The following is a 55,889-nucleotide window of genomic DNA, read 5'->3' on the forward strand; positions in this document are numbered from 1 at the left end:
TTCCTGGCCATGGCCTCGGTGGCCGGTGGTATGGACATCGAGGAGGTCGCGGCGACCACGCCGGAGAAGCTGGCGAAGGTCCCGGTCGACGCCAATGACGGGGTGAGCGAGGAGAAGGCGCGGGAGATCGTCGCGGCGGCGAAGTTCCCGGCCGAGGTCGCCGACCAGGTCGCCGATGTGCTGGTCACTCTCTGGAAGACCTTCGTCGCGGAGGACGCGCTGCTGGTCGAGGTGAACCCGCTGGCCAAGGTCGCCTCCGGCCAGGTGCTCGCGCTGGACGGCAAGGTGTCCCTGGACGCCAACGCCGAGTTCCGCCAGCCCGACCACGCGGCTCTGGAGGACAAGGCCTCCGCCAATCCGCTGGAGGCCGCGGCCAAGGCGAAGAACCTCAACTACGTCAAGCTCGACGGCGATGTCGGCATCATCGGCAACGGTGCCGGGCTGGTCATGTCCACTCTGGATGTCGTCGCCTACGCCGGTGAGAAGCATGGCGGGGTCAAGCCCGCCAACTTCCTGGACATCGGTGGTGGCGCCTCCGCCCAGGTGATGGCCGACGGCCTGGAGATCATCCTCGGTGACCCGGACGTCAAGTCCGTCTTCGTGAACGTCTTCGGTGGCATCACCGCGTGCGACGAGGTCGCCAACGGCATCGTGCAGGCACTGGAGTTGCTGAAGAACAAGGGCGAGGACGTCACCAAGCCGCTGGTGGTCCGCCTCGACGGCAACAACGCGGAGCTGGGTCGCAAGATCCTCTCGGACGCCAACCACCCGCTGGTCCAGCGCGTGGACACCATGGACGGCGCGGCCGACAAGGCCGCCGAGCTCGCGGCCGCGAAGTAAGGAAGAGGGACAAGAAAGCCATGGCTATCTTCCTCAACAAGGACAGCAAGGTCATCGTCCAGGGCATGACCGGTGCCACCGGCATGAAGCACACCAAGCTCATGCTCGCCGACGGCACCAACATCGTCGGCGGTGTCAACCCGCGCAAGGCCGGCACCTCCGTCGACATCAACGGCAACGACATCCCCGTCTTCGGCACCGTCGCCGAGGCCATGGAGAAGACCGGCGCCGATGTGTCCGTCCTCTTCGTGCCGCCGGCCCACGCCAAGGCCGCCGTGGTCGAGGCCATCGACGCCGAGATCCCCCTCGCCGTCGTCATCACCGAGGGCATCGCCGTCCACGACTCCGCCGCGTTCTACGCCTACGCGCAGTCCAAGGGCGGCAAGACCCGCATCGTCGGCCCCAACTGCCCCGGCCTCATCACCCCGGGCCAGTCCAACGCCGGCATCATCCCGGGCGACATCACCAAGCCGGGCCGTATCGGCCTGGTCTCCAAGTCCGGCACGCTGACGTACCAGTTGATGTACGAGCTGCGTGACATCGGCTTCTCCTCGGCCGTCGGCATCGGCGGTGACCCGGTCATCGGCACCACCCACATCGACGCGCTGGCCGCCTTCGAGGCCGACCCGGACACCGACCTGATCGTGATGATCGGCGAGATCGGCGGCGACGCCGAGGAGCGCGCCGCCGACTTCATCAAGGCCAACGTCACCAAGCCGGTCGTCGGTTACGTGGCCGGTTTCACCGCGCCCGAGGGCAAGACCATGGGCCACGCCGGCGCCATCGTCTCCGGCTCCTCCGGCACCGCCGCCGCCAAGAAGGAGGCCCTGGAGGCCGCGGGCGTCAAGGTCGGCAAGACTCCGACCGAGACCGCCGAGCTGGCGCGCGAGCTGCTCTCCTGACGCGCCGGGCACCCGGGCACACGGCGGGCCCGCACCCCTCGGGGTGCGGGCCCGCCGCCGTGTCCGCGGCCGCCCCGCTCAGCGGGACTGCGGATGCACCCGGTACGGGCCGTGGCCCGGGGCGCGGAGCAGCCTGTCCTGCAACGGGGAGCGGGCCGGCGGGCCCGCCGGGGGAGCGGCCAGCGGCCCCGCGCCCGCCCCGGTGTCGGACAGCGGCACCGGCACCCCGCGGGCCAGCGGCGGCTCGTAGTGGGTCGGCGCCGTCTCCAGAGTGACGGCGGTGGCGCCGACGATCAGCACGGTGAGCGCGATGGCCGCGGCGGTGATGTGCCGGCTGCGACGCTCACCGCCACCGCGTACCACCGCCACCCGCGGTGGCAGGATGCCCTCCCGGCCCGCCAACTGCTCCAGGGCGCGGTGCAGTTGCCCGGGGTCGCAGAGGTCGGGCAACCGGTCGGCCACCGCCTGCCGGGCCAGATCGAGACGGGCGGCCGCCGCCCGGGTGGAGGCCTCCGTCTCCGCCGCGACCTCCGGCAGCCCCAGCCGCATCCCGTCGTGCAGCAGCAGGGTGCGGCGGCGCGGCGGGGGCAGCGCCAGCAGGGCGCCGAGCAGCGGGCCGTCCTCGGCGGCGGTCGGCGCCTCCCGCCGCCGGTGCGCCGGATTCAGCCGCCGCCACGGGGAGAGCGCGTACTCGTGCGCCGCCGCCCGCACCCAGCCCGCCGGATCCCCGTCCGCCGCCACCCGCGGCCACTGCTGCCAGGCCAGTTGGAAGGCCCGCTCCACCGCCTCCCGTGCCAGCGCCCGCCGCCCCGTGAGCAGAAAGGTCTGCCGGACGAGGAAGGGGGCGCTGTGGGTGTAGAGCGCGTCGAAGGCCTCCGCGGGGGTCGGCCGGGGGGCCGCTTCGGCGCTGCCGCTGTCCGTCATCTGCCGCCCTCCGCGTCCGCCGTGGTGCGGTGCGCGTCCGCCGCGGTGGCGTCTGTCGAACGCCACCCGGGTCGCCCTTCGAAAAAACACATAAGCGCATCTTCTGTGACACGTGCAGCAATGGTCTGTTACGCCGCGAATGTGCGTGTCGTTGGCAGCATGGCGGGCGTGAAACCGACGCCCGCCCACAGCACCACCCCGCTGCCGCCGCTGCTCGCCCGGCTCTCCCGGCCCCGGGAACGCCGCCGCTCCTTCGCCGACTGCCTGCTCGCGGGCGCCCTCGCCGCCGCACTCGGCCTCGGTGTACTCGGCGTCCTCGTCCTGCTGTTGTGGATCAGCTCCCCCTACCCGGACAGCGGGCCCGGCGGCGCCCTCCACCTCATCGCCTCCCTCTGGCTGCTCGCCCACGGAGCCGGACTCGTCCGCGGCGACACCCTCACCGGCGGCACCGCCCCCCTCGGCCTCACCCCGCTGCTGCTGCTCGCACTGCCCGCCTGGCTGGTGCACCGCGCCGCCCGTGACGCCGCCCGCGACGACACCCCCGCAGAACCGGACCCCGCCGACCCCGCCGCCCCCCTCGGCCGCACCGCCGCACCCGCCCGTACCGCCTGGGGCGGCGTCGTCCTCGGCTATCTGCTGACCGGGGCCGCCGTCACCGCCTACGCGGAAGGCGGCTGGCTGCGGCCCTCCTGGCCGTCGACCGCCTTCGCACCACCACTGCTGGCGGCCTGCGCGGCGGCCCTCGGCGTATGGACCGCGGCCGGCCACCCCTGGCCCCCCGCACACCCCGCAGTCCCCGCCGCCGTACTGCGCCACGCCGGCGCCGCCCGTGCCGCCGTACGTGCCGTGCCGGTGCTGCTCGCCGGTGGGGCGCTGCTCGCGGTGGCCAGCCTGGTGCGGCACCGGGGCGCGGCCGGTGGCGATCTGCTGCATCTCACAGGGGGCTGGTCGGGACGGCTCGCGGTCCTGCTGCTCTGCCTGGCGCTGCTGCCCAACGCGGCCGTCTGGGGCGCCGGTTACGCACTCGGGCCCGGCTTCCTGCTCGGTGCCGGGCATCCGGTGGGGCCGCTCGGCACGGACCAGGTGCCGCTGCTGCCCCGCTTCCCGCTGCTGGCCGCACTACCGGGCGAGGGCTCAGGCACACCGCTGACCTGGGCGGTGGCCGCGGTCCCGGTGGTGGCGGCGGTGGTCCTCGCCCATGGCCTGATCCACTCCGCACGCAGTCCCGAGGAGGCGGGCGGGGACTCCGAACGCGGCCCGGGCGCCTGGCAGTTGACGAGGGCGCTGCGGGAACTGCCGGTCGCGGCGCTGCTGGTCGGCCTGGCCGTCGCCGGGCTCGCGGCGCTCTCCGGCGGACCGCTCGGCGGGCACCGGCTGGCCGCCTTCGGCCCGCAGTGGTGGGCGGCGGGCGCCGCGGCCGCGGCCTGGACGGCGGCCATCGGCGCACCCTGCCTCGTCCTCGCCTGGGCCTGGAGCCGCCGTACCGCCTGGTGGCGCGCACTCCGCGGCACCGGCGAAGAGTCCAAGGGTGTGCCGGAGCAGCAGGGCAGCCCCGGCCGGTCCCGGTCCTGGCGGGCCTGGCTGGGATTCGCCGTACCGGGCACGGACCAGGCCCCGGCCGCCCGCACCCCGGCCCCCAGCCCCACCACCCCCGGCGAAGCCGCACCCTATGACCTGTCCACCGGCGGCTACGGCACGGACTCCGGCACCTACGAGGACGGCGAGGAGTACGGGGTGCTGCCCGCGGAGGGAGTGGCGCCGCCCGCCGAACGCTGAGGCGGGGCGGGCGTCACCTCTGCTCGGAGAGGAGGGGGCGGAGGTTCTTCGGGAGGAGGTCCTCGCAGGAGTGCTTGGCGGTGGTGGTGAGGGAGTCGCTGACGCAGGTGTAGTAGTCCCGGTAGATGACCTGGGCGGCGAAGCCGGCGGCCACGATGGACAGCGCGAGGGCCGCTGTGACCAGGCCGCTGATCGCGGCGGTGGCCTGCGGCCGGGCGCCGCCGCCCGGACCGGCCGGGGCCGGCCCCTGCGGACGCGCCGGCTCCGGCCGCCGCGCGGCGCTCACCGCCCTGTCCGCCCCGCCGCCCTCGGGGCCGGTACCGGATTCGGGGCGGGGGGCGCCGTGCAGGGAGCTGATGCCCCAGTACAGGGCCAGGGCGCCGAGGAGCAGGGCGGGGTAGCGCCAGCCGAAGAGGGCGAAGAAGAACGCCCACATGCCGCCGAGCAGGGCGTACCGGGCGCGCCGCTGGGCCGGGTCGGTCGGGTCCCAGCGCATACCGCCCTGGGGGCTCTGCGGTCCTTCCGGGCCAGACTGCTGGCGGCCGGGGCGGTCACCGAAGCCGCCGCCCGGGGTGCCGCCGGGCTGCCGGTCGCTCCACTGACCCCAGGGCGAGCCGCCCTGCCCGCCGTCCTGCTCGGGGCGGCGCGGCTGCCAGGGCCGGTCCGGGGTGCCCTCCGGCGGCGCCGCGAACGGGTTGTCGTCCTGGGCGCCGGAGGAGTCGCCCGCGTGGTCGGAGCCGTTGCCCTTGCCGTCGCTGTCGCCACTGCCGTCGTCGTCGGGGCCGCTGTCGGAGCCTGAGCCGTCGCTGTGCGGTGGGGCGGAGCGGTGCTCGCGCAGCAGGGCGCCGCCGGCGAGTGGTGCCGGACCGCCGCCGGGCAGCGGTGCACCGCCCGATAGCGACGCACCACTGGGCAGCGGAAGGAGGCGGTGGCTTCGGTCCGGCATCAGGTGTGCGTCTTCCCCTCGGAGAACTGCTGGCGGAAACTGCTGGCGCTGACGTCGACATCACATGAGCGACGCCCCACGAGTGACATGAGCGACAGCGCTTGAGCGATCCCCGGATCGCTCCGGTCACGTCGACCGTTGAACGACCGGTGGACCGGGCGCGTTCCCGCCGGTCCTCCCCAGACGCTACCTGCCGGCCACGCCCCCGTCCCGTGGGGGCCGCCCCGGCTGCCCGGTATCGTTGCCGATGGTCGGCCGCTTCGTAGGGTTCCCCGTATCCAGGGGCGCGAAGCCTTCGTACGACCGCACAAGACGCTCCTGCGAGAAAGGGCCCCGCTGTGGCCGCCAAGCGCCTCGTCGTGCTGGTCTCCGGATCAGGTACGAACCTCCAGGCTCTGCTCGACGCCATCGAGGCGGAGGGACCGGACACCTACGGGGCGCGGGTCGTCGCCGTGGGCGCCGACCGGGACGGGATCGCCGGGCTCGACCGGGCCCGGGCGGCCGGTCTGCCCACCTTCGTCTGCCGGGTCCCGGACCACGCGGACCGGGCCGGGTGGGACGCGGCGCTCACTGAGGCGACCGCCGAGTACCGGCCGGACCTGGTGGTGTCGGCCGGTTTCATGAAGATCGTGGGCAAGGCGTTCCTGGCCCGCTTCGGCGGGCGGATCGTCAACACCCACCCCGCCCTGCTGCCCAGCTTCCCCGGCGCCCACGGCGTGCGGGACGCCCTCGCCTACGGTGCGAAGGTCACCGGCTGCACCGTCCACTTCGTCGACGACGGCGTCGACACCGGCCCGATCATCGCGCAGCGCGCGGTGGAGGTCGTGGAGGAGGACACCCGCGAGGGCGCGGCAGCTCTGCATGAGCGCATCAAGGACGTCGAGCGACGGCTGCTCGTCGAGGTCGTGGGACGCCTGGCCCGCGACGGTTACCGCATTGAGGGACGAAAGGTACTGATCCCGTGACAGCCGAACCCACCAACGCAACGCTGCCCATCCGCCGGGCCCTCGTCAGCGTCTACGACAAGACCGGCCTGGAGGACCTGGCCCGCGGGCTGCACGCGGCGGGGGTGGAGCTGGTGTCCACCGGGTCCACCGCCGAGCGGATCGCCGGCGCCGGTGTCCCGGTCACCAGGGTGGAGGAGCTGACCGGCTTCCCCGAGTGCCTCGACGGCCGGGTCAAGACGCTCCACCCGCGGGTGCACGCCGGCATCCTCGCCGATCTGCGGCTGCCGGACCACCGCCGGCAACTCGACGAACTCGACGTGCGGCCCTTCGAGTTGGTGATCGTCAACCTCTACCCGTTCCGGGAGACCGTGGCCTCCGGCGCCACCCCCGACGAGTGTGTGGAGCAGATCGACATCGGCGGCCCGTCCATGGTGCGCGCCGCCGCCAAGAACCACCCCTCGGTCGCCGTGGTCACCAGCCCCGACCGGTACGGGGACGTGCTTGCCGCGGTCCGCGCCGGCGGCTTCGACCTCCCGGCCCGCAAGCGGCTCGCCGCGGAGGCCTTCCAGCACACCGCGGCCTACGACGTGGCCGTCGCCTCCTGGTTCGCCGGGGACTATGCCGCGGCGGACGACAGCGGCCACCCCGACTTCCTCGGCGCCGTCTACTCCCGTAAGAACGTGCTGCGTTACGGGGAGAACCCGCACCAGGGCGCCGCGCTCTACGTCACCGGCGAGGGCGGGCTCGCCGAGGCGGAGCAACTGCACGGCAAGGAGATGTCCTACAACAACTACACGGACACCGACGCCGCCCGCCGCGCCGCCTACGACCACGACGAGCCCTGTGTGGCGATCATCAAGCACGCCAACCCCTGCGGTATCGCGGTCGGTTCGGATGTGGCGGAGGCCCACCGCAAGGCGCACGCCTGCGACCCGGTCTCCGCGTACGGCGGGGTGATCGCCGTGAATCGGCCGGTGTCCAGGGAGTTGGCCGAGCAGGTCGCGGAGATCTTCACCGAGGTCATCGTGGCCCCCGGCTACGAGGAAGGGGCGCTGGAGGCGCTCGCCAGGAAGAAGAACATCCGGGTGCTGCGCGCCCCCGAGGCCCCGGCCGCCCCGGTCGAGTTCCGCCAGATCGACGGCGGCGCGCTGCTCCAGGCCACCGACCGCTTGCAGGCCGGCGGCGACGACCCCGCCACCTGGACACTGGCCGCCGGGCAGGCCCTGGAGCCCGCGGAACTGGCCGAGTTGGCGTTCGCGTGGCGGGCCTGCCGGGCGGTGAAGTCCAACGCGATCCTGCTCGCCCGGGACGGTGCCTCGGTCGGCGTCGGCATGGGCCAGGTCAACCGGGTCGACTCGTGCCGCCTCGCGGTGGAGCGGGCCGGGGAGGAGCGGGCGCGCGGCTCCTACGCGGCCTCCGACGCGTTCTTCCCGTTCCCTGACGGGCCGGAGATCCTGATCGCGGCCGGGGTGAAGGCCATCGTCCAGCCCGGTGGCTCCATCCGCGACGAGCAGGCCGTGGCCGCCGCGGAGAAGGCGGGCGTGACGATGTACTTCACCGGGACCCGCCACTTCTTCCACTGACACCGGGCGCCCGGCACACCGGCCGGGCGTCCCGTACGGCGAAGGGCCGTGCTCCGCGGGTGCGGGGCACGGCCCTTCGGCGTCCCGGGGGAGCCCCGGGGCGGTGCGGCGTGGTCAGTTCTGGATGACCATGGTGCCGGCGGCCTTGTCGTGCCAGCCCTGCTGACGCCCCGACTTGTCCCAGAACGGCGAGAGGTAGACCAGGAGTTGGCCGATGCCGCAGGCGAGGGAGCCGACCATGGGGATGATCCAGCGGACGAACGCCTTGCCCACACCGGGCTTCTGGCCGGTCTCGACGTCGACGACGCGGATGCCGACGGCCAGCTTGCCGAGGGTGCCGCCGACGAGGGCGGTCATCAGCCACTCGTAGAGCAGGCCCACCACGGCGAGGATGCCGATCACCGCGCCGAAGGAGGCGGCGACGCTGCTGCCCGCGTCGTTGACACAGGACGAGTAGTCGGCGGCGCCGGAGTCGCATTTGCTCGCCGAGGAGGCGGCGCCGGCGACGCCGATGGCGACCAGGATCCCGTAGATGACGCTGAAGGCCACACCGTCGATGAGGCGGGCGCCGAGGCGGCGGCCCATGGAGGCCACCCGCGGCATCCCGCCGGGGAATCCGCCCTGGTAGCCCGGCTGCTGCGGGTAGCCGTAGCCGCCCTGCGGCGGGACACCCCCTTGCTGCGGGTAGCCGTAACCGGGCTGCTGGCCCTGCTGCGGGTAGCCGTAGCCGGGCTGGCCCTGATTGGGGTCCGGCTGGCCGTAGGGATTCGGGGAGCCGTAACTCATGGCGGATTCCTCCGTTGACAACTGCGGGGACGACGCGGATCGCGCGGAGGAAAGGCGCGATTCGAGCGGTTCTGCCCCCCAACACTGCCCGCGGACTGCGGCCCACATCGTCGTGCGTGGCGTCTGGATTTGTCCAGTCAAGGCCGTCAGGTGTTGTGCAAGTGCAATGTGTGCGGCGCCGGGTGCCCGGCGGTGGATCAGGCCGGCCGTGACCGCCCGCCGCGGGTTCCGGTCTCTCCACCCGGACCGGATTGGATCCGGTGCCCCGGCATCCGGGAAGATGGGGGTATGACCGCCCAGATTCTCGATGGCAAGGCCACCGCAGCCGCGATCAAGTCCGAACTGGCCGCCCGGGTGGCGGTGCTGAAGGAGCGGGGCGTCACGCCCGGCCTCGGCACCCTCCTCGTCGGCGAGGACCCCGGCAGCCAGAAGTACGTCGCCGGAAAGCACCGGGACTGCGCCCAGGTCGGGATCGCCTCCATCCAGCGCGAACTGCCCGCCTCCGCCACCCAGGAGGAGATCGAGGCGGTCGTACGCGAGCTGAACGCCGACCCGGCCTGCACCGGCTACATCGTGCAACTGCCGCTGCCCGAGGGCATCGACGAGAACCGCGTCCTGGAGCTGATGGACCCGGCGAAGGACGCCGACGGCCTGCACCCCACCAACCTCGGCCGCCTGGTGCTGAACGAGCCCGCCCCGCTGCCCTGCACCCCGTACGGCATCGTGCGGCTGCTGCGGGAGCACGGGGTGGAGATCGGCGGGGCGGAGGTGGTGGTCGTCGGGCGCGGCGTCACCATCGGGCGCCCGATGCCGCTGCTGCTGACCCGCCGCTCCGAGAACGCCACCGTCACCCAGTGCCACACCGGCACCCGCGACCTCGCCGCCCATCTGCGGCGTGCCGACATCGTGGTGGCCGCGGCGGGGGTGCCGCACCTGGTCAAGCCGGAGGATGTGAAGCCGGGCGCGGCCGTGCTGGACGTCGGTGTCTCCCGCGACGAGCACGGGAAGATCGTCGGCGATGTGCACCCCGGGGTGGCCGAGGTGGCGGGCTGGCTCTCGCCCAACCCGGGCGGCGTCGGCCCCATGACCCGCGCCCAGTTGCTGGTGAACGTGGTGGAGGCCGCGGAGCGCGACGCGCGGTCCGGCCGGTGAGCGCCGCGGTGACCAAGGACGGCGGGCGACCCGGGGAGCAGGGCGCGGCGGGCGGGCGGACCCGGCGTTTCCCCCGTCTCACCCGGGACACGGCACGGCCCGAGGGCGGCGGCCGGGCCGCCTCGGGGGACGCTCCGGCGCCGGCCCGCCAGTGGCCGGTGCTGACCGTCGTCGGGGTGACCGGCCTCGGCTTGCTGCTGACCGCGCTGGACGCGTTCCGGGTGGGCACCCTGCTGATCGGGGTGGCGCTGCTCACGGGGGCGGTGCTGCGGTGGACGCTGCCCTCGGTCGGGATGCTCGCGGTGCGCTCCCGCTTCACCGACATGCTGACCTACGGGGTGCTGGGCCTGGCCATCGTGCTGCTGGCGCTGATGGCGCAGCCGCATCCGTGGCTGGAGATCCCGTTCCTGGGGGACATGCTCCACTTCACCGTCAGCGGCGGAGACCCGGCCACCGGTTGAGCCGGGTGCGCCGGGTGTGCCCAACGGCCCCTGTTCTCAAGGGAGTTGGGCGGCGCCCATCCTCTCCCCCGAGTCAGGACGGGCGCCGCACCAACAGAGTCATGGACCTACCGAAGAGGATCAAGACATGTCCGGCGTCCGTGGCACGGAAGTGACCGTTCCATTACGGTGTGCCCGGCTCGTGACGAGGCCCTGACGAGGCAGGTTCGGCGCTCAACCGCCGGGCAGGCGGGCCTTCGTGGAAACCGTGAGAAGAGTGCAGGATTGCTCGCGCCCGACGGGGGCAACTGCATGGCATCCCCCCACGGGAGGCGCACCCCCGCGGCGGCCGCACGGTCTTCCCCCACGGACCGTACGGCCGCCGGCCGCCACCGCTGCGTACGGGCGGCCCCAACCCCCTTGCGGGCGGCCGGGGATGACCCGAAGGCACGTTCTGTGGGACGGGCCACACCACACTTCGCACCCCGGTCCGGCGGGGCGCGATAGCCTGACCGCCGGATCTCTCTTGACGCCGAGAGATCGATCACCCGCAGTACTGATCGATCATCGGGTGCCACCAGGGGTCCCGCATCCGGGCAGGGACGCCCACCGCCAGCAGTCATACGGAGAACGCCATGACCCGCACTCCCGTGAACGTCACCGTCACCGGCGCGGCCGGCCAGATCGGTTACGCCCTTCTCTTCCGCATCGCCTCCGGCCAGTTGCTCGGCGCGGACGTTCCGGTGAGGCTCCGGCTCCTGGAGATCACCCCGGCGCTCAAGGCCGCCGAGGGCACCGCCATGGAACTGGACGACTGCGCCTTCCCGCTGCTCCAGGGCATCGACATCACCGACGACCCGAACACCGCCTTCGACGGCACCAACATCGGCCTGCTCGTCGGCGCCCGCCCCCGCACCAAGGGCATGGAGCGCGGTGACCTGCTGGAGGCCAACGGCGGCATCTTCAAGCCGCAGGGCAAGGCCATCAACGACCACGCAGCGGACGACGTCAAGGTCCTGGTGGTGGGCAACCCGGCCAACACCAACGCCCTGATCGCCCAGGCCGCCGCCCCGGACGTACCGGCGGAGCGCTTCACCGCGATGACCCGCCTCGACCACAACCGCGCGCTGACCCAGCTCGCCAAGAAGACCGGCTCCACCGTGGCCGACATCAAGCGCCTCACCATCTGGGGCAACCACTCCGCCACCCAGTACCCGGACATCTTCCACGCCACCGTCGCCGGCAAGAACGCGGCCGAGGTGGTCGACGACGAGAAGTGGCTGGCGGAGGACTTCATCCCGACCGTGGCCAAGCGCGGTGCCGCGATCATCGAGGCCCGCGGCGCCTCCTCCGCGGCCTCCGCCGCCAACGCCGCCATCGACCATGTGCACACCTGGGTCAACGGCACCGCCGAGGGCGACTGGACCTCCATGGGCATCCCCTCGGACGGCTCCTACGGTGTGCCCGAGGGCATCATCTCGTCCTTCCCGGTCACCACTGAGAACGGCGGCTACCGGATCGTCCAGGGCCTGGAGCTCAACGAGTTCTCCCGTACCCGGATCGACGCCTCGGTCCAGGAGCTGACCGAGGAGCGCGAGGCGGTCCAGGGCCTCGGCCTCATCTGAGCCACCCCCGCCCGCCCGGGGCGGCACACAGGAGGGGCACCGCACACCCGCGGTGCCCCTCTTTGCGTTTCCGGTGTCACACGCGGTGGACGCGGTTCTCCAGGACGGCGACATCGACGCTGCTGGAGGTCGGCGGCGGCTGGGCGTGCACCGGCCGCTGGTACTCGGTGAGGCGGACCCGGACGTCGGCGCCGGGGCCGCGCTGGGTGAGCTGCACCGGGTAGGGGCGGCCGCGGGTGGCGACATAGAGGGTGTTGGCGGTGCCCTTCTGCTCGCGGACCAGGGGGAGTGCCTCGACGCCCCCGACCTGGGTGGGGCGGCCCTTGTACGCCGGGGGGCCGCCGTTCCGGCCGCCGGCGCCGTCGGTGAGCTGGTGGCGGAAGCCGTCCAGGTCGCAGGCGCCGGCCAGCGGGGAGAGCAGGCTGTCGCGGGTGGTGCCGTGCACATAGCGGCCGTGCACCTTGCGGGCCATGGCGTCGCCCCGGTCCTGGAGCTGGCCCCGCCAGAAGGCGCGGTCCGGCTTCATCCAGATCTCGTCGCCGCGCTTGACCATGGTGACGCTGCCGCCGCCCCCCAGGGTGAGGCTGCCCCGGCAGTCCCCGCGGGTGTCGAGACGCAGATCCATGGCGGTGAGCTGGTTTCCCGCGGAGCCCGCCTCGCCGCGGTCGTCGAGGCGCAGCCGCAGCGAGTCCGCGCCGAGCAGCGCCGAGCGTGCCTTGGCGGCGACCTTGCCCGGGTCGAGGCGCTCGACGCCGTTGGGTTTTCCGCCGTCCCCGTCCTCGGCGGCGGCCCCCGGCGCCAGCGGCCCGGCGGGGGCCAGCAGGGCGGCGGTGCAGCCGGCCGCCGCGAACCACCGGCGCCCTCGGCGGCGCCCGCCCGGCGCGGCCGGTGCCGGGGTGCCTTCCGGGGAGTGGGTGAGCGGTCGGCCCTGGCGGGTTCCCGGTGGACGACGGGGCATGGCGTCACCTCCAACGGCAAATCACCCAACAGAGTACGTATCGCCCCTGGATGTCGCATGTGGAGTGGTGTACGGCACCTTCGGGACGGGTTCGGCATGGTTCCGCCCGACCCGGGCAAGTGGTCCCGATCGCCGGGACGCCCGGCCGGCAGCACAGCGCGAGGAAAGGCGTACGGTACGTGTCCGCAGCAGAGACCATCCATGTGGGCGGGGAGTGGCGCCCGGCCGTCTCCGGGAGCACCCGCGAGATCATCGACCCCGCGGATGGCAAGCCGTTCGCGGTGGCCGCCGAGGGGGACCGGCGGGACGCGGACGCCGCGGTGGAAGCCGCCCGCGCCGCCTTCGACCACGGCCCCTGGCGCCACACCCCGGCCGCCGACCGGGCCGCCCTGCTGCGCCGCACCGCCGACCTCCTGATACGCGACCGGCAGCGACTCGGCCTGCTGGAGAGCCGCGACACCGGAACGACCACCGAGGAGGGCCGGGCCGCCGCCGACCGCGCCGCCGACACCTTCCGCTACTTCGCCGACCTGGTCACCGCCGAGGGCGCAGGCCGGGTCGTGGACGCCGGTACGGCGGATGCGCACAGCGTCGTCGTCCATGAGCCGGTCGGTGTCTGCTCGCTGATCACGCCCGGCAACTCCCCGCTGGGCCAAGCCAGTTGGAAGATCGCGCCGGCGCTCGCCGCGGGCAACACCTTCGTCGTCAAGCCCAGTCGGCTGACGCCGATGACCACCGTCGCCCTGGTCCGGCTGCTCGGTGCGGCCGGGCTGCCCGCCGGGGTCGCCAATATCGTCACCGGACCCGGCCGCACCGTCGGCGCCCGGCTGTCCGAGCATCCCGCCGTCGACCTGGTGTCCTTCACAGGCGGGCCGGCCGGCGGCACCGAGGTCGCCCGGGCCGCGGCCGCCGGTCTGAAAAGGACCGTCCTGGAGCTGGGCGGCAGGAACCCCGACCTGGTCTTCGCGGACGCCTGCGAGACCGACGAGGGCTTCGACACCGCCGTCGACCAGGCCCTCAACGCCGCCTTCCGCCACAGCGGCCAGGCCCGCTCGGCGGGCGCCCGCCTCATCGTCGAGGAGTCGGTACGGGAGCGGTTCGTCACCGAACTCGCCCGCCGCGCCGCCCGGATCCGTATCGGCCGCGGCACCGAACCGGGCGTGGAGTGCGGCCCCCTCGTCTCCGAGCGGCAGCGCGAGCGGACCGAGTCCCTGGTGGCGTCCGCGCTCGCCGAGGGCGCCGCGCTCCGCACCGGCGGCCGCCGCCCCGAGCCCACCGCCCGGCGCCCCGCCACCGGCTACTACTACGAGCCGACGGTGCTGGACCGGTGCCACCGCGACATGCGCGTCGTCCGCGAGGAGCTCCGCGGCCCGGTGCTCACCGTGGAGACCTTCCGCACCGAGGACGAGGCGATCGCCCTCGCCCATGACACCGGGTACGGCCTGGCGGGCTCGGTGTGGACGACGGACGCCGCCCGTGCCCACCGGGTCGCCGCCGCACTGCGCCATGGCACCGTGTGGATCAACGATGTCCACCGCTGGCTGCCGCAGGCCGAGTGGGGCGGCTTCGGCAAGTCCGGCACCGGCCGCGAGCTGGGCCCCGCCGGACTCGCCGCGTACCGCGAGACCAAGCACATCTACCAGAACCTGTCCCCGCGCCCTGTCCGCTGGTTCGCCGGCTAGGGCCGGGTGCCCGGTGGCGTATGCGGCGGGTGCCGTCAGAAGACGTGCTTGAAGGACTGCCAACCGTGCCCGAGCTGCACGCGGTTGCCGAAGCCGCCGCCGCTGTGCGGGTAGTACCAGAGGTCGCCCTTGTCGTCGACGCCCAGCACATCCGCCTTGCCGTCCCCGCTGAAGTCGGAGGCGAAGACCCGCTGGAACGACTGCCAGCCGTGGCCGATCTTCGACGGGCTGCCGAAGCCGCTGCCGACGTGCGGGTAGTACAGCAGGTCACCGGCGCTGTTGACGGCGAGGACATCCGCCTTGCCGTCACCGCTCCAGTCCGCCGCCATCACATGCTTGAACGAGCCCCAGCCCGGACCGAACTTCTTCGGTGTGCCGAAGCCGTTGCCGACGTGCGGGTAGTACATGAGCTCGCCCGCGCTGTTGACGCCGAGGACGTCCGCCTTGCCGTCACCGCTGAAGTCCGCTGCCATGACGTGCTGGAACCCGCCCCAGCCCTGGCCGATCTGCTGGGCCGGCGAGAGCTTGAAACCGTTGTTGGGGTAGTACAGCAGCCGCCCCTTGGCGTCGACGCCCAGTACGTCGGCGGCGCCGTCACCGCTCCAGTCGGCGGCCATCACCTGCTTGAAGTCCTGCCAGCCGTGGCCGAGCTTCCGGGGCGGGGACAGCCGGTAGCCGTTGTTGGGGTAGTACATGAGGTCGCCCGTGCCGGTCACGCCCAGTACGTCGGCGGCGCCGTCACCGCTGAAGTCCGACACCCGCTCGCCGTCGGGGTGCAGGGAGTTGAGGCTGTTGCGGCTCGTCGGCGCGTAACCGGTGGGGTAACTGGTGCCGGTCTCCACGGAGTTGGGGATCTCGCGGCTGAGCTGGCTGCTGCAGTGCACGATGTTCCAGTGGAGGTGCGGGCCGGTCGCGTTGCCGGTGGCCCCGGAGAGGGCGACCCGCTGGCCTCTGGCCACTCTCTGCCCGGCGTTGACGCTGGTCGAGCTGAGGTGGGCGTACTGGCTGCATCTGTTGTCGCCGTGGTTGATCAGCACCATGATGCCGCCGCCGTTGGTCCAGCCCTCGAAGTAGACGGTGCCCGCGGCGGAGGCGACGATCGGGGTGCCGTTGGGCATGGCGAAGTCGACGGCATGGCGGTTGTAGTCGTCGTTGTGCGAGTAGCCGCTGCCAGGGGTCTGCGTGATCGTGTACGCCGACCCGGCCGGGTACGGCAGCATGAAGGGGGCGCCGGCGGCCGCATGAGCGGACCCGAGTGGAACCGTGAGCCCCAGGGATGCGAGGAGCACGGCCCAGACGGTGACAATGCTGCGACGCATACGCGCCTCCTTGTTCGGTTGTCCCGCCGCGCCCGGTTGTCCCGCCGCACAATGTGACGCGCGTAGACGAACGGGACACGGAGAGCGGCAAGTTGGGTTCGCTTGATTGGCGGGGACCATAGCCAGCGCACCCGCGGTTGTCGAGAGCCCCCGGACCCGCGGTGGCCGCCGCCGTACGTAACCGGCTTCACCTGACGCCCCGTCGCCCCCGCCGCTACCCTGTCCCGCGGCCGGAACTCATCGGTGTCGACCGGAAGTTGACGGAAATTCAAGCGACGCGGGCGAGGCCCGCGCCGGGATACGGGGGACAGCGATGGCGGACATACGGCGGCGACTGCGTGCGGGCACGGTACTGCTCGGCGGCGTCGCACTCCTGGCGACCACACTCACCGCCTGCTCGTCGGACCACGACAAACGCTGTGTGGACCGCGGCAGTTACCGCTACGACCGCGGCTACCGCGTCGTCTCCGACAAGGACTGCAACTCCGGTTCCAGGGGCGACTGGTACTACGGCGGCAGCTCCAAGTCCGGCTGGGTGGAAGGCGGTTCCTTCACCAAGCCGCGCTCCGGCACCTCCGCCGGCAACTCCGGCGGCAGCCACCGCAAGCACGGCGGCTACGGCAAGAGCCGCCGCAGCGGTTCACGCCGCTGACGGCCACCGCCCGCAACAGAACGCGACCGCCGCCCCGCCGATTTCCGGCGGGGCGGCGGTCGCGGTATCCGGCAGGTCAGCCCTGGAGCACGGCCCGCAGCCGCTCAAGACCCCAGTCCAGGTCCTCCTTGCTGATCACCAGCGGGGGCGCGATCCGGATGGTGGAGCCATGGGTGTCCTTCACCAGCACACCCTCGGCCATCAGCCGTTCCGAGATCTCCCGCCCGGTGCCCCGCGCCGGATCGATGTCCACCCCGGCCCACAGCCCCCGGCCCCGGACCGCGCGCACCGCACCACCCGGCTCACCCGCCAACACCCCCAGCTCACGGTGCAGATGCTCACCCAGCTCCGCCGCCCGCTCCTGGTACTCCCCGGTCCGCAGCATCCCGATGACCTCCAGGGCCACCGCGCACGCCAGCGGGTTCCCGCCGAAGGTGGAGCCGTGCTCGCCGGGCCGGAACACTCCCAGCACCTCGTCCGAGGACACCACCGCGGACACCGGCACCACCCCGCCGCCCAGCGCCTTGCCCAGCACGTACATGTCGGGCACCACGCCTTCGTGCTCGCAGGCGAAGGTGCGCCCGGTGCGGCCGAGCCCGGACTGGATCTCATCGGCGATGAAGAGGACGTTCCGCTCCCGGGTCAGCTCCCGCACCCCGGCGAGATAACCCGGCGGCGGCACCAGCACCCCCGCCTCACCCTGGATCGGCTCCAGCAGCACCGCCACCGTGTCCTCGCCGTCCTTGTCCAAGGCCGCCCGCATCGCCTCCAGGTCCCCGTACGGCACGATCTCGAAGCCCGGGGTGTACGGGCCGAAGTCGGCGCGGGCCTCCGGATCGGTGGAGAAGCTGACGATGGTGGTGGTGCGGCCGTGGAAGTTGTCCGCGGCGACCACGATCTTCGCCCGGCCGTCCGGCACGCCCTTCACCCGGTAACCCCACTTGCGGGCCGTCTTGACCGCCGTCTCCACGGCCTCCGCGCCGGTGTTCATCGGCAGCACCCGCTCCATCCCGCACAACTCGGCGAGCCGGGTGCAGAAGTCGGCGAAGCGGTCGTGGTGGAAGGCACGCGAGGTCAGGGTGACCCGCTCCAACTGGGCCCGCGCGGCGTCCAGCAGCCGGCGGTTGCCATGGCCGAAGTTGAGCGCCGAGTAGCCGGCGAGCATGTCGAGATAGCGGCGGCCCTCGACGTCGGTCATCCACGCGCCTTCGGCGGTGGCGACGACCACGGGCAGCGGATGGTAGTTGTGCGCGCTGTGCTCATCCGCGGTGGCGATGAGGGTCTGCGAACGTGTCACGGGATCTCCGTTCCTGGCGGCACCTGCTGGGGTGGGGCCTACGGCGGTGGTACCGGTGTGGGCCCCTTCCTATCGTCGCTCACCGGGGGGCGGAGGAAACCTTCCGGTGGCCGCGGACTGCCACCGGATCGCCGGCGGGACGGGGCGGGTGTGTTCCTCGTCTCAGCGGGCGCCCCGGGCGGGGTGTCCTGCCCGGTCCGCGGGCCGGGCGGGGGCGGGGCGGCGGGTCCGTGGCGGGGCCGTGGGAGATCCGTTCCCAAGCTGTCGCGGACACCTGAGAGAATGAGGGACATGGCCACCGACCGCTCATCCGTCACCGCCGGCAACACGCAGCCGAGCGGCCCCGCCCGGGGCACCCGTCCCCGTGTGCTCTCCGGTATCCAGCCCACCTCCGGCTCCTTCCACCTGGGCAACTACCTCGGCGCCGTACGCCAGTGGGTGGCTCTCCAGGAGTCGCACGACGCGTTCTACATGGTGGTGGACCAGCACGCGATCACCGTGCCGCAGGACCCGGCGGAGCTGCGGCACAACACCCGCCTGTCGGTGGCACAGCTCCTGGCGGCCGGGCTCGACCCGGAGCGCTGCACCCTCTTCGTGCAGAGCCATGTGCCCGAGCACGTCCAGCTCGGCTGGATCATCACCTGCCTCACCGGCTTCGGCGAGGCGTCCCGGATGACGCAGTTCAAGGACAAGTCGGCCCGGCACGGCAGCGACCGCACCTCGGTCGGCCTCTTCACCTACCCGATGCTGATGGTCGCCGACATCCTGCTCTACCAGGCCGACGAGGTGCCGGTGGGCGAGGACCAGCGCCAGCACCTGGAGCTGACCCGCACCCTCGCCGAGCGCTTCAACACCACCTACGGCGACACCTTCACCGTCCCCGGCGCGTACATCCTCAAGGAGACGGCGAAGATCTACGACCTCCAGGAGCCGTCGGCCAAGATGAGCAAGTCGGCCGCCACCCCCAAGGGCCTGGTCAGCCTGCTCGACGAGCCGAAGGCCACCGCGAAGAAGGTCAGGAGCGCCGTCACCGACACCGACACGGTGATCCGCTTCGACCGCGAGGCCAAGCCCGGCGTGAGCAATCTGCTGAGCATCTACTCCACCCTCACCGGAACCGGTATCGGCGAACTGGAGCAGAAGTACGCCGGCAAGGGCTACGGTGCGCTGAAGACGGACCTCGCCGAGGTCATGGTCGACTTCGTGACACCCTTCCGGGAGCGCACCCAGCAGTATCTGGACGACCCGGAGACGCTGGACTCCATCCTCGCCAAGGGCGCGGAGAAGGCCCGTGCGGTCGCCGCCGAGACCCTCGCCCAGGCCTACGACCGGGTGGGCTTCCTCCCGGCCAAGCACTGACCGCGGCCCCGGCCGCCCTCAACTCACAGCACACTTCAGGCAGTTGCGACAGCAGGACGGGAGGTACGACGTGGGGTCCGTAACGATCGGTGTGTCGATCGCGGTCCCGGAGCCGTACGGCAGCACGCTCCAGGCGCGCCGGGCGGGTTTCGGCGACCAGGCGGCCCACGGCATCCCGACGCACGTCACACTGCTGCCGCCCACCGAGACGGAACGGGCGGCGATCCCCGCCATCGAGGCCCACCTCCAGGGCGTCGCCGACGCGGAGCGGTGCTTCCCGATGCGGCTCGCGGGCACCGGCACCTTCCGCCCGGTGTCCCCGGTGGTCTTCGTCCGGGTCGCCGACGGGGCGGAGGCCTGCACCCGGCTCCAGGCCCAGGTCCGCGACCCGGCCGGCCCCGTCGCCCGCGAGCTGCTCTTCCCGTACCACCCGCATGTCACGGTGGCGCACGGGATCGACGAGGCGGCCATGGACCGGGCCTTCGAGGAGCTGTCGGGCTATGAGGCGGAGTGGCCGTGCACCGGCTTCTCCCTCTACGAGCAGGGCACGGACCTGGTCTGGCGCAAGCTGCGCGACTTCAGCTTCGGCGGCCTGGTGCCACCGCAGCCCGGCGCCTGCACCGCCCGCCTGCCCGCCTGAACGGTTCCGCCGCGGCCGTTCAGACCGGCAGGCGCCGGAAGAGCGGCCGCGGCAGATGGCGCACCGCGGACATCACCAGCCGGAGCCGCCCCGGCACCCACACCGTCTCCGCCCGCCGCCGCAGCCCGCTCTCCACGGCCTGCGCCACCGCCTGCGGAGTGGTCGCCATCGGCGCCTCGGGCAGCCCGGCCGTCATCCGGGACCGTACGAAGCCCGGCCGTACCACCAGGACGTGCACCCCGGTGCCGTGCAGGGCGTCGCCGAGGCCCTGGGCGAAGGCGTCCAGGCCGGCCTTGCTCGATCCGTAGATGAAGTTGGCGCGGCGGGCCCGCTCGCCGGCCACCGAGGAGAGCACCACCAGCGAACCGTGGCCCTGCTGCTGGAGCGCGGCCGCGCAGACCAGGCCGGCGGAGACCGCGCCGGTGTAGTTGGTCTGCGCGACGCGGACCGCGGCGGCCGGGTCGCTCTCGTCGTGCGCCTGGTCGCCGAGGACCCCGAAGGCCAGCAGCACCAGGTCCACATCGCCCTCCGCGAAGACCTTGCCGAGGGCGGCCTCGTGCCCCTCCGGGTCCAGTGCGTCGAAGTCCACGGTGTGCACCTCGGCGCCCAGCGCGCGCAGTTCCCCGGCGGCGGCCTCCAGGCCGGGGGAGGGGCGGCCGGCGAGCCATACGGTGCGGGTGCGGCGGGCGATCAGCCGGCGGGCGGTGGCCACGGCGATCTCGGAGGCGCCGCCGAGCACGAGCAGGGACTGGGGTGCGCCGAAGGCGTCCTTCACAGCGATCACGCTCCTGGTGGTGTGAGGTCTGGGTACGTCAGAGGCCGAGTCGGCGGGAGAGGTCCGAGGTGAAGACGCCGCGCGGGTCCAACTCGGCGCGCAGCTCCCGGAATCGGTCCAGCCGCGGATACATCGCGCCCAGCAGCTCGGGCCGCAGCCGGGCGTCCTTGGCGAGGTAGACCCGGCCGCCGGCCCCGGCCACCTCCTCGTCCAACTCGTCCAGGAAACCGCCGAGTCCGGGCATTCCGGCGGGGATGTCCAGGGCGAGGGTCCAGCCGGGGGAGGGGAACGACAGCCAGCCCGGGTCGGACTCGCCGAAGCGCTTGAGCACCGCGAGGAAGGACGGGCACCGCCGGTCCGAGATCCGCCGCACGATCCGCCTCAGCGCGTCCTGCCGCTCCTGCCCGACGACGAACTGGTACTGCACGAACCCGGCCCGCCCGTACACCCGGTTCCAGTGCGGTACGCCGTCCAGTGGGTGGAAGAAGGCGGTGAGGCGCTGGAGTTGGCCGCGCCTGAGCCGGGGCGCCCGCCGGTACCACAGCTCGTTGAAGAGGCCGACGGAGCCGCGGCCCAGCAGTCCGTCGGGCAACAGCTCGGGGGCGGCGGGGAGTTGGCCGGGGCGGAAGGCGAGGGGGGCGCGGCGGTGGCGGCGGGGCAGCGCGTCCAGGGGGGCGTGGTCGCCGCGGGTGAGGACGGCGCGGCCCAGGGCGGCGCCGCGGGCCAGCAGGTCGATCCAGGCGACGGAGTAGCGGTATCGGTGGTCGGTGGCGGTGAGCCGCGCCATCAAGTCGTCGAGGTCGGTGGCCCGTTCGGTGTCGACCGTCATGAACGAGGTCTGCACGGGCAGCAGCCGCACCACCGCGGTGAGCACCACTCCGGTCAGGCCCATACCGCCCGCGGTGGCGTCGAAGAGCGGGGTGCCGGGCTCCACGGTGCGCACCGTGCCGTCCGCGGTGAGCAGTTCGAAGGACTCGACGTGCCGACAGAAGGAGCCGGAGACATGGTGGTTCTTGCCGTGGATGTCGGCGCCGATGGCCCCGCCGACGGTGACATAGCGGGTGCCGGGGGTGACCGGTACGAACCAGCCGAGCGGCAGCAGCACCTCCATCAGCCGGTGCAGGCTCACCCCGGCGTCGCAGACCACGGTGCCCCCGGCGGCGTCGATGCGGTGGATGCGGTCCAGCCCGGTCATGTCGAGGACGCGGCCCCCGGCGTTCTGCGCGGCGTCCCCGTAGGCGCGGCCCAGGCCCCGGGCGATGCCGCCGCGCTCGCCCGCCGCCGCGCAGGCGCGTACCGCGTCGGCGGCTTCCTGATAGCTGCGGGGGCGGATCAGCCGGGCGGCGGTGGGGGCGGTGCGGCCCCAGCCGGTGACCGCCGCGAAGGGCTCGGGGGAGGGGGCGGTGTCGGCAGACATGACGGTGACCGTATCGCCGGATGTTGCCCCGCTTTGATACGTCTGTTGCTCTCTGGTGGATTACTCACCGGAATGGGTGGATCAACGGAGTGTCGGTCTATCGGATGGACAGCTTGTCCGCCTCGCCGTAGAAGAGTCGGCCCCCGGACCAGGCCCGCCGCGGACCACCGTGCGCGCGGCCGGACGAGGAAGGCGCCGAGCCAAGACCATGCACCAGGAGCGCACCCTGCGGGACCTCGACCACCGGCTGCTGGCCGCCGCACACGCCCACGGAGACCGCCCCCGGATCGCCGCCGCCGCCCGGATCCTCTCCCACAGCGGTGAACACGGCGCCCTCTGGCTCGCCGCCGGACTCACCGGCGCCGCCGCCGACCCGGCCCACCGCACCGCCTGGCTCCGCGGCACCGCCGTCACCGCCGGCGCCCACCTCGCCAGCATGGGCGTCAAACGCCTGGTGCGCCGACCCCGCCCGCACCGGGTGGCGCCCCGCGTCAGCACCGCGGGCCGGCACTCGTTCCCCAGCTCGCACGCCACCTCCGCGGCCGCCGCCGCCGTCGCCTGCGCCGCGCTGCGGCCCCCGGGGCTGTGCGCGGTCCTGCCGCTCGCCGCCGCCATGTGCCTGTCCCGGCTCGTCGTCGGCGTGCACTACCCCTCCGATGTCGCCGCCGGTGTGGCCCTCGGCGCGCTCACCGCGCGGCTCGGCGCCCGCTGGATGACCCGGCTCCCCACCGCGAAAGGCACCGACCGTGGCGCAGTTGCCTGACCGTTCCGTCCCGTTCCCGTCGCGTACCGGAGGCCGTACCGCGCTGCTGGAGCCGCCGGCGCCCGCGGGCACCGGGCCCGGCGGCCCGCGCCGCGGACCGCTCGGGACGGCACTGGGACTGCTGCGCACCGCACGCCCCCGCCAGTGGCCGAAGAACCTCCTGGTGGTCGCCGCGCCGGCCGCCGCGGGACGCCTCTTCTCCGTCCACGCGCTCACCCAACTCGCCCTGGTCTTCGCCCTGTTCACCGCCGCCTCGGCCGCCGTCTACCTGGTCAACGACGCCCGGGACGCCGAGGCCGACCGCGCCCACCCGGTCAAGCGCCGCCGTCCCGTCGCCGCCGGGCAGGTCCCCGTCCCCGCCGCCTACGCCACCGGGCTCGCCCTCGGCCTCGCCGCGCCGCTGGCCGCCGCCCTGCTCTGCGGCCCCGCCACCGTGGCCGTCCTCGCCGGCTACCTCGTGCTCCAGTACGCCTACTGCGTCAGCCTGAAACACGTCCTGGTGGTCGACCTCACCGTCGTCACCACCGGCTTCCTGCTGCGGGCCATGATCGGCGGGCTCGCCCTGGGCATCCCGCTGTCCCGCTGGTTCCTCATCACCACCGGCTTCGGCGCGCTCTTCATGGTCGCCGCCAAGCGGTACTCGGAAGCCGTGCAGATGGCCGGGCGGGCCGGCGCCACCCGCGCCCTGCTCACCGAGTACACCACCGGCTATCTGCGCTTCGTCTGGCAGCTCGCCGCCGGGGTGGCCGTCCTCGGCTACTGCCTGTGGGCCATGGAGAGCGGCGGCACCCCCGCCGGCGGCCTGCTGCCCTGGCGCCAGCTCTCCATGGTCGCCTTCACCCTCGCCGTACTGCGCTACGCCGTCTTCGCCGACCGCGGCACCGCGGGTGAACCGGAGGACGTCGTCCTGCACGACCGGGCGCTCGCCGTCATCGGCCTCCTCTGGCTCGGCCTCTACGGCCTCGCCGTCGCCAATTGGTGAGCCTCCTGAGACACCCCGCCCGCGGCGAACTCCTCGGCTTCGCCCTCGCCGGCGGCTGCGCCTACGCCGCCGACCTCGCCCTCTTCGTGCTGCTGCGCGGCCCCGCCGGACTCGACCCGCTCACCGCCAAGTCCCTCTCGTTCACGGCCGGTTGCGCCATCGCCTACGCCGGCAACTCGCTCGGCACCTACCGCGGTACCGCCGCCCGCGGCCCCGCCCTGCGCCGCTTCACCGTCTTCCTCGCGGTCAACGCGGCCGGCGCCCTCGTGCAGCTCCTGTGCCTGGCCGTCTCGCACTACGGGCTGGGCCTGACCTCGCCGCGGGCCGACACGGTGTCCGGTTCCGGCGTCGGTATGGCGCTCGCCACCGTGCTCCGCTTCTGGGGCACCCGCACCCTGGTCTTCGGCGGCCGTGGCGCCCGCCTCCCGGAATCCGCAGATCACAACTCCGACACTGATTGCCGTCCCGCAGGTGAGTCCGGGCCGGGAGGGGGCAGGCGCAGCTCATGGACTGGCTGAAAAATCTCCCCGTCGCCGGCCCGCTCGTGGAGCGGCTGATGACCACGCATCTCTGGCGGTCATACGAGCGGCTGGAGCGGGTGAAGTGGTCGCGGCTGGCCGCGGCCATGACCTTCATCAGCTTTGTCGCGCTCTTCCCGCTGATCACCGTGGCCGCCGCGGTCGCCGCCGCCACCCTCTCCAGCAGCGGCGAACGCAGGCTGGAGCAGAAGATCTCCGAGCAGGTCCCCGGTATCGCCGAGCAGCTCGACATCCAGGCCCTGGTGCAGAACGCGGGCACCGTCGGCGCCATCGCGGGCGCCGCCCTGCTCTTCACCGGCATCGGCTGGATCGGCTCCATGCGCGAGTGCCTGCGCGTCGTCTGGGAACTCCCCGAGGACCCCGGCAACCCGATCCTGCGCAAGGCCAAGGACGCCGTGGTGCTGCTCGGGCTCGGCGGTGCGGGCCTCGCCTCGGTGGTCGCCTCCGCCCTCGCCTCCAGCGCCGTGGGCTGGGGCGCCGACCTCCTCGGCCTCGACGAACAGGGCTGGGGCCGGGCCGCCCTGCGGGGAGTCGCCTTCGCCGCGGCCGTCCTCGCCGACTTCCTGGTCCTGCTCTACGTCCTCACCCTGCTGCCCCGGGTGGAGCCGAGGCGCCGCCAGTTGATCACCGCGGCCGTCCTCGGCGCCGTTGGCTTCGAACTGCTGAAACTCCTCATCGGCGGCTACATCAAGGGCATCGCCGCCCGCAGCATGTACGGCACCTTCGGGGTGCCGGTCGCCCTGCTGCTGTGGATCAACTTCACCGCCCGGCTGCTACTGTTCTGCGCCGCCTGGACCGCCGTCCCCGGCCGCGACGCCGAGGAACCCGAGCAAGACGGCGAAACCGAACCGGAACCGGACGGGGAACCCGGCCAGGACGCCCCGCCCGGTGGTGCCGGTACGGGCGGGGCGCACCGCTTCAGGCCCGGCGACGGCGCAGCGGCCAGCGGCGGTTGACCAGCCAGGCGCCCGCCGCCAGCACCACCAGCGCCCCGCCGGCGATGCCCAGCGCCACCCCGGCCCCACCGGACCCGTGCCCCGCCTGGACGACCGACTTGCCACCGGCGCCGCTGTCCTTCTTCCCGCCGCCGTCCTTGCCGTCCGTGCCGTCCTGGGGCCCGGAGCCAGGCCCGGCGGCGCCCTTCGGCGGGACCAGGCTGCCGACCGGCTGCGCCTTCCCGGACGCCTTGAAGCCCCAGTCCAGCAGGCGGGCGGCCTCCTGGTAGACGCCGTGGCTCTCCACGGAGTCCGGATGCATCACCGTCACCAGCAGCACCCGCCCATCGCGTTCCGCGACCCCGGTGAAGGTGGCGCCCGCGTTGGTGGTGTTGCCGTTCTTGACCCCGGCGATGCCCTTGTACGGGTCGAGGCCGTAGTCGCCGGTCATCAGCCGGTTGGTGTTCTGGATCTCGAAACTGCCGCGCTGGGTGCCCTTCTTGGTCTTCTTCGTCTCCCCGGGGAACTTCGCCCGCGCCGTGGAGCAGTACTCCCGGAAGTCCTTGTTCTGCAACCCGGACCGCGCGAACAGTGTCAGGTCGTAGGCCGAGGACACCTGGCCCTTCTCGTCGTAGCCGTCGGGGGTGACCACGGTGGTGTCGCGGGCCTGGAGCGCGTCCGCCTTCTGCTGCATGTCCCGCACCGTCTTGGGGACGCCGCCGTTCATCGCGGCCAGGACGTGCACCGCGTCGTTCCCGGACCGGAGGAAGACCCCCAGCCACAGGTCGTGCACGGTGTACGTCTCCTTCTCCTTCACCCCGACCAGGCTGGAGCCGGCGCCCATGCCCGCCAGGTCGGCCGACTCCACCCGGTGCTTCTCGTCCCGGTCGAAGCGGGGCAGCAGGGTGTCGGCGAAGAGCATCTTCAGGGTGGAGGCGGGCGCCAGCTTCCAGTGCGCGTTGTGCGCCGCCAGCACCTGCCCCGACTCGGCGTCCGACACGATCCAGGAGCGCGCCGTGACCTTCTTCGGCAGCACGGGGGCGCCGGCCCCCAGATCGACCTGGGTACCGGGCTGCCCGAGCCGGGCGCCGCCCACCTCCGACATATGGGCGGGCGGCCGAAGCGGGCCGGCGGGCGCACCGTCGGCCGCGGCGGGCCCGGCGGTCGCCAGGGGGAGCAGTACGGAGCCGGAGGCGAGCAGCGCGGCTATCGCCCGGCGATGGCGGGCGAGCGGGGACACAGTGGAGGGAGGCACGGACGGAAAAATACCGGCACTCGCTGTGCGCCCGGACCCCGAGGTGGCCGAATGACCGCGCCCCGGGGCCGCACCCCCCGACCGGGAAGCGCGGCCGGGCCCCCACGATACTGGACCCATGAAGCTCAGCCGCCCCGTGTCCTGGTTCCTGCTCGCCTTCGGGGTGTGGAGTTGGGTCATCTGGATCACTTTCGTGAAAAATCTATGGAAGGACGGCAGCGGGCTCGCCTTCGACGACGCGGGCGATCCCACCGCGTACTTCTGGGTCCACCTGCTGCTCGCCGTCGTCTCGTTTGTCTTGGGGACGGTGGTCGGGGCCATCGGGTTCCGCGGAGTGCGGGCCCTGCGACGAAGCCCGCGGTGACCGGCCCGCCCGGCGCCGACCGCGCACAGGTGACGGGCCGGGCGAAGTCGGGCGGATCGAACTCGGTTGTATCGAGGACGGGTTGAGGGGAGAGGCGGCGGATGGTCGTCGTGGCGGTTGTGGTGGGTCTGGTGGTGCTGGCGGTGTTCGCCGCGCTGCACCGCTATCTGTGGCGGCGGGTGGTGGGCGACACCCTGCGCCCCGGCTCGGCCGCCCGGCGGGCCGGTACCGCCGTCTTCTGGGCGGGGCCGCTGCTGCTGCTCGCCACCCTCGTCGGCGGCCGTACCGGGATGCCGTTCCGGTTGCAGCAGGTACTCGCCTGGCCCGGCTTCCTCTGGCTGGCCTTCGTCCTGTACCTGCTGTTCGCGGTCCTGGTCGGGGAGGCCGTACGGCCGCTGCTGCGGCGGGTGTTGGAGCGGCGGGCAGGGGCGGCGGGTGCCGGGGCCGAGGAGCCTGCGGTGCACGCCGAGTCCGCTGAGTCCGCGGAGGTGGCGGTCGCCGGGGCCGACGGTGCCGAGGTCTCCGAGGGGGCCACCGCCGTCGCCACGCTGGCCGTGCCGGGGGCCGGGGGTCCCTCGCGGCGTCTCTTCGTCTCCCGGATCGTGGGCACCGCGGCCGTGGCCGCCGCCGCTGGGACCGTGGGCGCTGGGGCGTACGGGGTGCTCAACGGGCCCTCGGTGAAGCGGATCACGGTGCCGCTGGCCAAACTGCCGCGGTCCGCGCACGGCTTCCGGATCGCCGTGGTCAGCGACATCCACCTCGGGCCCGCCCTCGGCCGCGGCTTCGCCCGCCGGGTGGTGGACACCGTCAACTCGACCCGGCCCGATCTGATCGCCGTCGTCGGTGACCTGGTGGACGGCGATGTGAAGGACCTGGGCCCGGCCGCCGAGCCCCTCGCCGGACTGGAGGCCCGGCACGGCGCGTACTTCGTCACCGGGAACCACGAGTACTTCTCCGGCGCCGCCCAGTGGGTCCAGAAGGTCCGCGAACTCGGCCTGCACCCGCTGGAGAACGCCCGTACCGAACTCCCCGGCTTCGACCTCGCCGGGGTCAACGACGTGGCGGGCGAGAGCGAGGGCCAGGGCCCCGACTTCGCCCGCGCCCTCGGGGACCGGGACCGCGGCCGCGCCTCCGTCCTCCTCGCCCACCAGCCGGTCGTCATCGACCAGGCCGTCGAGTACGGGGTGGACCTCCAGCTCTCCGGGCACACCCACGGCGGGCAGCTCTGGCCGGGCAACTACCTGGCGGCGCTGGCCAATCCGACGGTGGCCGGTCTGGAGCGGTACGGCGACACCCAGCTCTATGTGACGCGGGGCGCCGGGGCCTGGGGTCCGCCGGTGCGGGTGGGCGCGCCCTCCGACATCACCGTGGTCCAACTGGCCTCCCGCCAGACCTGAACGCCCGCCCCCTCCCGAGGCGCCCGCCTTGCCTCAACTCCCCCTGCCCGCAACCCGGTTGGCGGCTGTCACCGTACCCGTACCTTTTGCCACCAGGTGCGACATAGCTGTGAGCCTGGTCTCACCTGCGGCTTCTTCGTGAAATTCCCCCTTCCTTCCTGCAAAAGGGGTGTGGTTGAGTTTGCGCGTTACCGGGGAGGGGCGCGGATGCGGTCTGTTCGCAAACGGATCATCGTTGTACTGGCGGCACTCGCCGTCGTCGCCGTGGGCGGCTGGCAGTTGCTGCCTTCCGATCACCAGGACGGCCGTGCCATCACCGTCGGCACCACCGACACCATCACCTCGCTCGACCCGGCCGGTGCCTATGACGCCGGTTCCTGGGCGCTGTTCAGCAATGTCTTCCAGTCGCTGCTGACCTTCGAGCCGGACGGGGTGGAGCCGGTGCCGGACGCCGCCCGCCGCTGCGGCTTCCAGGGCAGCGAACTGACCACCTACCGCTGCGAGTTGCGCACCGGGCCGGCCTTCCCGAGCGGCCGGAAGATGACCGCCGCCGATGTGAAGTTCTCCTTCGACCGGCTGCGGGCCATCAACGCCAAGGTGGGCCCGGCGCCCCTCTTCTCCGGCCTGGACCGGGTGGACGCCGACGGCGGCACCGTCACCTTCCACCTCAAGCACCCCGACGCGACCTTCCCGTTCAAGCTGGCCACCGGCGCCGGCTCCATCGTGGACCGCACCATCTACCCGGCCGGCAAGCTCCGCACCGGCCGCACCGTGGACGGCACCGGCGTCTACCGGCTGGACTCCTACCGCCCCGGCACCTCCGCCACCCTCAAGCCGAACAGCGGCTACCGGGGCGCCGCCGAGCGGGCCGGACACGCCGCGGTACTGCGCTACTACGGCGACTCCGCGGCGCTCGACGCGGCCTGGAAGGGCAAGCGGGTCGACGTCGCCACCCGCACCCTCTCGCCCGGACTGCTCGCCGGAGCGGACGCGGCTGACAAGAACGCCCGGGTCACCACCAGCGACAGCGCCGAGACCCGCAATCTCTACCTCAACGTCCGTTCCGGCTCGCCCTTCCACGACCGCCGGGTACGGGAGGCGCTGGCCCGGCTCATCGACCGGGACCGGCTCGGCGGCACCGTCTACCGGGGCACCGTCGAGCCCCTCTACTCGCTGGTGCCGCGCGGCCTCATCGGCCACACCACCGCCTTCTTCGACGCCTACCAGCGGCCCGACCGGAAGAAGGCCGAGGCCCTGCTGCGCGACGCCGGTGTGAAGACCCCGGTCCGCTTCTCCTTCGGCTACGGCAAGGGCGTCGCCCCCCAGGCCGAGGCCACCGAACTGGCCCGCCAGCTCAACGCCTCCGGCCTCTTCCGGATGGAGCCCAAGGGCTACGAGTGGACCGACTTCCAGCACCGGTACGCCGCCGGCAAGCTCGACGCCTACGCGGTGGGCTGGGTCGCCGACTTCCCCGACCCGGACACCTTCACCGACCAACTCGTCGGCAGCGGCGCCGCCATGAAGAACGGCTACAGCAGCCACCAGGTCGACACCCTGATCACCGACACCCAGCGGTACGCCGACCGCAGCCGCATCACCGCCCAACTCCGCACCCTGCAGCGGACGGTGGCCCACGATGTGCCGCTGATCCCGCTCTGGCAGCGCAAGGACTACGTGCTCTCCACCGAGGACGTCACCGGCGGCCAGTACCTCTCGGACGGCACCGGAGTCTTCCGGCTGTGGCGCCTCCACCGCCTCTGACCCGAGCCCGCCCCCGCCCGGTCCGGCCGTGAACTGCCGCCGCCGCAGCGGGAATTGACGAAGGCCCCGCCTCCTTGGCGAATTCCAGGGGGCTTCTGCGTCCCGGGGAGAGGCCCGGGTGATGAAGCCGGGAGCCTGGGACAGGACTCAGGGTCTCACGCCGTGGCGACGCCAAATAGAAAAGGAGCCCCGGCCGTCTCGCGGGGGACGAGAATCGGCCGGGGCTCAGGGACCACCCCCGCAGGTGCTGGACTACGGGGGCGGTGGTTCAGGGGGAGGCTCGGAAAATCAGCACGACCACCAGAGCGCAGCTCCCGATGATCGAGCTAGCGAAGATGGGTCCGGCGTAGCTGGCGAGCCGCTTCACGGGAAGCCGATGATCGAGTTGTGATTGACCTGCGCCAGCTTCGCCTTCAGCAGTTCGGGCTTCTTCGGGGGGCGCAAGCTCTTCATCTCGGCCCACCACTCGCAGCCGCCCCTTGGGGGACGCAACGCGACGCGCGCGCCCATGATGTCCATGACCTCGCCAACCTTGCTGCTGGCTTCGTCGTAGACGAAGGAGTGGACCTCCGGATTCTCGATCACGGCTGTTTCGCTCCCCTGCTGATGACCTCGGCCAACCGGAGCGCGATGTCCGGCCGGATCCGGCCGAGTTCCACCAGTGGCTGGTCGTAGGTGAAGGCGCCGAAATCGACGCCGAGGGAGGGGATGGTGACCGCGGCGCGGTCCAGAGCTCCCCGTAGCTCCTTTACGGCGGCCTCGGAGTCCTCGGCGGTCCAGTGTTCCCCCTGCATCGCAGCCCCTTTCGACGTATGCGACGTCGGCCTGAGTGACCAACTGCCGCTGTAAATAGATCTGTTGACAGAGCGAGTAACTACCTCGTTGCTGTCTGCGAAGTAGGATGCACCCGGAGACGGTTCCATGCAAGTGCACGAGTCGTGAACGTGCATGAAAGTGGCGACAGTGGTGGGCGCCGGTAGAGGGGTGGCAGACTATGGACCTGCACTCGCAACCTGGGAGGTTCTGTTGGCAGGCAGTCCAACCGTGCTGAGGCGGCGGCTTGGCACTGAGCTGCGCAAGATGCGTCAGTCCAATGACATGACTGCTGCTCAGGTGGCCAAGGCGCTGGGGTGGTCCGAGTCGAAGGTCTCCCGGATTGAGAGTGGTAAGTCCCCGCTCTCCGACCAGGACGCTCAACTTCTTCTCGCACGCTACGGAGTTGAGGACCCCCAGGACGTCCGCCAGTTCATTTCGCTGGCCCGCAGGAGCCGCCAAAATGGCTGGTGGCATAGCTACGGAGAGGCGCTTCCGGACTGGCTTAAGCCGTATCTAGGATTCGAGTCGGACGCAGCGTCGATCTGGACCTACCAGACTGAGCTGGTGCCCGGCTTGTTTCAGACTGAGGGCTACGCACGAGCTGTCATCGGGTCGATGAATCCAGAGTTGTCGGCCGACGAAGTGGAAGTCCGTGCAAGTGCACGAGTGCAGCGTCAGGAGATCCTGACCAACGAAGACCCGCCCCGCGTGTGGGCGATCGTCAATGAAGCCGTCATCCGGCGCGTTGTCGGGTCGAATGACGTCATGTCTGAGCAGCTACAGGTCCTTGCCGATGTAGCCGAATCCCTCCCAACGGTCACGGTCCAGGTGCTGCCCTTCGATGCTGGTAGCCATGTGGCTATGGGGTACAGCTTCTCGTACCTGTCCTTCGAAGACGTGCCCGGGTCTATCGCATACTCGGAGGGACCCACCAGCGCTACGTACCTGGACAAAGACTCAGACCTGACTCGTCATGCCGAGATCTTTCAGCGTCTGGTGGCCTCCTCCGAGAGGCCAGAAAAATCAATCGAACTGATCAGAACCGTTGCAGAGGACTACCGCCATGCAGGATAACGACCTGACCTTCTACAAGAGCAGCTACAGCAATGGGGCTGGGGAGTGCATCGAGGTTGCCGCCACCGTGGCCGGTAAGGCATTCCGTGACTCCAAGGACCTCTCCGTCGGCGTGGCCTTCATGTCCTCGGCCGGCTGGCAGGCATTTATCGAGAGCGTCAAGGAAGGCTCCCTCGGCGTCTAGGCGCAGCGCATGGCCCCGCCCCCCTTGCGAAAGGGAGGCGGGGCCTTCGCACGGCCTCGGGGCGGTCGCCCCCGGAGGTCAGAAGCGCCGCGTGATCAGCGCGCGCTTCACCTCCTGGATGGCCTTGGTGACCTGGATACCGCGCGGGCAGGCGTCCGTGCAGTTGAACGTGGTGCGGCAACGCCACACGCCGTCCTTGTCGTTGAGGATCTCCAGCCGCTGCTCACCGGCCTCGTCACGCGAGTCGAAGATGAAGCGGTGCGCGTTGACGATGGCGGCCGGACCGAAGTACTGGCCGTCGTTCCAGAACACCGGGCACGAGGAGGTGCACGCGGCGCACAGGATGCACTTGGTGGTGTCGTCGAAGCGCTCGCGCTCCTCGGCGGTCTGGTGCCGCTCCCGCGTCGGCTCGTTGCCGGTGGTGACGAGGAAGGGCATCACATCGCGGTAGGCCTGGAAGAACGGCTCCATGTCCACCACCAGGTCCTTGAGGACGGCGAGGCCCTTGATGGGCTCGACGGTGATGGGCTTCTCCGGGTTGATGTCCTTCAGCAGCGTCTTGCACGCCAGCCGGTTGCGGCCGTTGATGCGCATCGCGTCGGAGCCGCAGATGCCGTGCGCGCAGGAACGCCGGAAGGTCAGCGTCCCGTCCAGCTCCCACTTGATCTTGTGGAGGGCGTCCAGGACGCGCTCCTTGGGGTCCATCTCCAGCCGGAAGTCCTCCCATACGGCCTCCGCGGAGACCTCCGGGTTGAACCGGCGGACGCGGACGGTGACCGTGATGAGGTGCGAGGACGTGGAGTCGGCCTCCAGCTTGTCCAGGGTCGGGGTAGCCATCAGTACTTACGCTCCATCGGCTGGTAGCGGGTCTGCACGACCGGCTTGTAGTCGAGACGGATGGACTCGGTGCCGTCGTCGCCGACCTCGCGGTACGCCATGGTGTGGCGCATGAAGTTGACGTCGTCGCGGTTGGGGAAGTCCTCGCGGTAGTGGCCGCCGCGGGACTCCTTGCGGGCGAGCGCGGACACCGCCATCACCTCGGCCAGGTCGAGCAGGTTGCCCAGCTCGATGGCCTCCAGCAGGTCGGTGTTGAACCGCCTGCCCTTGTCCTGGACCGAGATGTTCCGGTACCGCTCGCGCAGCTCGCCGATCTTCTCCACGGCCGTCTTGATGGTCTGCTCGGTGCGGAACACCATCACATTGGCGTCCATGCACTCCTGCAGCTCGGTGCGGATCACGGCGACCCGCTCGGTGCCGGTCGAGTCGCGCAGCATCTCGACCCGCTCCTCGACGAACTTCGCCGGGTCCTCGGGCAGTTCGACGAAGTCCGCCTTCTCGGCGTACTCGGCGGCGGCGATACCGGAGCGGCGCCCGAACACGTTGATGTCCAGGAGGGAGTTGGTGCCGAGTCGGTTGGCGCCGTGCACCGACACACAGGCCACCTCGCCGGCCGCGTACAGGCCCGGCACCACGGTGGTGTTGTCGGCGAGGACCTCGCCCTCGACGTTGGTGGGGATGCCGCCCATGGCGTAGTGCGCGGTGGGCTGGATCGGGATCGGGTCGGTGTACGGCTCGATCCCGAGATAGGTCCGCGCGAACTCGGTGATGTCGGGCAGCTTCGCGTCGAGCTGCTCCGGCGGCAGGTGCGTGAGGTCCAGATAGACGTGGTCGCCGTCGGGGCCGCAGCCGCGGCCCTCGCGGATCTCCGTGTAGATGGAGCGGGAGACCACGTCGCGGGAGGCCAGATCCTTCATGACGGGCGCGTACTTCTCCATGAAGCGCTCGCCGTCCTTGTTGCGCAGGATGCCGCCCTCGCCGCGGGCGCCCTCGGTGAGCAGGATGCCCATCCGCCAGATGCCCGTGGGGTGGAACTGGAAGAACTCCATGTCCTCCAGCGGCAGTCCGCGCCGGTAGCAGGCGGCCTGCCCGTCACCGGTGAGGGTGTGCGCGTTGGACGTCACCTTGAAGAACTTGCCGGTGCCGCCGGAGGCGTAGATCACGGCCTTGGCCTGGAAGATGTGGATCTCGCCGGTGGCCAGCTCGTAGGCGACCACCCCGGCGGAGTGCTTCACCCCGTCGACCTCGGTGATCAACTGGTCCAGGACATAGAACTCGTTGAAGAACTCCACGCCCTCCTTGACGCACGCCTGGTACAGCGTCTGGAGGATCATGTGGCCGGTGCGGTCGGCCGCGTAGCAGGAGCGGCGGACCGGGGCCTCGCCGTGGTTGCGGGTGTGCCCGCCGAAGCGGCGCTGGTCGATGGTGCCGTCCGGGGTGCGGTTGAACGGCAGGCCCATCTTCTCCAGGTCGAGGACGGAGTCGATGGCCTCCTTCGCCAGGATCTCGGCGGCGTCCTGGTCGACCAGATAGTCGCCGCCCTTGATGGTGTCGAAGGTGTGCCACTCCCAGTTGTCCTCCTCCACGTTGGCCAGCGCGGCGGCCATACCGCCCTGCGCGGCGCCCGTGTGGGAGCGGGTGGGGTAGAGCTTGGTCAGTACGGCGGTGCGGCTGCGCTTCGTCGCCTCGATGGCGGCGCGCATACCGGCGCCGCCGGCGCCGACGATGACGGTGTCGTACTTGTGGATCTTCATGGATACCTCGGTCCCTCTTATCCCCGGCGTCTAGCGGATGTTCGGGTCGAAGGTGAAGATCACCAGCGTGCCCAGCAGGACGGTGAACACCGTGGCGGTGTAGAGCAGGCCCTTCAGCCACAGGCGCGTGCTCGTGTGCTCCGCGTAGTCGTTGACGACGGTACGCAGGCCGTTGGCGCCGTGCAGCATGGCGAGCCACAGCATGGCCAGGTCCCAGACCTGCCACCAGGGGTTGGCCCAGCGGCCGGCCACGAAGGCGAAGCCGATCTTGGTCACGCCGCCGTCCAGCACCAACTGGATGACGAGGTGGCCGATGACCAGGACGACCAGCACGATGCCGGACAGCCGCATGAACAGCCAGGCGTACAACTCGAAGTTGCCCCGGGTGGTCTTGGGCGTCTTCTCGGTGCGCTTGCGCGGGGGCTCGATGACGGGCGCCGGGTTGTCGGGCCCGTACGACTGGCCTTCGACGGGGCCGATGCCGGAGTTGGCGGAGACTTCAGTGGACATCTGCCTCAGCTCCCGAAGAGTTCGCGGACCACGTGGCCGAGGACCGGGTACAGCGCCCCGAGCATCAGCACGAGCCAGATACCGACCACGGTCCAGAGCATCTGCTTCTGGTAGCGCGCGCCCTGGGACCAGAAGTCGACGGCGATCACACGCAGGCCGTTGAGCGCGTGGAAGAGGACCGCGGCGACGAGGCCGTACTCCAGCAGCCCGACGATCGGCGTCTTGTAGCTGGCCACGACCTTGTCGTAGGCCTCGGGTGAGACACGGACAAGAGCGGTGTCCAGTACGTGTACGAACAGGAAGAAGAAGATGAGGACGCCGGTGACTCGGTGAGCCACCCAGGACCACATTCCTTCCCGGCCGCGGTACAGCGTTCCAGCCGGCACGGAAGAACCCTCCGGGAGCGGGGATTGGGGCCGCGCCGGCTTCTCTGTCGGTCGGGCCCGGCCGGGTACGGTCCACCGGCCCCGGCCATCGTAGCGACGTGTTCTCGCAACGTTGCGCCGGGGGTCCGGTGGTGTGATCAAACAGGCGGTCAAACGGGCACGTACAGGCTATCCGGGCGATCTGAATCCGCCGGTTCGTACCGTTTCGGGGGAAGTGATCCGCCCGGTGGGACGGGCGCGGAGCTGGGCTCGGACAGCAGGCGGCGGAGCCGGCCCAGCGCCACCCGGCGCAGCTCCTCTCCCGCCAGTGCCCGTTCCTTCTCCGCATCGTTGTCCATGCGTGACCGGATCCCGGTCAGTACCTGGTCCAGTGCCTCCCGCGGCGCGTAGTCGTCCAGGCACATCACGAAGGCGTAGCCGAAGGTGCTCTCGTACCGGGCGTGGGCCGCGCTGAGCGCCGTGTGCGCTACGGGCTGACCCGCTCCCGGCGGCAGTGCCAGCGCCTCCCGGCCCAGGGCCTCGGTGAGTTCGGCGGGACTCAGGTCGTAGGCGGCCTCTTCGGCGGCGGCGAGCAGTGCTTCCAGATCCGGGTAGGGCCGGTGGGCGGCGACCCGGCGGGCCCACCGCAGGCTGGCGCAGCAGCCGAGGAGGGTGGCCTGCGCGGTGGAGTCGGCGGCCGCGTTGAACCCGTCGAGCCCCGGCGTGCGCGGGGCGGTGAGGCCCTGGGCCGGTATCGCGGGGCGGGGGCGGTGCGCGGGCAGCGTGACTCCAGGGTGCGGGATCGGTAAGGGGTGGCGGGGAAGCGGATGGGGAAACCGTAGCGAGCCGGGGCGGCCGCTGTCCGACGTCTGCACGAATTTCACCCGTACGGGAGAGTTTCAACCGAGGTGGTGGACGTCAAGCCGTCCTGCTCGTGGCCCCGGTTCGCGGCGTGCGCGCCCGCGGGCTTAGGTTCGCGGCGTCGGCCACCGCCGAAGTCCGACCCCCGCAGGACCCCGACTGGAGGCGCACGTGATGCGAGCAGACGCCACCGCCCGACCGCAGGACGGCCGTGACCCGGGCCGTTCTGCCGGCCGCCCGGCCGGGGCGGGTGAGGGCCGGTGAGGCGCCCCGCGATCGTGGCCTCCGCGGTGGTCGTGGTGGCCGCCGCGGCCGGCATCTCCTACGCGGTCTGGCCCGAGGGGGACGGCGGCGGGGACCGCGCCTCCGACCGGGCCACCGTCTCCTCCCCGCAGGCCTCGCCGTCCCCGACCCGCTCCTATCCGCTGTCGAAGGCGCCCCAGACGATCCCCGCGGTCCGCGAGCACACCGCGGCCCGCGGCCCCGGCTGGAAGCCGGCCGGCGGCCGGGTCGTGGTCTCCGACGGGACGCTCGCCGACGAGGGCAGGCTGCTGGCCGGTGAGCTGAAGCTGACGTACGGCGGGCAGGCCAAGGCCGGTGCCGGGGATGTGGAGTTGGCGCTCGACCCGAAGGTGACGGGCGGCGAGGCGTACTCGATGTCGGTGGCCGGGGGGCAGGTGCGGATCACCGGCAGCACCGGCACCGGTGTCTTCTACGGCACCCGCACCCTCAAGCAGGAGGTGCACGGCGGCGGCACCGCCCCGGAGGGCGTGGTGAACGACCGGCCGGCGAAGCAGCGGCGCGGAATGATGCTGGACATCGCGCGCAAGACGTACAGCGAGAGCTGGATCGAGGACCGCATCCGGGAGCTGGGCGACCTCAAGTTCAACGAGCTGGGGCTGCACTTCTCCGACGACCAGGGCTTCCGTATCGAGTCCAGTTCGCATCCGGAGATCGTCTCCAAGGACCATCTCACCAAGGCGCAGGTGCGGTCGCTGGTGAAGCTGGCGCAGAGCCGGCACATCCAGATCGTGCCGGAGATCGACTCGCCGGGGCACCTCGGAGCGGTCATCGACGCCCACCCCGAACTCCGGTTGCGCAGCACCTCCGGCAGCGTCATCCGCGGCGCCGTGGACATCTCCAAACCGGCCGCCGGCGCCCTCGTCGACGATCTGCTGAAGGAGTACGAGGGACTCTTCCCCGGCACCCAGTGGCATCTGGGCGGCGACGAGTACGCGGCGCTGATGGTGCAGAACCCGGCCGCGTCCTTCCCCCAACTGACCGCGGCGGCCCACCAGAAGTACGGGCCGAACGGCACCATCGAGGATCTGGCGACCGGCTGGCTCAACGACCGGGCCAAGGCCATGGCCCCGTCCAAGCGCTCGCTGCGCGCCTGGAACGACGGCTTCTTCCGCGGCACCTCGGTCAAGGCCGACCCGAAGCTGAACGTGGCGTACTGGACCGGAAAGGAGATCGGGGCGCGGCAGCCCACCGAGTATCTGGCCGAGGGCCGGGACGTGGTCAACTACAACGACGAGTTCATGTACTACGTCCTCGGCCAGCCGCAGACCTTCGTCTACCCCACCGGTGAGCGGATCTACAAGCAGTGGGGCCCGCGGGTGCTGCGCGACACGACGGCGGTGCCGGCCAAGTACGACCGGCAGATCCTCGGCGGGAGCTTCGCGATCTGGGGCGACATCCCGAACGCGCAGACCCAGGCCCAGGTGGCGGCCGGGATCCGGATGCCGCTGCGGGCCACCGTCCAGAAGCTGTGGGACCCGGGGCCACCCGCCCTGACCTGGGCGCAGTTCAGCGCACTGGCGCAGCGCCTGGGGTGAGCGGCCACCCCCTCTCGGCGCACAGAGCCACCGGACAGTGACGTTCCGGTGGCTCTGTGCGCAGGAAGGGACGGGCCGGGGCCGCTCCCGGCGTGGGAGGCAGCCGCGATGAATCTGGTCGAACTGGTCGAGAACGCCGGGCCGTTGGAGCTGGCCGCGAGTGGTCTCGGCTGCCTGGACCGCTGTGCGCCACTGCTCGGCGGCGAGGAGGAACTGCGGCCGCTGTGGACCTCGCTGGCCGAAGGTGGCGCGGACTGGACGGCCCGGCTCGCCGAGGCCCGTACCGCTCTCTTGGCCGCGGTCCCGGCCGAGGCGCCGCAGGCCGCGGTGGACGCCGCCCGGACCATGCTCGCCGGAGCCCCCGCCAGTCTTGAAGGGGCCGCGGGGGACGGGGAGTTGGCCGAGTGGGCCGGCGGGTGCTCGGTCGCCGTGCTGGAGGTGCACCGGGTGCTGGACCGGGTCGGCGGGTCGGGGCCGGTGGCGGAGTGGCGGGCCGGCCGTACCGAGGGGATGCCGATGCTGGCCGCCGCCGAACTCCGCCGCCAGCAGCAGATCCTGCGCCTCCTCGCCGAGCAGGGCACCGCCGGGCTGCGGCCCGCACTGGCGCTCACCGTCGAGGGCCGCCGCGTCCTGCGCGCCGCCCTCTCCCGCCGCGCCCGCACCCGCCCCTGACCCCGGGAATCCTCAACACCCGTACGGCCGGGCCCCGTTGACCCGGGACCCGGCCGTACGCGGTGGGGCTGCGCTCAGGGGGTTAGGGTGGCGCCGAGGTGGGCGCCGGCCGGGGCGCCCAGGGTGCCGCGGCTCATGGTGATCGCGCCCGACACCGAGACCCCGCCGCTGCCGCTGCCGAGATATGCCAGCAGCCCGTTCCCGTCGTCCTCGCCGCCCGCCGCGCGGTACCGGACCTGCGCCGTGCCGTCGAGTCGCTGCTCCGGGTCGGCCCAGGTGACCAGAACCGCGCTGAAGCGGTCGGTGCCGTGCCGGTCCAGGCCCTCGCGGTGCGCGCCCCGGCTCTGGAGCCGCAGACTGTGCACCGCCGCCTCGCGCGCCGCGACCCCGTCGTGCGGCGCGTCCCCGGACGGCCCCGCCATCGCGTAGGTGGCGGCCCCGGCCCCTCCCAGCAGCACCGCGCCGAGCGTGATCCAGGTCCTGCGCCGCAGGCGCAGCGGCCAGTACGCGTGCGACGTCGCGGAACGCGCCCTGCGTGAGTCACGCGGGCTCATGCCCCACCCCTCGCTGTGATCCGCGGAAAGTCCGGCCCCGCCCACGAGCGGTCCGCGACCGGCCGGAATCGGCCAGTCCGTGATGTCCAGCGCGCCCGTCCGACCGGACATCACCCCAGGCACCTGTGACCCGCGTCACGGCGGAAAGAGTTGTACGGCGGCGCCACCTCGTGACCCGACCGCAATCGGGCCCGATGCCTCCGCGCCCGCCCGAGCGGTCAGGCCGTGACGAGATGGACCACGGCCACCACGCCGATCACCACCACCGTGGCCCGCAGCACCGCGGGCGGCAGCCGCCGGCCCACCTTCGCCCCGATCACCCCGCCGACCGTGGAACTCACCGCGAGCACCGCCACCACCGCCCAGTCGACCGGCGCCACCACCGCGTAGATCGCCCCCGCGACCACGTTCACGATGCTGCCCAGCACGTTCTTGAAGGCGTTCAGCCGCTGCAACGGATCCGTCAGCATCAGGCCCATCGCGCCGACCAGCATGATGCCCTGGGCCGCGGTGAAGTAGCCGCCGTAGACGCCGATGAGGAACACCAGCAGATACAGCCCGAACCCGGTCCGGCCGTCGCCCTCCGAGCGGCGCCGCAGCCTGCCCGCGATCAGCGGCTGCACCGCCACCAGCAGCACCGACATCCCCACCAGCGCCGGCACCACCGCCTCGAACGCCCCCGGCGGCAGCAGAAGCAGCAGCGCGCTCCCGCCGATCGCGCCGAGGAACGAGGCCGCCCCGTAGCGCATCAGCCGGTCGCGCTGCCCGGTCAGTTCGCCGCGGTAGCCGTAGGCGCCGGTGATGCTGCCGCCGATCAGCCCGATGGCGTTGGAGGTGGTCGCCGTCACCGGCGGATAGCCCAGTGCCACCAGCACCGGGAACGTGACCAGCGTGCCCGACCCGACCACCGTGTTGATCCCGCCGGCCCACACCCCCGCCAGGGAGATCCACACCAAGTGTTCCGCCGTCATGGTCGACAACCTTCGCCGTCCCCCCTCTCGCGCACAACGCCTACTGGTTGTGCGGCGGGTCACTCAGGGGGAGTGCAGGACTCATCCGCCCTCGTGAGGAAGGGGTGTGACGTTCCATCAAGGTTTGACGCTGAGCGGGGTGTGAGGTGGCGGAAGGGGCGGTGAAGCTGTGTCGGTGGAGTTTCTGGAGCGGGCTCTGCCCGCTTTAGTGAAACTGGGCAGAGCCCGGGACGAGGCGGTCGGCAGCGGGAGAAGGGCCAGAGCCCGCGGCGTATCGCACGGCGCCGCGCTCGTACGGGTACGGGTGCCGGACGCCCAACAGGGCCCGGTCGACTGGCCGTTGATAGAACGCGCCCTGGACACCCCGCTCCCCGGCGACTACGTGGACCTGGTCCACCGCTACCACGGCCTGGTCATAGACGACTGGCTGGGCGTCCGGATGCCCCGCCCCGGCAGCGAGCGGTACTACGTCGAGGGCATCCTCAGTTGCCTGGACGCGCTGGACCGGGCCCGCCGCGACGGCAGAGCGGGCGGCCACATCCCGTATCCGGGGCCGGGCGGGCTGCTGCCGTGGGGCGGTTCGCTGGACGGCGCCACCTTCTACTGGCGGACCTCCCCGGCCGGTCCGGAACGCTGGACCGTAGTGGTGCAGGCGGCGGGCGGCGAGTGGGACGAGGTGCCGCGCAACCTCACCGGCTGCCTCGCCGGACTCGTCCTCGGCGACATCCGCCCGCAGGGCCTGCCGCCCTACTTCCCGGCCCCCGATCCCTCCGTCTCCGTGGACCCGGCCTGGCGCCCGTAGTGCGCCCTCCCGTACAGTTCCGGGCGATTCGGCTGTGACGCTTCCGTGCGATGCGCCGCTGATGACCATGGAAGGCGGCACGGTGTGACCTGTGCCATGACGGCGTGCAGGGGAACGGGGTTGGGCAGCGGAGGCGGGTCCCGGCGCCCGAAGGCGTCCGACGAGGAACTGGGCGCCGCCGTGGCGCGGGCGCAGCAGGGCGACGAGACCGCGTTCGCGGTCGCGTACCGGCTGGTGCAGCCCGCGCTGCTGGGCTATCTGCGCGGCATCGTCGGCGAGGAGGCCGAGGACGTCGCCTCGGACGCCTGGCTGGAAATCGCCCGCGATCTGGGGAGGTTCCGCGGGGACGGCGCCGGATTCCGCGGCTGGACCGCCACCATCGCCCGCCACCGCGCCCTGGACCATCTGCGCCGCCAGAAGGTCAGACCGCGGCCCACCGCCCTGGAGCAGGACCTGCTGGAACTGCCGGGCACCTACAACACCCCCGACCAGGTCTTCGAGGCGCTCTCCACCGAGCAGGCCCTCGCCCTGATCGCCACGCTGCCCGCCGACCAGGCGGAGGCGGTGCTGCTGCGGGTGGTCGTCGGACTCGACGGCCCCGCCGCGGCCCGCGTCCTCGGCAAGCGCCCGGGCGCGGTACGCACCGCGGCGCACCGGGGACTGAAACGGCTCGCGCAGCGGCTGCGGACGCCGGGTGTGACGGATGACGGCTCGGGGACGCTGGGGCAGTGAGATGGACCAGAACTTCTGCGGGGGCCGCCCGGACGGCCCGGACGATGCGTACGGCACGGCCGGCGCGTATGGCGCGCACGGCGGTGACGGTTCCGCGGGCGCGGGTGACACTACGGCCGGTGCTGGGGCGGGTGCCCGGGGTTCGGGCGGTGCCTTCGATCCGGGTGAGGAGCGGGCGGTGGCCGCGTTCCGGGAGGCCCGGGACAGCGGTGCGCACCGCGCACGCCCCCGCCGCCGGGACGACTGGCGGCCCCGCCCCCACCCGCGTCTCCTGCCGCCGCTCTCGGTGAAGGGTGTGGTGGGCGGTGTGCTCGCCGCGGCCACCGCGGGCGGAGTCGCCATGGCCGCCATCGGCGTACCGCCCGCCCTCCACCACGACCGCCCGCACGCCTCCGCCACCCCCAGCCCCACCGGCCGAGCCCCCGGCTCCGCGGAAGCCGACCGCGGCTCCGAGTCCCCCGAGGGCACCCCGTCCGAGGGTGACCGCCACAGTCGTGGGGCCGGCCGCGGCCGCAGTGAGGAGGCCCTGTGCCGGGCCTATCTGCGGGCCGCGGGCAAGGGCACCCCGGGCAAGGGCACCCCGGGCAACGGCCCGCCCTCCGACGCCCCCGGCAAGCGCAAGGGCGCCGACGGCACGGGCGCACAGGGCAAGGGCCTCGGCCACGGCGCCTGGAAGCGGCTGGTCGGCGCGGCCGGCGGCGAGAAGCACGTCGACTCCTACTGCGCCGGCCTCACCGCCACCGGCAACGGCAGGTCGGAAAGCGGCTCCGGGCACGGCCACGACGCCCCCGGCACCCGGGGCCAGGGCGACAACTCCGGAAACGGCAAGCGCGGCGGCAAGTCCGGCGACAACGGCAAGAGCGACGACGGCAACGGCGACGACTCCGACGGCAACGCCGACTCCGGCGGAAACGGCAACGGCAACGCCAACTCCGGTGGCAACGGAAACGCCGAATCCGGCGGCAGCGGGAACGGCAACTCCGGTGGCAACGGAAACGCCGAATCCGGCGGCAGCGGGAACGGCAACGGCAACGCCGAATCCGGCGGGAACGGCGACGGCAACGGCGACTCCGGCGGCAAGTCCGGCGGCGGCAACGGCGGAGCCGGCAACGGCAAGGACGAGGGCGGCAGTTCGGGCGGCAACGGCGGTGGCACGTCCGAGGACACCGGCGGCCAGGGCGACAACTGAACCGCCCCCGCCCCCTCCTTATCGCCGGGCGCGGTGGAGATGCCGGTCGATCCGGGCGAGACGCTCCCGGGCCGAGGGATCGGTGCCGTCCCCCAGGCCGAAGTGCAGCGCGGGACGCCCGGCCGGCCCGAGCGCGACCGGCGCCGTCTCGACCGGTGCCTCCCGTACGTACGCCGCGCCGAGTCCCGCCACCGCCTCGGAACCGAGGGTCAGGGAGACCGGTACCGGCGGCGGCTCGTAGCTGGCCGGGACGGTCAAGTCGGCGCGCGCGCAACGTAGTTCGGCGACCATGGTGGCCAGGTCGCGGCGGACGGCCAGCACCTCGGCCAACTCGGGCAGCGCACCGATCGGAGGGCACTCACCGGCCGCGTAGCCGAGAGACAGCGCGATGTGCTCCTCCACCCCGGCCCGGGTGTGCGCGATACGCACGGTGGCGAGCGCCGGACGGTCGGGAGTGCCGACGGCGACCAGCCAGGTCGGCCGCGACTCCCGCGCCCTGGCCCGCGCCAGCTCCGTCAACTGCCGTGCCGACCAAGGCGAGTTGACCGGCTCCGCAGTACCCCAACCGGCCGGCGGCGCACCGGTCAGCACCCGCCACGCATCGGCCAGAGCCTCCCCCAGGACGAGGTCCCCGGTCGCGGGACGCACGGTGCGCAGCGACACCCGCAACTGCCGCTCCTCCAGGACACCCGCCTCGGGCCGAAAGGCATCAGCGGTCCGCGGCCCACCATCATCGTCATCCAGCACGTGCGCGAACTGCCCATCCCTCCAACGGAGTTCGGCCCCGGTACGCCCGTCGCGGTAACCACACCGCGGATCCGAGACGACCCAGCGGGCAGGCATCTGCCGCAGCACGGTGCTGGTGGGAAGGGTGAGCCGGGTGCCGGGCGGCGTGACCACACACAACTCGCGCCCGCTCTCGCCCACGGTCCGGATCACATCGGTCAACAGGGTCGTGGTGGCGACGACAGGACGATCCTGGACGACGACGGCCGCCCGCTCCGTGACCAGGTCGACCCCCGGATGCCCGGTGCCCTCCTGGCCCTCCCCGTCCGGGACCACCACCACATCGGTGTGCGCGGCCTCACCCGGCCACGTCGTACCCCCCACCAGCACGGCCAGCCGCCCGGCCACAGACCCCGCAAGCCGCAACGCCCCCTCGACCCCCGCAGCCGCCCGCACCTCCGTCCACCACACGGCCCCACCCACCCCAACCCCCAGCAGCCGCCCCACCTCCCCCTCCACCTGCACCAACCGCGGCGCCTCCACCGACACCACCACCCGCCCCCCATCCGCACAGAGCTCCACCACACCCCCACCCCCCACCCCCCGAACCCGAACCTCACTCCCACCCGCATAAAACGCCGCCAACAACTCCTCCGTGCCCGGCATACGAGGCGTGAGCGCTATTACGTCGTGGGTCATGGGGGTGGATGCTTTCTGTTGTGCGGGGGGCTTCGGGACGCGTCAGATTCTGTACGTGAGGTCGGGGCCTCGTCCGTCGATTACGTCCGGTGTTGCGACTCCGTATCCGTTGGCCGTTCCGAAGTAAGTCGGTTCGCCGGGCGTGACCTTTACGCCGAGAAGTGCGTCGAGTGCATGAAGAGCGGCCGCCAGTCGGGCCACAGGGCGGCACCATCATCTGGCAGGTTGAATTTTGGTCGGCTGTTGCGTGATGCAAGCCACCGGGAGGGGTGCGTCAGTTTCTGATCCATAGGGGCTCTTCGGGAAGGCGTGGACCACGGCTCAGTCGTATGAGGCCTTGACTCTGAGTTCTGCCAGATCCGGTGCGGTGGCAGCGCTGGCCGCGTCCAATCGTCCCGCAACTGGGTCCTCGGGAAGTGAGGCGAACTCGGTCAGTGCGGCTGATGGCGACAGGCCACGGGCGTTGGCCTCGTCCAATCGCTCAATCCAGCGAATTCCTGCTTTGTAGCCGTTTCCTTCCGCCGGCTCGAATGGTTCATAGCTGGCCGCTACCTCTGGATCCGAGATCCAGAGGTAGCCCAGCAAATCTTGTCCCTTCACTACCGGTACATAATGGATTGGTCCCGTCACGGAGCGGGCGTAAGTGGCCGGGCCGAATTCAGGCGTGTAATGGAACACGGCGTTTCGATGGGGGATTTCATGCTGCCCCCATACGTCCGGGATCGACCCGTCACTGTAGTGAAGATTCTCGATGCCATCCTCGGTCGGTTTGCCGAACCACGTGGCGTCATCAGGGTCGATTTCTCCGCCTGTTGCTTCGGAGATATCGTTGAGCGCGATCGCCAGTCGTGGACGGTTCACCGCGTAGCGTTCGAGTTGAGGACGCGCTTTCAGGTCGTACTGCATCCATGCATCAGAATATGCCTCCACTTGAATGGCGATGTAATCAACGACCATCAAAGCATTGAGCGCGAACGCTTTTTCCACTGGGATGTCTGGGTCATACTCGCGGCGAAGACTGGGAGAGTAAGCGTCGATATCGAAACCACCGGGCTCGCCGGGAAACATGTCGGAGCGAATGCTTCGCGCAATACTCTCCGCGCTGTTCGGGGAGATGTTTTCACTGAAGTTGAACTCGCGTCGAAACAGGAACTTATCAATATTGCCGGACTCGTGGATTGAGATCTTGACGGGGATGTCAATCAAGAGGAGTCGATGATTCTTGAGCACGGAGAAGGCCGAGGCGAATGTACGGATGAAATCCGCTAGATGGTCCTGCCCTACTGCTTCGCGGCCCCAGCTCCATCGGGCAACGGGAGTAGAAGTAATCATGGCGTACCTCCAGGCATGAACTCGCCGCCAGGCGGAATCATCAGTGTACCGTCCTCGACGCGAATGACGAATTGAATATTATTCTTCCCGTAGGTCTCGCTCAGGCGTCTCGGAATGCCGTTGGCAACCAAGTCTGCCAGCGTCCCCCTACTGTCGACTACGAAGGTCCTAACATCAGTCCCCGAATGTCTCAATTGTCTGAGATGTCCGTGGATCTTGTTGACGATCTTCTTCGGGTTCTGTATGTCTTTGAACTGTTACCCGTATGTGGTTCCGTGCGAGTCGCGGGCGAAGACATCGAGATCCGTTCCCTCTCCGGTTACCACGCCTTCCTTGATTTTGATTCCACCCTTGACTTCGAAGTCAATGTGATAGTGCCCGCTGTCGCTTATTCGTTCGGCAAGTCGGAGCTGCTCGATACCGCCTGCCATTCCGTTCGTTTTGCTGAGGCTTGAGACGACCGTGTGGTAACCCTTGCTGTTGTATCTTCCCGAGGCGATTATCTCGGCGATCTCGCGGCCTGCGGGGTGGGTGCTCAGGTTGGCGAGTACTGTCTCCAGGTCTCCTGGTTTGACGTCCGAGCCACGCAGTTGGTCGCGTATCTGCTGCTCCAGTTGACTGCCGCGTTCGAGCGGCAGCGCTGTGTCACCGAAGTCTGATCCACCATGGCCCTCGGACCCGCCGTGCCCTGGCCCGCCATGGACATTGCCGAGGCCCGGCGGTGGTGTGTCCCCGCCGCCGGTCGGGGCGGAATCGTGGTGGGGCGAGCCCGCGGAGGGGTCACCATGGGCCGCACCAGGATGGTTGGAGCCGGCGGTCCGTGTCGGTCCGTGCTCGCTGCTCGTCGGGCCGTGAGATCCGTCTCCTGCGCGGGGGCTGTGGGTGGCCTCGTGCGTCGTCTGAGGGGGAACGTGGCCGTCCGCCCGAACATGCGCAGCCCCGCTTCCGCGTCCGCCCACCCCCGCCAACTCGCGATCCGCCGCTGGGGTGTGTCCCGGGGTGTGTCCCGGTGCCGGTTCGTGTGGGGCCGGAGCGAGGTTGGGGGTGCCGTCTGGAGCGAGGGGGATGAGGTGGCCGTCGGGGGTGAGGCGCCAGCGGTTGTTGAGGTCCAGGGCGGTGTTGGGGAACTTCGGTGTGGGCAGGTGGAGTTGGTCGCTGACGTTGGCCAGTACCGTCGAGATCTTGGGCAGGTCGGACAGGGCTCTGGTGGCTTTGAGGCTGCCGGAGACCGGGTCGAGGACCTCGCCGACCTTTGCCAGTGCGGCCGCGCCCTTGGCGAAGGTGCTGCCCTTGGCGAGTTTCGAGGCGGCGGCGAGGGGGCCGGCGCCGAAGGTGAGGAGGTTGAAGGAGACGGTGGCGTGGGCGCGGGCCGGGTCCTCCTGCCACCGGTCGTAGGCGATGAACTACTTGCCGAACTCCTTGGCGTATGTCTTGCTGTCGCGCTGCCAGTCGGAGAGGTGCTCGCCCTGGCCGACGAGGTCCATGCCGTAGGCGTAGCCGCCGACGAAGCTGCGCCGCAGTCCGTTCCAGGCCTCGTCGCGGGCTTCGAGGCCGTGGTAGCCGAGGAGGGTGCCGAGGCTGTCGAGGGTGCCGACGATGTCGTCCTTGATGAGGCCGTCCCAGGCCCAGCTCTTGGCGCCGTGCCCCCACCAGTCGAGGCTCCATCGCTCGTAGGTGCGTTCCTCCGCCGTGCCCCAGGGGAGGTCTTCCGTGTTGTCGAGCGTGTCGAGGCTTTCGCCGTACATGCCGGGGCGATGGCTGCCGTCGTCCTGGATCCACTTGGGTCGGCACACGGCGGGGCTGATGGCGTTGATCTTGTTGGCCGCTCTGCGCTCCGCATCGTGGAAGCCGACGCGGGCCGCTGAGACGGCGCTGATGAGTTCCTTGTTGCGGTCGTGCTTGTCCTGGTCGTCGGTCCAGTCGTCGTCGCCCTCGACGCTTTCCGCGAACGCGATGGCGTCCAGCCGCAGTTGTCTGAGGCGGTCCGCGTGCGGCTTGGCCTCGGTGACGAAGGTGTCCAGGGCGTCGGCGAGCGTCTCGATATCAGCGGCGAAACCGTCGGCCCGGTCCATCACCGGCTGGGTGGAGGAGAGCAACTGCCCTGCTTCGGGGGCCTGGTAGTACGCGGCCGTCGCCTGGAAGCGGGAGTGGATGTCCGCGCCCCCGCCGCGGATGCCGGTGGCGCGCGTCCGCAGGTGGGACGCGGCCGCCTCCACCTTGGCGAAGTCACCGTTGTACTGGGGTATGCCGCTCGCTTCGATCACCGCGGGGCCTACTTCGCGCCGTGGTGGCCGGACTTGCCGCCGACGGCGAGGAGTTCCGCGGGGGTGGGGGCCTTGGCGGCTTCCCGCTGGGCGTGCGCGGCCATCGCCAGGTCGCCCGCGATATAGGCGCTGGTGGCCTCGACGGTGCCGTCCATCGTCTTTCTGGTCCGGGCGGCGAGGAAGCGGATCTCGCCCTCGGTGTCGGTGATGAAGTTCGCCACCGCGGCGCCCACCGGCCCCGTCGGTGCCTCGCCGCAGTACTGGCCGCTGATCGTGCCGACCCAGGTGGCGGCGGTGCGGGCGCTCTTGCCGTAGCCCTTGAGGTCTTTGCTCAGGTCGTCGGCGGCGAGGGCCACCAACGACAGAATCGACTCCACCCCACTGGGCGTGATGTCCCACCCGGTCACGCGAACCCCCCGTACTGCACCGGTAGTTGTGCCTCGCAAGCCCCCTGGCCGGGTGGTCGCGTCGGCAAACCGAGCTGTCGGTCTACCGGCCGCCGACCACCGCCGTACTAGGCAAGTCATGTGTATCAAGCGGGAGTTGCATATGCAACGTATTTCAAGACAGAGTCAGGGCGGGGTCAGGGCCGGGCAAGGGGTGGGGGAGACGGGGGTGGCGCTTGCCCGGCTCCGAGGGGTGGGCGCCGCGCCAAGTGCCGTGAGGCCGGGGCGGAGTGGTGGCGTCCGGGTGCTGAATCGCGCCGAATTGATCAAGGATCGCGGGGCGCGGGAGATCGGGCGCCGCGAGCGGAGACGGGAGGTGGGGAGTGGGTGCCAGGGGGCGGGCGCGGTTCGCGGCGGGTGCCCGGCGAGTCGGCCGCGGGGCGGGTGCGCGTCGGCCGAGTGAGGGTGGGGCGGGCCGTGCCGGCCTGGGCGTTCGCGCGCCGTTTCCGGGGCGGGGCGGTGAGGGGGCGGCAACGGCCGGAGCCGCCACCCCCCACAGGAGAGGCCCCGGCCGCCGCACGGCACGGGCCGCGCGGCGGCCCGTACTACTCTCAGCGTCGGCCCCCGGATTTGTGTCACACCCCACCTTCCACCAGTCTGGTTGCACGTTGTACAACCATGGACGTGGGCGATTTCAAGCCGTAGCGTGCGGTTCGCGCCGGGCTCTGAGGCAGGATCGGACCGTAGCCGTCAGTTTGAGTGACCCGATGGTCGAGCAGCCAGGTCCGCGGGAGCGGCGTCTATCGGGCGCAAGGGGAGTGTAGTGCTGGGGGACGACGCGGAGCTGACCACCGCGGTGCTTGCGGCACAGGACGGAGACGAGACCGCGTTCCGTACTGTGTACCGTGCCGTGCACCCGCGGCTGCTCGGTTATATACGGACGCTCGTCGGGGAGCACGACGCGGAGGACGTCGCCTCCGAGTCCTGGCTCCAGATAGCCCGCGACCTGCACCGCTTCACCGGCGACGCGGACCGCTTCCGCGGCTGGGCGGCGCGGATAGCCCGCAACCGGGCCCTGGACCACATACGTATGAGGGGCCGCCGCCCCGCCATCGGCGGCGACGAGACCGAACTCACCGGCCGGGCCGCCACCGCCGACACCGCGGGCGAGGCCATGGAGTCCCTCGCCACCAGCGACACCATGTCCCTCATCGCCCAACTCCCGCAGGACCAGGCCGAAGCGGTGGTACTGCGCGTCGTCGTCGGCCTGGACGCCAAGAGCGCGGCGCAGGCCCTCGGCAAACGTCCGGGTGCCGTGCGCACCGCCGCCCACCGCGGCCTCAAAAAGCTCGCCGAACTCCTTGACACCGCTCCGCACGCTCACCGTCCCGAAGGGCTCGACCTGGTGCCGCCGCAGCGGCCCCGGGATGCCGCACCGGCACCCGCCGGTGTGACGAGAACGCCCGCACGGACGCAGAAGGACATGTGATGGCCGACGAGAACTCCCTCTGCCCGGGAGACCAGGGAGACCCCGGAAACCAGGGAGACCGGGGCGTCCGGGAGGCCCAGGAGACCCGGGGCGACCACGGAGAGCCGGGCGGATTCGGCGTCACCGGTGCACAGGGCGTTCCCGGTGCCCACGGAGTGCCCGGCACACTTGGCGGTCACGGAGGGCCCGGCGGACCCGTCGGTTCCGGCCACCACGACGTTCCCGGTGTGTCCGGCAGCCACGGTGTGACCGGCGTACAGGGCTCCGCTCATGGCACGCGGGCTGTCCGGGGCGTACCGGGCCGGCCAGGTGTGCGCGGCGCCCCCGAAGAGGCCCGCGCCTCCGGGGACTTGGGTGGCCGGGGCGGTACGGGAGCCGTCGACGCACCCGGTGGCCAAGGCGTCCCCGGCACCCGAAGCGGCCCCCGCGCCCCCGGCACCCGCGGCCGCGGTTCCGACGTCCCGGACAGCCACGGAGTCCCGGGCCGCCCCGGCGACCACGACGGCCTCGACCACCCCAGCGCACCCGGCACGCACGGCACACACGGCGCACCCGGTACCCACCCCGCCCCCGGCGCTCAGGAGCCGCCGCCGCGCCTCTCCGTGGCGGGTGCGACCGGTCCGGCCCGCCCCGGTTTCCCGGGTGGTGCGGTGCCGGGCGGGGACGACGGTCACGGTGGCTGGCTGGACCCGGATACCGCGGACCGGCTTCTCGACGGCGCGCCCCTTCACACCGGGCATCTCGACGCGGCCGGTGCCGCTCGGCTGGAACGGCTCGGCCGGGCCCTCGACACCCTTGCTGCCCGCCACCGCACCCGGGAGCCTGCTGCGGCCGAACTCCCGGGCGAGGCCGTCGCGTTGGCCGCCTTCCGGGCAGCCCGCACCACCTGCCCGCCCGCCGCCACGCCCTCCCTCGCCACGGTGGCCGCCCACAGCGCCGATGGCACCGACAACGCCAACAACACAGCCGATGTCGTCCACTTGGGCAACGCCCCCCGGAAACCGGCGCGTTGGGCCAGGCCCGCACGGTACGGACTGGCCGCGGCGCTCGCGGGCTGCATGATCGGCGGTGTCGCGGTGGCCGCGGGCACCGGAGTCCTGCCCACCCCCTTCGGCAGGGACCGTACGCCGGAACCGGGGAGCAGCGTCTCCGAGGTCGTCACCCCCAAGCCCCTGATGTCGCCCACCCCGGACGACACCGACGGCCGCGAGAAGCGCGACGGCAGCCGCCCCGGTACTCCGGAGGGCAGTCCCAGTCACGGTCGGCGCAACCCCAGCACCTCTCCGAGTCCGGGCACCAGCCGGCCGGGGCTCAGTACGCGCCCCAGCATCGATCCGCACCGCGGCGGCGACCCGGTCGGGACTCCGTCCTGGTGGCCCCGGGTTGTCCAGGCCTGCCGCGACTACCGGGCGGGCAAGCCACTGGACGGCGACGGTCGCCGCGAGCTCGACGACGCGGCCCGCGGACGGGAACGGGTGGAACGGTTCTGCGACGCCGTCCTCGCCGACTCCGGCAGCTATAAGCCGGGCCTCGTCGGCGGACAGTACGGCGGAGCGTCCGGCGGTGGGTCCGGCGGTGGGTCCGGTCGGCAGGGCGGCGACCAGGGCGACACCGACGGCGGTGGCGAGGGCGGGGGCGAGGACGGCGGTGGCAACCGCCAGAGCGTCCCGCCCCAGAGCCGGCGGACCGCACCCCAGAGCACCGCGCCCCAGAGCACCACACCGGAGAGCGCCGCGCCCCAGAGCACCCCGCCGCAGAGCGGTGAGTCGGAGGCCGGGACGCCCTCGGTGGACCCGTCGGAAAACACCGGCACCCCAGGGGTGTGACACTTTCGCGCCGGGTGACGCAGTAACTAACGAGCCGACTGGTCATCGGCCGAGCACGAGCCGGGGTTCCCCCCGTACCCACGGCTCAGTGCCACCGGCGCGGGCGGGACACGTTCCCCCGATCCCGCCCGCGCCCCCTTTCACTCCCTCTCCTTCTCTCTCCTTCGCTCCGGTCCTCTCCGGCTCGGTCCGGCACCGGCGCACCTTCCCCAGGATTCCCCGTCTCCACCCATCTGCCGTTGGCCGGTGGGGAGTTGGCGGTGCCGGTAGGGTGCGGCCGGGGTCGCGGTCGGAGTGGTGGGTGGCGGTGTGTTCCCGCCGGCGGGGCCCGCTGTGAGGAAGGTCCCAGCGTGTGGCTCTCCATCGGCCGCACGGCCCCCACTACAGTCCGTTGCAAGGCTGACTCGTTACCAGTTGGTCACGCGTGGTCCGCCGGGCGAGTCGGAACATCAACTGGAGGCACAGTCATGGGGCGCGATGCGGGCGGCGGTCGGCACACCGAGAGCGGTCTGCCCATCGAGCCGGTCTACGGACCGGACGCGCTGGGCGAGTGGGACGCCGCCGAACAGCTCGGCGAGCCGGGCTCGTTCCCGTTCACCCGCGGTGTGTACCCCAGCATGTACACCGGCCGGCCCTGGACCATGCGGCAGTACGCGGGCTTCGGCACCGCCACCGAATCCAACGCCCGCTACAAGCAGTTGATCGCCAACGGCACCATGGGGCTCTCCGTCGCCTTCGACCTGCCGACCCAGATGGGGCACGACAGCGACGCGCCGATCGCCGCCGGCGAGGTGGGCAAGGTGGGGGTGGCGATCGACTCGATCGACGACATGCGGGTGCTGTTCGGCGGGATCCCGCTGGACAAGGTGTCCACCTCGATGACGATCAACGCGCCGGCCGCCCTGCTGCTCCTGCTCTACCAACTCGTCGCCGAGGAACAGGGCGTGTCCGCCGGCCAGTTGACCGGCACCATCCAGAACGACGTGCTCAAGGAGTACATCGCCCGCGGCACCTACATCTTCCCGCCGAAGCCCTCGCTGCGGCTCATCGCCGACATCTTCAAGTACTGCAAGGCCGAGATCCCCCGGTGGAACACCATCTCGATCTCCGGCTACCACATGGCGGAGGCCGGCGCCTCACCCGCGCAGGAGATCGCCTTCACCCTGGCCGACGGTGTCGAGTACGTCCGCACCGCGGTCGCGGCCGGGATGGACGTGGACGACTTCGCGCCGCGGCTCTCCTTCTTCTTCGTGTCCCGTACGACGATCCTGGAGGAGGTCGCCAAGTTCCGTGCCGCGCGCCGGATCTGGGCGCGGCTGATGAAGGAGGAGTTCGGCGCGGAGAACCCCAAGTCGCTGATGCTGCGCTTCCACACGCAGACCGCGGGGGTGCAGCTCACCGCGCAGCAGCCGGAGGTCAATCTGGTGCGGGTCGCGGTGCAGGGCCTGGCGGCGGTCCTCGGTGGCACCCAGTCGCTGCACACCAACTCCTTCGACGAGGCCATCGCGCTCCCCACCGACAAGAGCGCCCGCCTCGCCCTGCGCACCCAGCAGGTGCTGGCCTACGAGACCGATGTCACCGCCACCGTGGACCCCTTCGCCGGGTCGTACGTCATCGAGAGGATGACCGACGAGGTGGAGGCCGCCGCCCTTGAACTCATGGGCAAGGTCGAGGAGTTGGGCGGCGCGGTGAGCGCCATCGAGCACGGTTTCCAGAAGTCCGAGATCGAGCACTCCGCCTACCGCATCGCGCAGGAGACCGACGCCGGTGAACGGGTCGTGGTCGGCGTCAACCGCTACCAGCTCGACGAGGAGGAGCCGTACGAGCCGCTCCGCGTCGACCCGGCCATCGAGCAGCAGCAGGCCGAGCGGCTCGCCGCGCTCCGCGCCGGACGCGACCAGGCCGCGGTGGACGACGCCCTCGCCGAGCTGCGCAAGACCGCGGAGAGCGAGGACGGCAATGTCCTCTACCCGATGAAGGCCGCCCTGAAGGCCCGCGCCACGGTCGGTGAGGTGTGCAACGCGCTGCGCGAGGTGTGGGGCGCGTATGTGCCCGGCGATGTCTACTGACGGCGCCCGTACCGGGGGCGGTGTCCGTACCGCGGAACGGGATGGGTGGGTGGCGCGGCGGCGTGCGACACTCCGGACATGTTCGGTGTCATAGACCTTCCCACCTATCTGGCGGGGCTTGTCCTCATCATCCTGCTGCCCGGCCCCAACTCGATCTATGTGCTGTCCGTCGGGGCACGCCGCGGAGTGCGGGCCGGGTACCGGGCCGCGGCCGGAGTGTTCTGCGGGGACACCGTGCTGATGACCCTGTCCGCGGCCGGGGTCGCCTCCCTGCTCCAGGGCAATCCGCTCCTCTTCGGCATCGTGAAGTACGCCGGTGCCGGCTATCTGAGCTGGCTCGCCCTCGGCATGATGCGTTCCGCCTGGGGCATGTGGCGCGACCGGCGTGAGCGGGCCGCCGCCGGGGAGGGCGCGGCGCCCGCCGAGGACGAGCGGCCCTTCCGGCGGGCCCTGGTGATCAGCCTGTTCAACCCGAAGGCGATCCTCTTCTTCATCGCCTTCTTCGTGCAGTTCGTCGACCCGGCGTACGCGCACCCGGCGCTGTCCTTCGTGGTGCTCGGGCTGTTCGCGCAGTTCGCCAGCTTCCTCTATCTGAGCACCCTGATCTTCACCGGTACCCGTCTCGCCGCCGCCTTCCGTCGCCGCAAACGCCTCTCGGCCGGGGCCACTTCGGCGGTCGGCGCCCTCTTCCTCGGCTTCGCGGTGAAACTGTCGCTGGCCAGCGCCTGAGTCCGCCCGGCTCCTCAACGGGGCGGCAGGGAACGGGTGTTGCGGAGCAGCGCGGTACGCAGCAGCGGGGTGGCGGGTCGCTCCACCCAGCGGTGCAGCAGCCACGCCAGGAGCAGCATCCCGCCCGTGGCCAGCGGGAACGTCGCCCAGGACGGGACGCCGAGGCCGCGGTGGAGGAAGCGGATCGCCACCCAGCCCAGATGCTCGTGGACCAGGTAGAACGGGTAGGTGAGGGCGCCTGCCACGGTGAGCCAGCGCCAGTCGACGCGGTCCAGGGCACCCAGGGCGATCGCCCCGACCAGTGCGAAGCCGGCCGTCACCACCAGCACGACGACGGTGGCGGAGCGGTACGAGAAGAAGTGCGGGTCGGCCGGGTGCCAGAGTTCGGTGACCGCGTAGTGCTGCCCGATCAGCCAGTTGACGCCGACGATGCCCCAGGCGAGGGTGTCCCGCCGGTCCCGGTGCAGTAGGTAGAGGCCCATACCGCCGATGAAGTACGGCGAGTACTGCGGCATCAGCACCAGGTCGAGCAGTGGTTGCCCGGCGGCTTCGGCGAGGGCCGCGCCCAGGGTCCACAGCGCGCAGAACAGCACCACCCGGCGCCGGGTCACCCCGGGCAGTACCAGGCAGAGCGCGAAGAGGGCGTAGAAGCGGACCTCCACCCAGAGTGTCCAGCAGACCCCGAGGACCCGGTCCGCGCCCAGGGGTTGCTGGAGCAGGGTCAGATTGAGCAGGGCGTCGCTGGGGGACACCGCGGCGAACACCACGGGCGGCAGCGCGAAGACGGCCGTGACCAGCACCACCGCCACCCAGTACGCGGGCATCAGCCGGGATGCCCGGGAGGCGAAGAAGGCGCGCAGTGGGCGGCCCCAGCCGCTCATGCAGATGACGAAGCCGGAGATGACGAAGAAGATCTGCACTCCGAGGCAGCCGTAGGCGAACCACTCGTGCAGGGTGGGGAATTGATGCCGCAGGCTGCTGCCCCAGGCGCGGGCGACCTCACCGTCCCGGCCGCCGTAGTGGTAGGCGGCGACCATCAGCGCCGCGACCAGCCGCAGCCCGTCCAGCGCCCGCAGCCGGCCCCCGCCGCGGTGTGTGGCTGGCCCGACTGCGGTGCCCGGTACGGGAGTTGGGGCACGGAGCGGGGTCGCGGTGTGCGTCATCTCAGCGGCGTACCGAGCGCTTGAGGGTGCG

The 55,889-nt window shown here is 71.7% G+C and carries 55 protein-coding genes (1 of these 55 running past the window's edge); 31 read left to right on the top strand and 24 right to left on the bottom strand.

All coding sequences use genetic code 11. The features are described from left to right. On the top strand, positions 1-840 hold an 840-nt coding region (locus tag ACFVST_RS16115; RefSeq protein WP_390151416.1), incomplete at its 5' end, for an ATP-grasp domain-containing protein. 20 nt (positions 841-860) lie between these two features. Continuing rightward, positions 861-1,742, top strand: coding sequence for a succinate--CoA ligase subunit alpha (gene sucD / locus ACFVST_RS16120; RefSeq protein WP_390151419.1), 882 nt, complete (start codon positions 861-863; stop codon positions 1,740-1,742). A 78-nt stretch (positions 1,743-1,820) separates the two neighbouring features. Here the strand turns inward: sucD and ACFVST_RS16125 are convergent, their stop codons facing one another. Next, positions 1,821-2,666 (bottom strand): RNA polymerase subunit sigma-70, encoded by an 846-nt coding sequence (locus tag ACFVST_RS16125; protein ID WP_390151422.1) that lies wholly within the window; start codon positions 2,664-2,666, stop codon positions 1,821-1,823. Between the two features lie 159 nt (positions 2,667-2,825). On the opposite strand from ACFVST_RS16125, the gene ACFVST_RS16130 reads away from it, so the two are divergent. Next, positions 2,826-4,442: a DUF6350 family protein gene (locus ACFVST_RS16130; protein ID WP_390151424.1), complete on the top strand. Its 1,617-nt coding sequence runs from the start codon at positions 2,826-2,828 to the stop codon at positions 4,440-4,442. 13 nt (positions 4,443-4,455) lie between these two features. Here the strand turns inward: ACFVST_RS16130 and ACFVST_RS16135 are convergent, their stop codons facing one another. Then, positions 4,456-5,388 (bottom strand): hypothetical protein, encoded by a 933-nt coding sequence (locus ACFVST_RS16135; RefSeq protein ID WP_390151427.1) that lies wholly within the window; start codon positions 5,386-5,388, stop codon positions 4,456-4,458. A gap of 338 nt (positions 5,389-5,726) precedes the next feature. Between ACFVST_RS16135 and purN the strand changes: the two genes are divergently transcribed. Together purN and purH are read left to right on the top strand one after the other, a co-directional pair. Beyond that, entirely contained in the window at positions 5,727-6,353 is a 627-nt protein-coding gene (gene purN / locus ACFVST_RS16140; protein WP_390151430.1) for a phosphoribosylglycinamide formyltransferase, read from the top strand. Continuing rightward, on the top strand, positions 6,350-7,918 hold the full coding sequence (gene purH, locus ACFVST_RS16145) for a bifunctional phosphoribosylaminoimidazolecarboxamide formyltransferase/IMP cyclohydrolase (protein WP_390151433.1): 1,569 nt from the start codon (positions 6,350-6,352) through the stop codon (positions 7,916-7,918). The genes purN and purH overlap by 4 nt, the downstream gene beginning before the upstream one ends. A 114-nt stretch (positions 7,919-8,032) precedes the next feature. Here the strand turns inward: purH and ACFVST_RS16150 are convergent, their stop codons facing one another. Beyond that, on the bottom strand, positions 8,033-8,704 hold the full coding sequence (locus ACFVST_RS16150) for an RDD family protein (RefSeq protein ID WP_390151436.1): 672 nt from the start codon (positions 8,702-8,704) through the stop codon (positions 8,033-8,035). Between the two features lie 288 nt (positions 8,705-8,992). Between ACFVST_RS16150 and ACFVST_RS16155 the strand changes: the two genes are divergently transcribed. The 3 genes from ACFVST_RS16155 to ACFVST_RS16165 all read left to right on the top strand — a co-directional run bounded on the left by ACFVST_RS16155 (position 8,993) and on the right by ACFVST_RS16165 (position 11,921). Then, positions 8,993-9,856: a bifunctional methylenetetrahydrofolate dehydrogenase/methenyltetrahydrofolate cyclohydrolase gene (locus ACFVST_RS16155; protein WP_390151439.1), complete on the top strand. Its 864-nt coding sequence runs from the start codon at positions 8,993-8,995 to the stop codon at positions 9,854-9,856. After that, a complete protein-coding gene (locus ACFVST_RS16160; RefSeq protein WP_390151442.1) occupies positions 9,853-10,317 on the top strand; it encodes a DUF3017 domain-containing protein in 465 nt (154 codons plus the stop codon). Before ACFVST_RS16155 ends, ACFVST_RS16160 begins: the two co-directional genes overlap by 4 nt. 614 nt (positions 10,318-10,931) lie before the next feature. After that, entirely contained in the window at positions 10,932-11,921 is a 990-nt protein-coding gene (locus tag ACFVST_RS16165; RefSeq protein ID WP_390151445.1) for a malate dehydrogenase, read from the top strand. 76 nt (positions 11,922-11,997) lie between these two features. Here ACFVST_RS16165 and ACFVST_RS16170 read toward each other — a convergent pair whose 3' ends face one another. Further along, positions 11,998-12,879: a hypothetical protein gene (locus tag ACFVST_RS16170; protein WP_390151448.1), complete on the bottom strand. Its 882-nt coding sequence runs from the start codon at positions 12,877-12,879 to the stop codon at positions 11,998-12,000. Between the two features lie 179 nt (positions 12,880-13,058). Here ACFVST_RS16170 and ACFVST_RS16175 point away from each other — a divergent pair, with 179 nt between their 5' ends. Continuing rightward, complete coding sequence (locus ACFVST_RS16175) at positions 13,059-14,561, top strand: aldehyde dehydrogenase family protein (RefSeq protein ID WP_390151451.1); 1,503 nt, start codon at positions 13,059-13,061, stop codon at positions 14,559-14,561. Between the two features lie 35 nt (positions 14,562-14,596). Here the strand turns inward: ACFVST_RS16175 and ACFVST_RS16180 are convergent, their stop codons facing one another. Continuing rightward, complete coding sequence (locus ACFVST_RS16180) at positions 14,597-15,880, bottom strand: peptidoglycan DD-metalloendopeptidase family protein (protein WP_390151454.1); 1,284 nt, start codon at positions 15,878-15,880, stop codon at positions 14,597-14,599. Between the two features lie 313 nt (positions 15,881-16,193). Between ACFVST_RS16180 and ACFVST_RS16185 the strand changes: the two genes are divergently transcribed. Beyond that, positions 16,194-16,532 (top strand): hypothetical protein, encoded by a 339-nt coding sequence (locus ACFVST_RS16185; protein ID WP_390151457.1) that lies wholly within the window; start codon positions 16,194-16,196, stop codon positions 16,530-16,532. 76 nt (positions 16,533-16,608) lie between these two features. Here ACFVST_RS16185 and rocD read toward each other — a convergent pair whose 3' ends face one another. Next, positions 16,609-17,829: an ornithine--oxo-acid transaminase gene (gene rocD / locus ACFVST_RS16190; RefSeq protein WP_390151460.1), complete on the bottom strand. Its 1,221-nt coding sequence runs from the start codon at positions 17,827-17,829 to the stop codon at positions 16,609-16,611. A gap of 282 nt (positions 17,830-18,111) precedes the next feature. On the opposite strand from rocD, the gene trpS reads away from it, so the two are divergent. Together trpS and ACFVST_RS16200 are read left to right on the top strand one after the other, a co-directional pair. Further along, positions 18,112-19,188: a tryptophan--tRNA ligase gene (gene trpS / locus ACFVST_RS16195; protein WP_390151463.1), complete on the top strand. Its 1,077-nt coding sequence runs from the start codon at positions 18,112-18,114 to the stop codon at positions 19,186-19,188. A gap of 70 nt (positions 19,189-19,258) precedes the next feature. Then, the gene (locus tag ACFVST_RS16200) at positions 19,259-19,828 is read left to right on the top strand and encodes a 2'-5' RNA ligase family protein (RefSeq protein WP_390151466.1); all 570 of its coding nucleotides are present in this window, start codon (positions 19,259-19,261) and stop codon (positions 19,826-19,828) included. A 19-nt stretch (positions 19,829-19,847) separates the two neighbouring features. Here ACFVST_RS16200 and ACFVST_RS16205 read toward each other — a convergent pair whose 3' ends face one another. Continuing rightward, positions 19,848-20,603, bottom strand: coding sequence for a decaprenylphospho-beta-D-erythro-pentofuranosid-2-ulose 2-reductase (locus ACFVST_RS16205; protein WP_390151644.1), 756 nt, complete (start codon positions 20,601-20,603; stop codon positions 19,848-19,850). Positions 20,604-20,640: 37 nt separating this feature from the next. Then, the gene (locus tag ACFVST_RS16210) at positions 20,641-22,020 is read right to left on the bottom strand and encodes an FAD-binding protein (protein ID WP_390151468.1); all 1,380 of its coding nucleotides are present in this window, start codon (positions 22,018-22,020) and stop codon (positions 20,641-20,643) included. A 208-nt stretch (positions 22,021-22,228) separates the two neighbouring features. On the opposite strand from ACFVST_RS16210, the gene ACFVST_RS16215 reads away from it, so the two are divergent. Genes ACFVST_RS16215 through ACFVST_RS16230 form a run of 4 tightly spaced genes read left to right on the top strand, consistent with a single transcriptional unit; the run spans position 22,229 to position 25,260 of the window. Next, positions 22,229-22,783 carry a phosphatase PAP2 family protein gene (locus tag ACFVST_RS16215; RefSeq protein WP_390151471.1) on the top strand — a complete coding sequence of 185 codons (555 nt, stop codon included), beginning with the start codon at positions 22,229-22,231 and terminating at the stop codon, positions 22,781-22,783. Positions 22,784-22,826: 43 nt separating this feature from the next. After that, a complete protein-coding gene (locus ACFVST_RS16220; protein WP_390151646.1) occupies positions 22,827-23,765 on the top strand; it encodes a decaprenyl-phosphate phosphoribosyltransferase in 939 nt (312 codons plus the stop codon). Next, complete coding sequence (locus tag ACFVST_RS16225; RefSeq protein WP_390151473.1) at positions 23,759-24,283, top strand: GtrA family protein; 525 nt, start codon at positions 23,759-23,761, stop codon at positions 24,281-24,283. The genes ACFVST_RS16220 and ACFVST_RS16225 overlap by 7 nt, the downstream gene beginning before the upstream one ends. Next, the gene (locus ACFVST_RS16230) at positions 24,271-25,260 is read left to right on the top strand and encodes a YihY/virulence factor BrkB family protein (RefSeq protein ID WP_390151476.1); all 990 of its coding nucleotides are present in this window, start codon (positions 24,271-24,273) and stop codon (positions 25,258-25,260) included. The genes ACFVST_RS16225 and ACFVST_RS16230 overlap by 13 nt, the downstream gene beginning before the upstream one ends. On the opposite strand, the gene ACFVST_RS16235 is transcribed toward ACFVST_RS16230, so the two are convergent. Then, complete coding sequence (locus ACFVST_RS16235) at positions 25,223-26,494, bottom strand: D-alanyl-D-alanine carboxypeptidase family protein (protein WP_390151479.1); 1,272 nt, start codon at positions 26,492-26,494, stop codon at positions 25,223-25,225. The two genes, ACFVST_RS16230 and ACFVST_RS16235, sit on opposite strands and share 38 nt — an antisense overlap. 118 nt (positions 26,495-26,612) lie before the next feature. On the opposite strand from ACFVST_RS16235, the gene ACFVST_RS16240 reads away from it, so the two are divergent. From ACFVST_RS16240 to ACFVST_RS16250, 3 genes are all read left to right on the top strand, one after another. Then, positions 26,613-26,858 (top strand): SCO4848 family membrane protein, encoded by a 246-nt coding sequence (locus ACFVST_RS16240; RefSeq protein ID WP_390151481.1) that lies wholly within the window; start codon positions 26,613-26,615, stop codon positions 26,856-26,858. 101 nt (positions 26,859-26,959) lie between these two features. Further along, positions 26,960-28,255, top strand: a complete 1,296-nt coding sequence (locus tag ACFVST_RS16245) for a metallophosphoesterase (protein WP_390151484.1) — start codon at positions 26,960-26,962, stop codon at positions 28,253-28,255. Positions 28,256-28,462: 207 nt separating this feature from the next. After that, positions 28,463-30,016, top strand: a complete 1,554-nt coding sequence (locus ACFVST_RS16250) for an ABC transporter substrate-binding protein (RefSeq protein ID WP_390151487.1) — start codon at positions 28,463-28,465, stop codon at positions 30,014-30,016. A 363-nt stretch (positions 30,017-30,379) separates the two neighbouring features. Here the strand turns inward: ACFVST_RS16250 and ACFVST_RS16255 are convergent, their stop codons facing one another. Then, positions 30,380-30,601 (bottom strand): hypothetical protein, encoded by a 222-nt coding sequence (locus ACFVST_RS16255; RefSeq protein WP_390151489.1) that lies wholly within the window; start codon positions 30,599-30,601, stop codon positions 30,380-30,382. Then, positions 30,598-30,810, bottom strand: coding sequence for a hypothetical protein (locus ACFVST_RS16260; protein WP_390151491.1), 213 nt, complete (start codon positions 30,808-30,810; stop codon positions 30,598-30,600). Before ACFVST_RS16260 ends, ACFVST_RS16255 begins: the two co-directional genes overlap by 4 nt. A gap of 154 nt (positions 30,811-30,964) precedes the next feature. Here ACFVST_RS16260 and ACFVST_RS16265 point away from each other — a divergent pair, with 154 nt between their 5' ends. Beyond that, complete coding sequence (locus tag ACFVST_RS16265) at positions 30,965-31,906, top strand: helix-turn-helix domain-containing protein (RefSeq protein WP_390151493.1); 942 nt, start codon at positions 30,965-30,967, stop codon at positions 31,904-31,906. Then, complete coding sequence (locus ACFVST_RS16270; RefSeq protein ID WP_390151496.1) at positions 31,896-32,090, top strand: DUF397 domain-containing protein; 195 nt, start codon at positions 31,896-31,898, stop codon at positions 32,088-32,090. Before ACFVST_RS16265 ends, ACFVST_RS16270 begins: the two co-directional genes overlap by 11 nt. Positions 32,091-32,168: 78 nt before the next feature. Here ACFVST_RS16270 and ACFVST_RS16275 read toward each other — a convergent pair whose 3' ends face one another. The 5 genes from ACFVST_RS16275 to ACFVST_RS16295 all read right to left on the bottom strand — a co-directional run bounded on the left by ACFVST_RS16275 (position 32,169) and on the right by ACFVST_RS16295 (position 36,431). Next, positions 32,169-32,927: a succinate dehydrogenase iron-sulfur subunit gene (locus ACFVST_RS16275; RefSeq protein WP_390151499.1), complete on the bottom strand. Its 759-nt coding sequence runs from the start codon at positions 32,925-32,927 to the stop codon at positions 32,169-32,171. Continuing rightward, on the bottom strand, positions 32,927-34,681 hold the full coding sequence (sdhA, locus tag ACFVST_RS16280; RefSeq protein WP_390151502.1) for a succinate dehydrogenase flavoprotein subunit: 1,755 nt from the start codon (positions 34,679-34,681) through the stop codon (positions 32,927-32,929). Before sdhA ends, ACFVST_RS16275 begins: the two co-directional genes overlap by 1 nt. Positions 34,682-34,711: 30 nt before the next feature. Continuing rightward, positions 34,712-35,191: a succinate dehydrogenase hydrophobic membrane anchor subunit gene (locus ACFVST_RS16285; RefSeq protein WP_390151505.1), complete on the bottom strand. Its 480-nt coding sequence runs from the start codon at positions 35,189-35,191 to the stop codon at positions 34,712-34,714. Positions 35,192-35,196: 5 nt separating this feature from the next. After that, a complete protein-coding gene (gene sdhC, locus ACFVST_RS16290; protein ID WP_390151508.1) occupies positions 35,197-35,577 on the bottom strand; it encodes a succinate dehydrogenase, cytochrome b556 subunit in 381 nt (126 codons plus the stop codon). 149 nt (positions 35,578-35,726) lie between these two features. Further along, a complete protein-coding gene (locus tag ACFVST_RS16295) occupies positions 35,727-36,431 on the bottom strand; it encodes a 2-oxo-4-hydroxy-4-carboxy-5-ureidoimidazoline decarboxylase (RefSeq protein WP_390151511.1) in 705 nt (234 codons plus the stop codon). A gap of 246 nt (positions 36,432-36,677) precedes the next feature. Here ACFVST_RS16295 and ACFVST_RS16300 point away from each other — a divergent pair, with 246 nt between their 5' ends. Together ACFVST_RS16300 and ACFVST_RS16305 are read left to right on the top strand one after the other, a co-directional pair. Next, the gene (locus tag ACFVST_RS16300) at positions 36,678-38,255 is read left to right on the top strand and encodes a glycoside hydrolase family 20 protein (protein WP_390151514.1); all 1,578 of its coding nucleotides are present in this window, start codon (positions 36,678-36,680) and stop codon (positions 38,253-38,255) included. Between the two features lie 108 nt (positions 38,256-38,363). Then, complete coding sequence (locus tag ACFVST_RS16305; protein WP_390151517.1) at positions 38,364-38,927, top strand: hypothetical protein; 564 nt, start codon at positions 38,364-38,366, stop codon at positions 38,925-38,927. Between the two features lie 74 nt (positions 38,928-39,001). On the opposite strand, the gene ACFVST_RS16310 is transcribed toward ACFVST_RS16305, so the two are convergent. Together ACFVST_RS16310 and ACFVST_RS16315 are read right to left on the bottom strand one after the other, a co-directional pair. Continuing rightward, positions 39,002-39,481, bottom strand: coding sequence for a hypothetical protein (locus ACFVST_RS16310; protein ID WP_390151520.1), 480 nt, complete (start codon positions 39,479-39,481; stop codon positions 39,002-39,004). 218 nt (positions 39,482-39,699) lie between these two features. Then, a complete protein-coding gene (locus ACFVST_RS16315) occupies positions 39,700-40,452 on the bottom strand; it encodes a sulfite exporter TauE/SafE family protein (RefSeq protein WP_390151523.1) in 753 nt (250 codons plus the stop codon). A gap of 208 nt (positions 40,453-40,660) precedes the next feature. Here ACFVST_RS16315 and ACFVST_RS16320 point away from each other — a divergent pair, with 208 nt between their 5' ends. From ACFVST_RS16320 to ACFVST_RS16330, 3 genes are all read left to right on the top strand, one after another. Further along, entirely contained in the window at positions 40,661-41,254 is a 594-nt protein-coding gene (locus tag ACFVST_RS16320) for a hypothetical protein (RefSeq protein WP_390151526.1), read from the top strand. Positions 41,255-41,374: 120 nt separating this feature from the next. Continuing rightward, a complete protein-coding gene (locus ACFVST_RS16325) occupies positions 41,375-41,986 on the top strand; it encodes an RNA polymerase sigma factor (RefSeq protein ID WP_390151529.1) in 612 nt (203 codons plus the stop codon). A 178-nt stretch (positions 41,987-42,164) separates the two neighbouring features. Continuing rightward, on the top strand, positions 42,165-43,175 hold the full coding sequence (locus ACFVST_RS16330; RefSeq protein WP_390151532.1) for a hypothetical protein: 1,011 nt from the start codon (positions 42,165-42,167) through the stop codon (positions 43,173-43,175). 18 nt (positions 43,176-43,193) lie between these two features. Here ACFVST_RS16330 and ACFVST_RS16335 read toward each other — a convergent pair whose 3' ends face one another. Next, entirely contained in the window at positions 43,194-44,486 is a 1,293-nt protein-coding gene (locus ACFVST_RS16335) for a DUF6177 family protein (protein ID WP_390151535.1), read from the bottom strand. 435 nt (positions 44,487-44,921) lie between these two features. Beyond that, a complete protein-coding gene (locus ACFVST_RS16340) occupies positions 44,922-45,932 on the bottom strand; it encodes a hypothetical protein (RefSeq protein WP_390151538.1) in 1,011 nt (336 codons plus the stop codon). Positions 45,933-46,141: 209 nt separating this feature from the next. Between ACFVST_RS16340 and ACFVST_RS16345 the strand changes: the two genes are divergently transcribed. Further along, positions 46,142-46,387: a hypothetical protein gene (locus ACFVST_RS16345; protein WP_390151541.1), complete on the top strand. Its 246-nt coding sequence runs from the start codon at positions 46,142-46,144 to the stop codon at positions 46,385-46,387. A gap of 948 nt (positions 46,388-47,335) precedes the next feature. Here the strand turns inward: ACFVST_RS16345 and ACFVST_RS16350 are convergent. Continuing rightward, positions 47,336-48,196, bottom strand: coding sequence for a hypothetical protein (locus ACFVST_RS16350; RefSeq protein WP_390151543.1), 861 nt, complete (start codon positions 48,194-48,196; stop codon positions 47,336-47,338). A gap of 8 nt (positions 48,197-48,204) precedes the next feature. Beyond that, positions 48,205-48,603: a DUF6507 family protein gene (locus ACFVST_RS16355; RefSeq protein ID WP_390151546.1), complete on the bottom strand. Its 399-nt coding sequence runs from the start codon at positions 48,601-48,603 to the stop codon at positions 48,205-48,207. An 802-nt stretch (positions 48,604-49,405) separates the two neighbouring features. On the opposite strand from ACFVST_RS16355, the gene ACFVST_RS16360 reads away from it, so the two are divergent. From ACFVST_RS16360 to leuE, 4 genes are all read left to right on the top strand, one after another. Next, positions 49,406-50,071: an RNA polymerase sigma factor gene (locus ACFVST_RS16360; protein ID WP_390151549.1), complete on the top strand. Its 666-nt coding sequence runs from the start codon at positions 49,406-49,408 to the stop codon at positions 50,069-50,071. A gap of 227 nt (positions 50,072-50,298) precedes the next feature. Further along, positions 50,299-51,897 (top strand): hypothetical protein, encoded by a 1,599-nt coding sequence (locus ACFVST_RS16365; protein WP_390151653.1) that lies wholly within the window; start codon positions 50,299-50,301, stop codon positions 51,895-51,897. Between the two features lie 467 nt (positions 51,898-52,364). Beyond that, positions 52,365-53,966 (top strand): methylmalonyl-CoA mutase, encoded by a 1,602-nt coding sequence (locus ACFVST_RS16370; RefSeq protein WP_390151551.1) that lies wholly within the window; start codon positions 52,365-52,367, stop codon positions 53,964-53,966. Positions 53,967-54,044: 78 nt separating this feature from the next. Next, a complete protein-coding gene (leuE, locus tag ACFVST_RS16375; RefSeq protein WP_390151554.1) occupies positions 54,045-54,695 on the top strand; it encodes a leucine efflux protein LeuE in 651 nt (216 codons plus the stop codon). 14 nt (positions 54,696-54,709) lie between these two features. Here the strand turns inward: leuE and ACFVST_RS16380 are convergent, their stop codons facing one another. Both ACFVST_RS16380 and ACFVST_RS16385 read right to left on the bottom strand, forming a co-directional pair. Next, positions 54,710-55,858, bottom strand: coding sequence for an acyltransferase family protein (locus ACFVST_RS16380; RefSeq protein ID WP_390151556.1), 1,149 nt, complete (start codon positions 55,856-55,858; stop codon positions 54,710-54,712). 1 nt (position 55,859) lies between these two features. Further along, positions 55,860-55,889 carry the end of a polysialyltransferase family glycosyltransferase gene (locus ACFVST_RS16385; RefSeq protein WP_390151559.1) on the bottom strand. The gene runs 1,371 nt beyond the window's last position, so only the last 30 of its 1,401 coding nucleotides appear in the window; the start codon falls outside the window, past its right edge; it ends in the stop codon at positions 55,860-55,862.

Source organism: Streptomyces sp. NPDC058045, from assembly GCF_042885635.1.
Classification (GTDB): domain Bacteria; phylum Actinomycetota; class Actinomycetes; order Streptomycetales; family Streptomycetaceae; genus Streptomyces.

Coding starts and splice junctions, on each gene's coding strand:
- sucD (WP_390151419.1), top strand. CDS start 861: ATGGCTATCTTCCTCAACAAGGACAGCAAGGTCATCGTCCAGGGCATG.
- ACFVST_RS16125 (WP_390151422.1), bottom strand. CDS start 2,666: ATGACGGACAGCGGCAGCGCCGAAGCGGCCCCCCGGCCGACCCCCGCG.
- ACFVST_RS16130 (WP_390151424.1), top strand. CDS start 2,826: ATGGCGGGCGTGAAACCGACGCCCGCCCACAGCACCACCCCGCTGCCG.
- ACFVST_RS16135 (WP_390151427.1), bottom strand. CDS start 5,388: ATGCCGGACCGAAGCCACCGCCTCCTTCCGCTGCCCAGTGGTGCGTCG.
- ACFVST_RS16150 (WP_390151436.1), bottom strand. CDS start 8,704: ATGAGTTACGGCTCCCCGAATCCCTACGGCCAGCCGGACCCCAATCAG.
- ACFVST_RS16155 (WP_390151439.1), top strand. CDS start 8,993: ATGACCGCCCAGATTCTCGATGGCAAGGCCACCGCAGCCGCGATCAAG.
- ACFVST_RS16165 (WP_390151445.1), top strand. CDS start 10,932: ATGACCCGCACTCCCGTGAACGTCACCGTCACCGGCGCGGCCGGCCAG.
- ACFVST_RS16170 (WP_390151448.1), bottom strand. CDS start 12,879: ATGCCCCGTCGTCCACCGGGAACCCGCCAGGGCCGACCGCTCACCCAC.
- ACFVST_RS16180 (WP_390151454.1), bottom strand. CDS start 15,880: ATGCGTCGCAGCATTGTCACCGTCTGGGCCGTGCTCCTCGCATCCCTG.
- ACFVST_RS16185 (WP_390151457.1), top strand. CDS start 16,194: ATGGCGGACATACGGCGGCGACTGCGTGCGGGCACGGTACTGCTCGGC.
- trpS (WP_390151463.1), top strand. CDS start 18,112: ATGAGGGACATGGCCACCGACCGCTCATCCGTCACCGCCGGCAACACG.
- ACFVST_RS16210 (WP_390151468.1), bottom strand. CDS start 22,020: ATGTCTGCCGACACCGCCCCCTCCCCCGAGCCCTTCGCGGCGGTCACC.
- ACFVST_RS16215 (WP_390151471.1), top strand. CDS start 22,229: ATGCACCAGGAGCGCACCCTGCGGGACCTCGACCACCGGCTGCTGGCC.
- ACFVST_RS16230 (WP_390151476.1), top strand. CDS start 24,271: ATGGACTGGCTGAAAAATCTCCCCGTCGCCGGCCCGCTCGTGGAGCGG.
- ACFVST_RS16240 (WP_390151481.1), top strand. CDS start 26,613: ATGAAGCTCAGCCGCCCCGTGTCCTGGTTCCTGCTCGCCTTCGGGGTG.
- ACFVST_RS16245 (WP_390151484.1), top strand. CDS start 26,960: ATGGTCGTCGTGGCGGTTGTGGTGGGTCTGGTGGTGCTGGCGGTGTTC.
- ACFVST_RS16250 (WP_390151487.1), top strand. CDS start 28,463: ATGCGGTCTGTTCGCAAACGGATCATCGTTGTACTGGCGGCACTCGCC.
- ACFVST_RS16260 (WP_390151491.1), bottom strand. CDS start 30,810: ATGCAGGGGGAACACTGGACCGCCGAGGACTCCGAGGCCGCCGTAAAG.
- ACFVST_RS16265 (WP_390151493.1), top strand. CDS start 30,965: ATGAAAGTGGCGACAGTGGTGGGCGCCGGTAGAGGGGTGGCAGACTAT.
- ACFVST_RS16270 (WP_390151496.1), top strand. CDS start 31,896: ATGCAGGATAACGACCTGACCTTCTACAAGAGCAGCTACAGCAATGGG.
- ACFVST_RS16275 (WP_390151499.1), bottom strand. CDS start 32,927: ATGGCTACCCCGACCCTGGACAAGCTGGAGGCCGACTCCACGTCCTCG.
- sdhA (WP_390151502.1), bottom strand. CDS start 34,681: ATGAAGATCCACAAGTACGACACCGTCATCGTCGGCGCCGGCGGCGCC.
- ACFVST_RS16285 (WP_390151505.1), bottom strand. CDS start 35,191: ATGTCCACTGAAGTCTCCGCCAACTCCGGCATCGGCCCCGTCGAAGGC.
- ACFVST_RS16305 (WP_390151517.1), top strand. CDS start 38,364: ATGAATCTGGTCGAACTGGTCGAGAACGCCGGGCCGTTGGAGCTGGCC.
- ACFVST_RS16310 (WP_390151520.1), bottom strand. CDS start 39,481: ATGAGCCCGCGTGACTCACGCAGGGCGCGTTCCGCGACGTCGCACGCG.
- ACFVST_RS16315 (WP_390151523.1), bottom strand. CDS start 40,452: ATGACGGCGGAACACTTGGTGTGGATCTCCCTGGCGGGGGTGTGGGCC.
- ACFVST_RS16340 (WP_390151538.1), bottom strand. CDS start 45,932: ATGATTACTTCTACTCCCGTTGCCCGATGGAGCTGGGGCCGCGAAGCA.
- ACFVST_RS16370 (WP_390151551.1), top strand. CDS start 52,365: ATGGGGCGCGATGCGGGCGGCGGTCGGCACACCGAGAGCGGTCTGCCC.
- leuE (WP_390151554.1), top strand. CDS start 54,045: ATGTTCGGTGTCATAGACCTTCCCACCTATCTGGCGGGGCTTGTCCTC.
- ACFVST_RS16380 (WP_390151556.1), bottom strand. CDS start 55,858: ATGACGCACACCGCGACCCCGCTCCGTGCCCCAACTCCCGTACCGGGC.